This is a genomic window from Rhodosalinus sp. FB01 (assembly GCF_041365715.1).
GTDB lineage: Bacteria > Pseudomonadota > Alphaproteobacteria > Rhodobacterales > Rhodobacteraceae > Rhodosalinus.
Genome location: NZ_JBGFSH010000008.1, coordinates 54931 through 110277, shown reverse-complemented (window position 1 = coordinate 110277; position 55347 = coordinate 54931). Strand labels below are relative to the sequence as shown.

The following is a 55347-nucleotide window of genomic DNA, read 5'->3' as shown; positions in this document are numbered from 1 at the left end:
GCGCCTACTGGCAGCCCGACGCGGCGACGCTCGCGGCGCTGCAGGACGCGGCCGACGCGCTGGAGGACCGGATGGAAGGGATCGCGGCGGAATGAGCGGGGCCTGCGCATACGGCACGGTTGCCAGGGGGCGCTGCCCCCTCGGCCTTCGGCCTCACCCCCGGAGTATTTCCGCCAAGAAGAAGTATCGGCGCGGCGCGAGACAGGGACGCGCCGTCACGGACGAGAAAAGGAGACGCCCATGAGCCCGCTCGACAGCAAGCTGCCCCCGGCCGCGAGAGCCAACGCCCGCGAGCAGGAGGGGCTGAAGAAACGCGGTCTCGGCGCGCCGCCGACGATCCGGAAGGGCGAGGACGGCGAGGGATCGCTGCAGGTGCACCAGGACCCGGCGATGAAGATCGAGGGGGCGAAGGTCTTTTCCGTCTACGGCAAGGGCGGGATCGGCAAGTCGACCACGTCCTCGAACCTCAGCGTGGCGTTTTCCACCCTGGGCAAGCGGGTGCTGCAGATCGGCTGCGACCCCAAGCACGATTCGACCTTCACGCTGACCGGGCACCTGCAGCCCACGGTGATCGACATCCTCAAGGAGGTCGATTTCCACGCCGAGGAGCTGCGTCCGGAGGACTTCATGAGCGAGGGGTTCAACGGGGTGCAATGCGTCGAGGCGGGCGGTCCGCCCGCCGGCACCGGCTGCGGCGGTTACGTCGTGGGGCAGACGGTGAAGCTGCTGAAGCAGCACCACATGCTCGAGGACACCGACGTGGTGATCTTCGACGTGCTGGGCGACGTGGTCTGCGGCGGCTTCGCCGCGCCGCTCCAGCACGCCGACCGGGCGGTGATCGTGACCGCGAACGACTTCGACTCGATCTACGCGATGAACCGGATCATCGCGGCGGTGCAGGCGAAGTCGAACAACTACAAGGTGCGGCTCGCGGGGTGCGTGGCGAACCGGTCGCGCGACACCAACGAGGTCGACCGCTACTGCGAGGAAGTCGGTTTCAAGCGCATCGCGCACATGCCGGACTTCGACGCGATCCGGCGCTCGCGGCTCAAGAAGAAGACGCTCTTCGAGATGCCCGACGAGGAGGACATCGTCCTGGCGCGCAAGGAATACGTGCGCCTGGCGGAGACGCTCTGGAACGGCACCGAGCCGTTCGCGCCCGCGCCGATGGAGGACCGCGACATCTTCGAGCTGCTGGGCTTCGATTGATGAGCTACGAGAGCACCCTTTCCCGCGTCGAGACCTATTTCGACAAGACCGCGACCCGGACCTGGGAGCGGCTGACCTCGGATGCGCCGGTCTCGCGGATCCGCGAGACGGTGCGCCGTGGGCGTGACGAGATGCGCGCGCTGATGCTCTCCGCGCTGCCGGCGGATCTTGCGGGCGCGCGGGTGCTCGACGCCGGTTGCGGGGCCGGGCAGATGACCGCCGAGCTTGCCCGCCGCGCGGCCGAGGTGGTCGCGGTGGACATCTCGCCCTCGCTCGTGCGGATCGCGCAGGCGCGGCTCGATCCCGCGCTCGCGCGGCGCGTGACCTTCCTTTCCGGCGACATGCTGGACGCGGCGCTGGGCCGGTTCGATCATGCCATGGCGATGGACAGCCTGATCTACTACCGCCTCGACGACATCGCGCGGGCCCTCGACGGGCTGGCACGGCGGGCGGACGGGAAGGTCGTCTTCACCGTCGCGCCGCGCACCGCGCTTCTGATGACGATGTGGCGGGCGGGCCAGCTTTTCCCGCGGTCCGACCGCTCGCCCACCATGGTGCCGCACGCGCCCGCCCGAATCGCCGGCGCGCTGCGCGGCGCGGGCACGCCCGGCCGGCTGCGCATTCTGGGCCGCGTGGCCCGCGGCTTCTACATTTCCGAGGCGCTCGAGGTCTCGACATGAGCGCGCCGCGCCGGATATCCCCGCTCGCGCGGCTGACGACGCAGATCCTGCCCTTCGCGGACGCGGCCAGCGAGGGGCTGCCGATGCGCGAGCTTCTGCGCCTGTCGCTCTTCCAGGTCTCGGTGGGCATGGCGATGGTCATGCTGCTGGGCACGCTGAACCGCGTGATGATCGTCGAGCTTTCGGTGCCCGCGCTGGTGGTGGCCTCGATGATCGCGCTGCCGGTGCTGATCGCGCCCTTCCGGGCGCTTCTGGGCTTCCGCTCGGACAACCACCGCAGCGCGCTCGGCTGGAAGCGTGTGCCCTATCTGTGGTTCGGATCGCTCTGGCAGATGGGCGGCCTCGCGGTGATGCCCTTCGCCATCCTCGTTCTGGGCGGGCAGCAGGCGGTGGGCCCGGGCTGGGCGGGCGAGGTGCTCGCGGCGCTCGCCTTCCTGATGGCCGGGCTCGGGATGCACATGACCCAGACCGCCGGGCTGGCGCTGGCGGCGGACCGGGCCACGGACGAGACGCGGCCCCGCGTGGTGGCGCTTCTTTACGTGATGTACCTGCTCGGCATGGGGGTCTCGGCCATCGTGATCGGCTGGCTCCTGCGCGATTTCGGGTCCTTCACGCTGGTCCGGGTCGTGCAGGGCGTGGCCCTGGCCGGGCTCCTGCTCAATGTCGTCGCGCTCTGGAAGCAGGAGAAGGTGCGCCCGATGAGCCGCGCCGAGCGCGAGGCGCCCAAGCCCCGCTTCCGTGACGCCTGGGCCGATCTCGCCCGGGGCGGCACCGCGGGCCGGCTTCTCGCCGTGGTGTTCCTCGGCACCATGGCCTTCAACATGCAGGACGTGCTTCTGGAGCCCTACGGGGGCGAGATCCTCGGCTTGTCGGTCTCGGCCACGACGCTTCTGACCGCGACCTGGGCGGGCGGCGCGCTGCTGTCCTTCGCGCTCGCGGCGCGGATGCTCGCCCGTGGCTCCAACCCCTACCGCATGGCGGCGCTGGGCGTGCTGGTCGGGATCGCGGCCTTCTCCGTCGTGATCTTCGCCGCGCCGCTCGGATCCGCCGCGCTCTTCTTCTCGGGCGCCGCGCTGATCGGTTTCGGCGGCGGGATGTTCGCGGTGGCGACGCTGACCGCCGCGATGACGATGCCCGTCGACGGCGCCGCGGGGCGCGGCCTCGCGCTCGGCGCCTGGGGCGCGGCGCAGGCGACGGCGGCGGGGCTGTCCATCGCCCTCGGCGGGGGGCTGCGCGATGTCGTGAACCACGCCGCCCTGTCGGGCCGCCTGGGCGAGGCGCTCGCCGACCCGGCGACCGGCTATTCCGTCGTCTACCACCTCGAGATCGGTCTTCTCTTCGTCACGCTCGCGGCCATCGGCCCGCTCGTGAAGACCGTCGTGAAACCCGTCGGCCGGCAGGCGGCGCCCACCCGGATGGGCCTCGCCGAGATGCCGACATGACCCTGCGCTTCCTGAAAGGAACGACCCATGACTGAGACATTCTTCGGAGAGTTCGACCTGGCGAGCCTGTCGCTCTGGCTCTTCTACATCTTCTTCGCCGGGCTTGTCGTCTATCTGCAGCGCGAGAACATGCGCGAGGGCTATCCGCTCGAGGACGAGCAGGGCAACCCGGCCCCCACGCCGAGCCTGTTCCCGCTGCCCGAGGACAAGACCTTCAAGCTGCCGCATGGCCGTGGTGAGGTCTCCTATCCCTCCGGCCAGATCCCCGAGCGCGAGAACCTGGCGCTCGAACAGACCCACCCGGTCCGGGGCTATCCCTTCGTTCCCACGGGCGATCCGATGGTGGACGGCGTGGGCCCTGCCTCGTGGTGCCACCGCGGCGACGTGCCCGAGCTCGACGGCAAGGGACACCCCAAGATCATCCCGATGTCGGCGACCGAGCATTTCCACGTCGCCGCGGGCCGCGACCCGCAAGGCCTGCCGGTGATGTCGGGCGACGGCACGGTGGTGGGAACCGTCACGGACATGTGGATCGACGAGCCCGAGCAGCTCGTGCGCTACCTCGAATTCGAACTCGACGCCGAGTGGGGCGAGGGCAAGCGCCTCGTGCCGATGACCCTGTCGGTCATCAAGCGCGACCGCGTCGTGGTGCGCACGATCTACGCCAAGCAGTTCGCCGACGTACCGAAGCACGCCTCGCCGCGGCAGGTCACCAAGCTCGAGGAGGACAAGATCTCCGCCTACTACGCGGGCGGCGTGCTCTACGCGGACGAGGAACGCCTCGAGCCGCAGCTCTGACCGGAAGGACGCGACACCCATGCCGCACGATCATCACGACGACTTCGCCTTCGAGCCCGTGGAGGGCCTGCCGGAAGCGCCGCCCGAAGGCGAGCACATCCTCTGGCAGGGCCGCCCGGACTGGTGGGCGCTCGCCCTGGAATCTCTGAACCTCAAATGGGTGATGGGCTATTTCGTCTTCCTCGCGGCATGGAGACTGGTCGCCGCGATGGACCTGATGCCCTTCTCCCAGGCGCTGGCGATCTCGACGCCGTTCCTCGTCATGGGCCTCGTCGTCTGCGCCCTGCTCGCGCTCATCGCGTGGGTGCAGGCGCGCGCGACGGTCTACACCATCACGAACCGCCGCGTCGCGATGCGGGTGGGCGCGGCGCTGACCGTCACGCTCAACCTGCCTTACACGCAGATCGCGAACGCGCATCTGGACCTCCGCCGCCGGGGCACGGGCACCATCGCGCTCGACCTTCTGGGCGAGACCAAGTTCAGCTACCTCGTGCTCTGGCCGCATGCCCGGCCGTGGCGCCTGCGCCATCCCGAGCCGGCGCTGCGCTGCATCCCGGACGCCGCGCACGTCGCGCGGCTGCTCGCCGAGGCCGCCGAGGCGCGGATCGAACAGCCGCGGAGCGCCCGCGCGCGCGCCGCGGGCCAGAGACCCGGCCCCGCCGCCGTGGCCGCCGAATGACCCTGTCGCAAGCAAGGGGGAGACCCGAAGATGTCTGATACCGCCCGACCGCCGCGCACCTACACGCCGCAGGAACAGATCGTTCCGCTGATGATGGTGCGCGCGATGTTCGGTCTCGTGCTCCTGGTCCTGGTGATCGTGTCGGCCGCGGTCTGGACCGGCCGCCCCACGACCTCCACACCGCCCGAGAGCGCGGTCACCCATTCCCGGGGGCTCTATCTCGGCGGCGACATGTCCGGCGCGGCCACCGTGCGCGCCGAGAACGGCACGCTGATCGCCGATCTCTCCCCCGAGGAGGGCGGCTTCGTCTCCGGTGTGTGGCGCGTGCTTCAGCGCGAACGCACCAAGCACCGCGTGGCCCTCGACGGGCCCGTGGAACTGATGCGCCACGAGAACGGGCGCTTCACCGTCTCCGACCCCTCCACGGGATGGCGCGCCGCCCTGATGGGGTTCGGTCGGGACAATGCCAGGGCCTTCGCCAAGCTTCTGGCCGAGTGATCGAAAGGGAACCGGATCAATGGGACTACTGACGAGAGAAACGGAAAGGGCGCCTTGCACGGTCGAGGTGAGCCACAAGTTCGAAAGCCTGCACGCGCATGTGCGGTTCAACAACGGAGCCGTGGTCTATCCCGGCGACGAGGTGAAGGTGGAGGGGCCCGAGATCATGGCCCCCTTCGGAGAGATCGTGATCGAGGACCGCGAGGCGATCATCGTCCGCGCGAGCCGGCTGGAGCGCCTCTGGACGCGCCTCACGGGCGATCTGGAAGTGATGGAACTCTGCGAGTTCTCTTTCTCGGAGGAGGTCGAGCTATGAACGCGTTCACGAAGAACATGCCCGCCCATTCCGCCGACGCGACGACGGCCGAAGAGGGCCTCGCCATCCAGGAGGAGCAGGCGAAGTTCGACAGCAAGGCGGCCACCGACGTGGCGATGCAGAACACCCTGCTGACGCCGCGCTTCTACACCACCGATTTCGACGAGCTGGACGCGATCGACGTCACGCCCGTCCGCGAGGACTGGGACGCGCTGATCGCGGAGATGGAGGCCGATCCGAACAAGGGTCACTTCAAGAAGAACGAGGACTGGGACCACGTCGACTGGGACGGCATGGATCCGGCGCTGAAGAAGGAATTCATCGACTTCCTGATTTCCTCCTGCACGGCGGAATTCTCGGGCTGCGTGCTCTACAAGGAGATGAAGCGCCGCGGGAAGAACCACGACATCACCCAGCTCTTCCAGCTCATGGCGCGCGACGAGGCGCGGCATGCGGGCTTCATCAACGACGCCCTGCGCGAGGCGGGCGTGGCGGTGAATCTCGGGTTCCTGACGCAGAAGAAGAAATACACCTTCTTCCGGCCCAAGTTCATCTATTACGCCACCTACCTCAGCGAGAAGATCGGCTACGCGCGCTACATCACGATCTTCCGCCATCTTCAGGCGAACCCGGAGCATCGCTTCCACCCCATCTTCAAGTGGTTCGAGGAATGGTGTGGCGACGAGTTCCGCCACGGAGAGGCCTTCGCGCTGCTGATGAAGACCGACCCGAAACTCACGCGCGGCGTCAACGTGTGGTGGATCAAGTTCTTCCTCACCGCCGTCTTCGCCACGATGTATGTCCGCGATCACCAGCGCCCCGCCTTCCACAAGGCGCTCGGCGTCGATCCGGACTGGTACGCGCACGAGGTCTTCACCAAGACCAGCGCGCTGTCAGAGCAGATCTTCCCGATCACGCTCGACATCGAGAACCCGCGCTGGCAGCGCAACCTCGAGCGTCTGCACCGGGCCAATGTCGCCATCGCGGACGCCAAGAAGCAGGGCGGCCTTGCCGGCAAGGTGAAGCAACTGGCCGGCAGCGCGCGCGCGGCGCTGACATTCGCCGCGCTCTACACGATCCCGGCGAAAAGGCATCAGGTGCCCGAAAGCACCCGTCTGGAGCCTGCCTACTGATGCCGGACTCGGGCTGGATCGCGGCGCTCTTCGCGCTTTTCGCCTGGTGGTTCTCCACCGGGGCGATCCTGGCCGTGGTGCGCCTTGCCGACCGGCGCGGGCCGCGCGCCAATTCCGCGGCCACGCTTCTGTCCCTGCCGCTTCTGGCGGCGGGGATCTGGGGCTATCACGCGACGCTCGGCGGCACGGGGCCCGCCGCGGTCTATGGTGCGTTCCTCGCGGCGCTGGCGATCTGGGGCTGGATCGAGCTTGCCTTCCTCACCGGGCAGATCACGGGCCCCATGTCGCGGCCCTGTCCGCCCGGCGTCCCGGAAGGCGAGCGTTTCATCCGTGCCTGGGGCACCATCGCCTATCACGAGATGCTGCTGGCGGGCATGCTGATCGCGCTGGCGCTCTGGGGCTGGGGGGCGGAGAACCTGTTCGGCCTCTGGACCTTCGCGGTACTCTTCTGCGCGCGCATCTCGGCCAAGCTCAACCTTTTCTACGGCGTTCCCAAGATCAATGTGGAGTTCATCCCCGAAGCGCTCGCGCATCTGCCTAGCCATTTCCGCACCGGGCGGATCAACCGGCTCTTCCCGCTCTCGGTCTCGCTGCTCACCGCGGCGAGCGCCTGCTGGGCCGAGCGGCTGATCGCGGCCGACACGCCCTCGCAGGTGGTCGGCTTCGCCCTTCTCTTCGCGATCACCGTGCTGGCGCTGCTGGAACACTGGCTGATGGTGATCCCGTGGCAGGACGCGAAACTCTGGCGCTGGATGCTTCCCGAGCGCCCCAAGACAACAAAGACTTACGGACCGGAGGACGCTCATGGACTTTGACACGCTGTTCGAGACCCAGATCGAGGCCCTGAAGGAAGAAGGCAACTATCGCCGCTTCGCCGAACTCGAGCGCCAGTGCGGCGGCTTCCCGCGTGCCCGGTGCCATGACGCCGACGCCCCGGACGAGGTCACGGTGTGGTGCTCCAACGACTATCTCGGCATGGGTCAGCATCCGGTCGTCACCGATCGCATGAAGGCGGTGATCGAAAGCTGCGGCGCGGGCGCGGGCGGCACGCGCAACATCTCGGGCACGAACCATCACCACGTCGCGCTCGAGCGCGAGCTCGCCGACCTGCACGGCAAGGAGGCAGCGCTGCTCTTCACCTCGGGCTACGTCTCCAACTGGGCGGCGCTCTCCACCCTGGGCGCGCGCCTGCCGGACGCGGTGATCCTGTCGGACGAGTTGAACCACGCCAGCATGATCGAGGGCATCCGCCACTCGCGCGCGAAAAAGGTGATCTGGAAACACAACGACCCCGAGGACCTCGACCGCAAGCTCGCGGCGCTGCCCGCCAACGCGCCGAAGATCGTGGCCTTCGAGTCCGTCTACTCGATGGACGGCGACATCTGCCCGATGGAAGAGATCGTCGAGGTCGCCGAGACGCACGGCGCGATGACCTACCTCGACGAGGTGCATGCCGTGGGGCTTTACGGGCCGCGCGGCGGCGGCGTCTCGGAAGAACGCGGCCTTTCCGACCGCATCACCCTGATCGAGGGCACGCTCGGCAAGGCGTTCGGCGTCATGGGGGGCTACATCACCGGATCCGAGGCGCTGTGCGACTTCGTGCGCAGTTTCGCCAGCGGTTTCATCTTCACCACGGCGCTGCCGCCGGCGGTGGCGGCGGCCGCGCAGGCCTCGATCGCCTACCTCAAGACCTCGGACGTGGAGCGGCAGGTCCAGCGGCGCAACGTCGCGCGGCTTCGGGCCGGGCTCGACCGCGCGGGCATTCCGCATCTGCCGAACCCGAGCCACATCATCCCGGTGATGATCAAGGACCCGGTGAAGTGCCGGCAGATCGCCGACATCCTGATGCAGGATTACGGGATCTACGTTCAGCCGATCAACTATCCGACCGTGCCCAAGGGTACCGAGCGGCTGCGCTTCACGCCCTCGCCCTGGCATACGGAGGCGGACATCGACCACCTGCTCAAGGCGCTCACCGCGCTCTGGAAGCAGTGCGCGCTCGCCCACGCGGTGGCCTGAGCCGCCTCCGCTCCCACCCGGCATGACAGCGCCCGGCGCGCCCCGCGAAGCGCCGGGGCGGCCGCGCGCGCTGCTCCCCCCGAATTCCCAAGCCCCGTCTTCCAGTCGAAACAGCTCCGGACGCTGACCGGAAACGTTTTGTTTCCGGCAATCATATGGCGATTCCGTGGCGACCTCGCGGTCAACGCGATAAACGACTGATGTGGGGATGCATGGCGGCGCGGCGCCCCGGGAAGAGGTGCGAGGCTCTTCGCTTCGCCTGCAAGGGTGGGCTTTATGCGCGGTCTTCAGTCGCTGGACGAGTTCGTTGCGATGATGCGCCGTCGCGCCTGGGCGATGATCCTCGTGGCGGCGTTCGGCTGCACGGCCTCCCTCTGGTACGCGCTGCAGCAACCGCGCGTTTACGAGGCCTCGGCAACGGTGCAGATCCGCAGCGCCATGGCGGACGGGCTTTCCGGGCCCATGATCGGCGACGAATACCGCGTGGCCCGGCAGATCGCGCTCATAGAGCGCCGCATGCTGGCTCGCGATACCATCGCCTCGCTCGTCGAGCGATACAGGCTTTACGAGGATCTTCCCGACCTCGACAGGCTGGACAGGATCGCGCGCCTGCGCCGCGCGATAAGTCTGGAAGATCTTCCGAGTGACCGGCTCGGGTGGATGCAGGGGGGCAGCCCGCCGTCCGGCCTGATCCTCCGGGTGCGCCTCGAGGATCCCGAAATGGCCGCGATCGTGGCGAACGATCTCATGGGGCTCGTTCTCGCGCAGAGCAACGAGGGTCTTGTCGAGCGCACGCGCATGACGCGCGCCTTCCTCGAGGACGAGGAGCGGCGCCTGGTCCGGGAGATCGACGCGCTCGAGGGCCGCATCGCGGAGTTCAAGCGCCGGAATACCGACGCTTTGCCCGAGAACGTGCCCGTCTTGCGCGCCCATCTGCACGCGTTGCGCGAGACCGGGCTGGAGATCGAAGGCCAGATCATCGCCCTTCAGGCCACCCCCGGCCGCGCGGACATCGAGGCGACCGAGGACCGGATCGAGCGCCTCGAGACCCGTCAGGCGCGGATCGCGGAACGGATCGAGCGGATCGAGGAAAGCCTTGCCGCGGCCCCCGAGGTCGAGCGGCAATTCGGTGCGCTGTCGCGGGCGCTGCTTCAGCTGGAGGAACGCTTCGAGGCGGTCACGCGCCACCTTGCCGACGCCGAGTTGCGGCAGGGGCTTGCCGACCGGCAGGCGGCCGCGACCTTCGAGATCCTCGAAACGGCAATGCCGCCCGCGTCGCCCGATCTGGCGAGCCGTCGCAACATTGCCGTGGTGGGCACCGCGGCCAGTCTTGTCGCCGCGGTGCTGCTGGCCCTCTTTCTCGAACTTCTGGATCCGACCATCCGCTCTCCGGCCGAGCTGGAGCGCCGGCTGGGGGTCCGGCCGATCGTCTCTGTTCCGACCATCCGCGGCCCCTCGGGCGGAGGACGGCGCAGGCTGACCGTCGTGGCCGCTTAGATCGTGCCAAGCCCGGAGATGCCGGCGATCGCGCGGATCGCGGCGCAGTATCCTCCCGCCGTTACGCCCCTTGCGTGGATCCTGCCATGGCCGCCCTGGCTCAGACCGGGCGCCCGCCGGTGCCTGGGTCTTCAGTCGCAGTGCCGCGAAAGCGTCGTGCCCTCGGCCCTGTTCAGAACGACACCCAGAAGCGGCTTGTCGTGCGCCAGCCGGCGCGAGACCTCCTCGATCTCCTCGGCACGCGTGACGCCGCCGCCCGCGACCAGCAGCACGCCATCGACATGGCGCTGGAACGCGAGCAGATCGTCGTGACAAAGCGCCGGCGGCAGATCGAAGAGCACCACATCGGGGCGCAACGCCTCCTGCATCGCCGCGAGCGCCGCGTCCGTGCCCGGCGCGAAGAGAAGTTCGGCGGGATCGCTCTCGACATGCTCGTTCAGGGCAAGGGCGAGGGTCCGACCGACGCCGAGATCGTTTTCCCCGAAACGCCGGAAGTGGTCTTTCACCGTCGCCCGGCCGGACAGGAAGCGCCGCAGGATGCCGGGATCCGCGACGCCGAGCAGCTTCGCCAGTCCCGGGTCGCGCAGATCAAGGTCCATCAGGACGGTGCGCACCCGTTCCGCCCGCGACAGGCTGATCGCCAGGTTGGCGGCGAGGAAACTCTTGCCGCATTCCCGGGTGGGGGAGGTGATCGCCACCCGGCTCCAGCCATTTTCCTTCAGGGTGCTCAAGAGCCGCGAGCGCAGCACGTCGAAGGTGCCGTGCGCCGGGTCCTCGCGCGTCGCGGCGATGATCCGATGACGCTCCAGGTTAGGCGTGTTCAGGGGCACGCAGGGCAGGTTGCCCCAGGCATCGTCGACCGCGTTCGGCGGAAGGACCGCAGGGATGCGGGGCGCGGCCCGTTGTTGCACCGGCTCGGGCCGCTGCGGGGGCGGTCCTGCCGCGGCCTGCGGCCGCGATGCGCCGGGGCCCGGGGCGGTGGGTCGGGGCGCCGCCTCGCCACGCCGCATCCCGCGCCGGGGCACGCCGCGACTCGACTCGTTCGAGAGCGCATCGAAACCGGGCCGGCTCATCGGCAGCCTCCTGTCATGCCCGCACGGCCCGGCACCGTCTTCAAGATCGGATCGAGCTTCACCATGTCCCTGCCTGTCGTCATCGGCCCATCAGTGCTGCCAAGGGCGTGCGGACCGGGGGCGCGCAGCCGGGCCCGGCCGTTTCACCGCCCGGTCCCGCGCAGAACCACGCGCACGGTCCGAAGCAGAACCTGCAGATCGGTTCCGAACGACAGGTCGCGGAAATACTGGGTGTCGTGCAGCGCCCGCTCGGCGAAGCCCGAGTCGTTGCGCACCGTGATCTGCCAGTAGCCGGTAATCCCGGGGCGCATCGCGTAATAGGCAAGACCCGGATAAAGGTCGCGCTGATGCGCCATCATCGGGCGCGGGCCGACCAGCGACATGTCGCCCACGAGCACGTTCCAGAGTTGCGGCAGCTCGTCGAGCGAGGATTTCCGGATGACATGACCCAGGCGCGTGACGCGTGGGTCGTCCCTCAGCTTCTGCGACCATTCCCATTCCGCCCGCGCCTCGGGATCGGCGGCCAGATGCGCCTCGAGCATCCGGTCGGCGTCGGGCACCATGCTGCGCAACTTCCACATGCTGAAAATGCGCCCGTTTCGCCCGATGCGGGGTTGCCGGTAAAGCGGCGAATGCCCGTCGAGCGACAGCAGGATCATGAGCGGAAGCAGAAGCATCAGGGCCGGAAGCGCCATCAGAAGCACGCCGAGCACGTCGAGCACGCGCTTGCCGCCATGGCGATAGAGGCCGCGGTCCGATCGATCGAGAAGCGACGTCTCGAACACCCTTTCCCGGGCGTGCTGCTCGGGCGGTGCAGTCTTTTCAAGCCGGACCATCAACATGGCGACGTCATACCCTTTACCGCTACCGGCCATCGTGCTTCAGCGCGGAAATCCCGCCACTGGAAAAACGCACCGCCGATCCACATGGAACACTGGTTTCGCCCTTTGGCCCCTTGGCCCGGCGCGACGACCCCAATTCGGGGGGCGTGTCCCGCGCGGGTGAGGATACAGCCATTTTTTCTTTCGTTTGAATAGAATGCGGCTCTCCTCTCGTCCGGTCAAGGGCGTCGCGGCGGTTTGCAACCGGTGCGCGCGGCGGAGATTTCCGCCAACCCGACCGGACGCGAGAAGAGGCGGTGCCGGCGCCTTGGCTCGCCTGGGAAACAGAAGTCTTGCAGAAGCTGCGGCGTGCGTTCGGGGGAAACAATCCAACTGCGACCCCGCGCCTTGGCCCGGTTTCGACGCGGGATTTCGCCCGTGTTTTCGGGAAAGGGCGGGACGCCTCGTGCCGCGGCGCGTCCTGCGGCGTGATGGGCGCTTTCGGCGGCGGCATGCCTGCCACCTGTTCCCGGCGCAGGGGCGCGATCGGGGTTTGTGACGAATTTCGCCCATAGGTTGCAATTTCGCGGGGCGCGGCGCCTGCGCGCGGGCGAAAATCCCCCAACAACCGGCGCCGGCGGCGAATCGGCCCGGCCGCGTGGAGTTGCAAGAGCGCGGGCGAAGGCCTATCCCCTTCGTCGGAACACGGATGACGGAGCGGCGCGTGGCGAACCACCTTTACGAGGGCGATCTACCGGACGGGCTGGATCTCGGCCCGGTGGTGGCGATCGATTGCGAGGCCATGGGCCTCAAGCCGCATCGCGACCGGCTTTGCGTCGTGCAGCTTTCCGCAGGCGACGGCGCGGCGCATCTCGTCCAGATCGCCCGCGGCCAGAGCGGGGCGCCCAACCTCGAACGGCTGCTCGCGGACGCGGGCACCCTGAAGCTCTTTCACTTCGGCCGGTTCGACATCGCGCTGCTTCTGCACAGCTTCGGCGTGCTGACCGCGCCGGTCTACTGCACCAAGATCGCCAGCAAGCTGGCGCGCACCTACACCGACCGGCACGGGCTGAAGGCGCTGCTGCAGGAAACGCTCGGCATCGACATTTCCAAGCAGCAGCAATCGAGCGACTGGGGCGCGGAGGCGCTGTCCGACGCGCAGCTCGACTACGCCGCCTCGGACGTGCTGCACCTTCACCGGCTGCGCGAGGCGCTCGACGCGATGCTGCAGCGCGAGGGGCGGGCAGAGCTCGCGCAGGCGTGCTTCGATTTCCTGCCGACGCGCGCCCGCCTCGACCTCGAGGGCTGGCCCGACGAGGACGTGTTCGCGCATTGACCCGGGGCCGGGATCTCCGGGGCCGCGGCGCCGCGGCGCGCTGAGATGGCGCTGGGCGACCGGGCCCATTCGCGACTCGTCGCGTGGCTCAAGATCCTGTTGCCGCTCGCCGCGCTGGCGCTGCTTTCCACGCTCTTCATGCTGGCGCGACCCCCGACGCAGCCCGGCCAGGCGCCTTTCGGGCAGGATGGTTTGCGTTCCGGCACCGCCGAGGAGGTGGTCAGGCAACCCGTCTATACCGGCAGGACGGCCGAGGGCGCGGCGCTGAGCGTGCGCGCGGCAGAGGTGCGGCCGGGCGGGGTGGACGGGCCGGTCACCGCCACGACCGTGGCGGCGGAGTTGCAGACCTCCGGCGGCGGATGGCTCCGGCTTGAGGCCGGCCGCGCCGAATGGACCGAGGAGAATGGCGCGCTCGTCTTCGGCGGCGGGGTGGAGATGGAAAGCTCCGCGGGCTACGCGCTCACCACCGCGCGCATGGCGGTGACGCTGGACCGGTATGCCGCGGATACCGGGGGGGCGGTCGAGGGACGGGCGCCCGCGGGCACGATCCGCGCCGACCGGCTGCAGGTGCAGGCCGCCGAAACCCCGGGGCAGGCCCGATTGCTTTTCACCGGCCGGGTAAAGCTGGTATACGAACCACAGGGGTAAGGAGCGGGCTGGCTTCCGTGCGGAAAATCCACATCATCGCGGTGGCGATCTGGTTGGCGGGTGCGCCGGCCTTCGGCCAGTCGGTCGCGTTCGGCGATGCGGCACAGGACACCGACGCCCCGGTCGAAGTGACCGCCGACGCGCTATCCGTCACCGAGCAGGAGGGCACCGCGCTCTTCACCGGCAACGTGGTCATCGCGCAGGGCGACTTCCGCCTCGCCGCGCCGCGCGTGCTGATCACCTACGATCAGGACGGCGACCGCATCGCGCGGATGGAGGCCACGGGCGGCGTGACGCTCGTGAGCGGCACGGACGCCGCCGAGGCCGAGCGCGCCGACTACGACCCCGACGCCGGGACCATCGTGATGACGGGCAAGGTGCTTCTGACGCAGGGCAGCAACGCGATCAGCGCGGAACGGATGTCGGTCGACCTCGATGGCGGAACCGCCGAGATGTCGGGAGGGGTGCGGACCCTCATCCAGCCGGGGGCGGAGTGATGGAGGGCCCGCAGTTCGCCGTCACGGAGGGAGACTCGGGCCTTCGAGTCCGCCACCTGCGCAAGAGCTATCGCAAGCGTGTCGTCATCCGCGACGTGAACATGGAGCTGCACCGCGGAGAGGTGGTCGGCTTGCTCGGGCCGAACGGCTCCGGCAAGACGACCTGTTTCTACGCCGTCGCCGGGCTGATCTATCCCGAGGGCGGGCAGGTCCTCGTGGATGGCGTCGACGTCACGTCCCTGCCGATGTATCGCCGCGCGCGGCTCGGGATCGGCTACCTGCCGCAGGAGATGTCGATCTTCCGCGGGCTCAGCGTCGAGGACAACATCGCGGCGATCCTCGACATCTCCGAGCGTGACCGGCACCGCCGGCGCGAGCGCCTGGAAGAGCTGCTGTCGGAATTCTCCATCGAGCATCTGCGCCGCGCGCCTGCGCTGGCGCTTTCGGGCGGCGAGAGGCGGCGGGTCGAGATCGCGCGCTGCCTGGCCGCCAACCCGAAATACCTGCTTCTGGACGAGCCTTTCGCGGGGGTGGATCCGATCTCGGTCAACGACATCCGCCACCTCGTCGCGGATCTCCGGACGCGGGGAATCGGCGTGCTCATCACCGATCACAATGTCCGCGAGACTCTGGAGATCGTGGATCGCGCCTACATCCTGCACGACGGCACGATGCTGATGTCCGGCTCGCCCGCGGAGGTTGTGCGCAACGAAAACGTGCGCCGGGTCTATCTCGGAGAGAACTTCCGGATCTCGTGACCCGCGCGCTAGCGATTGACAGGGCGCCGTGGTCTCCTCTCAAATACGAACGTGACGGTTCTGCGACACGACCCGCCCTGCGTCGCGGCATGTACCGCGGCGGCCTGACCGGGCGGTCCCGCGGACGGCATCTAGCGTCCCCGGCCAGCGCGACCCAACCGGCGCGACCGGCCCGGACGGCACGAAAGGAGACGGGATGCGATATTAGATCAGTGGCAAGCAGATCGACATCGGCGAGGCGCTTCAGGAACATGTGAAGCAGGAACTGGGCGCGGCGATCGGCAAGTATGCCGAGCGTCCCACCGATGCCCAGATCATCTTTTCCCGCGACGCGCACGAATTCGTCTGCGAGGCCGCGGTGCATCTCTCGACCGGGCTGACCGCCAACGCCAAGGCCGCCGCGACAGAGATATATGCCGCCTTCGACGCCTGCTGTGCGAAGATGGAAAAGCAGCTGCGCCGTTACAAGCGCAGGTTGAAGGACCATCACCGCGCCCGCGCCGAACCTGTTGAACTGATCGGAGCCTCCTCGTATATCCTCGCGTCGAACGAAGAGAGCGACGAATCGGATTCCGAAAGCCTTCAGCCCGTGATCGTCGCGGAGATGCAGACCAAGATTCCCTTGCTGAGCGTCGGCGAGGCCGTAATGCAGATGGAACTGGCCGGCGCACCCGTGCTGGTGTTCCGAAACGAAAAAAGGAACGGGGTGAACGTCGTCTACAGGCGTGACGACGGAAACATCGGCTGGATCGAACCGCAGGACCCCGGCTGAGGGGGTCGGCCCGGCACGTCTCCCGCCCGTCCCCGAGAGCAGGCAAGAGATGGACCTTCTGGAACTGATCAAGCCCCAGGCCGTGCGCGTCGTGACGTCGGCCACCTCGAAGAAGCGGCTCATTCATGAACTCGCCGACCTCGCGGAAGCGGTCTACGGCATCGATGGCGAGAGCGCCGTCGCCGCCCTGCAGGAGCGCGAGACGCTTGGCCCGACCGGCGTGGGCGGAGGCGTGGCGCTGCCGCATTGCCGTCTGCCCGGGATCGAAACCATGGCCGGCGTCTTCATCCTGCTCGAGCGCCCGGTGGATTTCGACGCGGTCGACCGTCAACCGGTCGACCTCGCGCTCGGCCTCTTCGCGCCGGAGGATGCCGGGGTGGAGCATCTGAAGGCCCTGGCGCGGGTGTCGCGCACGCTGCGGCAGAGCTCCGTCTGCGCCAAGCTGCGCGCCAACCCCGACCCGGCGAAGCTTCACGCGATCCTTACCGAGGCCCAGCGCGAACAGGCCGCGTGACGGCGGCGGGCCGCCAGTCCGCGAAACCGAACTGCCGGAAATCCCGGGCGTAGACCTGTCGCGCCTTCGCATCCAGACCGGTATCGTGGATGTCGCGGAGCGTGAAGGGCGTGTCGCGTGGCGCGCTGTCCGGCGCCGACGCGACCTCGCGCCCCGCCGCCGCGGCGAGCGCGGGCAGCCACGCGGCCATCTCCTCCTCCCGGACGACAAGGTCCGGCAGCGCGAAGGCCGACATGTCGTGCAGAAGCTGCGCCTGGCTCGTCCAGTGCGGATCCGTGCGCAGGTTCGTGAGCCCGGCCAGGTTGTCCTTCACGAAATCCAGAAAGCCCTCGAACGCCGCGCGGTGCGCGGCGGCGTCGTAGCGCGGATCCGGCAGCGCCTCGGGCAGGGGCAGGCCGCGCTGGCGCAGCAGGTGCCGGCGGATGCGCCGGAACGCCCCTTCCCCGGTGGACAGGATGCGCGCGCAGAAGACCGCGTGCGCGCGAGCCAGCGGGTGGCGCAGCACGGTGAAACGCCGGTGCCCCGGATGCGCCTTCATCCACTGGCGCAGCTCCTTCTGGGTGAAATTCGCCGCCAGCGCTTCGGGCGGGGCGCCGTCGAGCGCGGCGAGCCACCGCGCGACCTCTGCCTCGGGCCCGCCCCGAAGCGGCATGTATAGAAGCGGCGTTTCCGGCGCGGCGACGAAGGAGGGCACGGCGGGGCCCCGGCGGGGTTCGAGGTTCGGCGTGCGCGACAGGTGGAAACGGTCGATCCGTGCAAGCTCTTTCTCCAGCGCGGCGGGATCGGCGACCTTGGCCTCCAGCGGCGCCGGGTTCTGCCGCTTCAGCGTGTCGTCGAGCGCCTCCAGCCGCGCCTCGGAGCCGAGCCAGGCGGCAAGGCCGTTCACGACGTCGAGCCGTTTCAGATCCTCGTAGTCGAGCCAGAAGGCGGACTGGCCCGTGACCTGCAGCGCGTGCAGGATCCGCAGCTGGAAGTCCTGCAGTTCCGAGACGTGCCGCTCGAACTCCGCCCCGTCGAACGCGGCGCGCGCCGCCTTGCGGCGGGACATGTCGGTCAGTTTCCATTGCCCCGTCTGCCGCGCGATCTTCCACGAGACATAGCTTTCGAGCGGATTGCGGGTCAGCACGATCTTCGCGCAGCGGGGATCGGCAAGAAGATCGTCCAGGATGCGCGGGTCATGGTCGTGGAAGTAGCGGAACCCGTCCAGCGTGTCGGGCGCGGCGCGCAGCGCGGCGAGTAGCGCGCCGGGATTTGTATCGCGCGCGGTTCTGTCGATGCCCAGGATTTGGTCCCGCTTCGGGTAACCGATGAAGTGCGGGTTGAACGCCTCGCCATGACAGCGGATGCCGGGCAGCGCGTTGAGGTTCGCCTCGAGGAAGTTCGAGCCGGTGCGCATGTCGGCGAAAACGACGAAGAGGTCGAACCGCGCCATCGGCTACTTCACGACATAGGGGCGGGGGGTGCAGGACGTGGCCTCGCCCGGGTCGGGCACGACCGGGAAATTGCCCATCAGGGAGGGGTGCATCCCTTCGTTCTTGAGGTCCTGCAGGAATTGCCCGAATCCGGTGAGATCGGTCATCCGCGGCATCTCCGCGAGGCGTTGCATGCCCCGCGGCGCGCTCTCCTCGAGGATGGTCTGAAGCGGCTGAACGGGCCCTTCGATGAACTCCGCCAGCGTCCAGATCCGCACCCGCGCCTTCACCCAGGGAGACCGGAGCACCTTGAGATGCAGGGCTTCGACATGCTGCAGCTGCGCCGCCTCGCGGCGGTGCGAGGTGAAGCCCCGGTTCGCACGGAAAAGCGGGATCGCCCAGGCGCCGGTGATGACCGAGATCTGCGCGTTCGTGTCCTTGGCGATGTCCCAGTTGATCGCCTGGTTGTCGCGCGGTCCGAACTGGAAGCACTGCCGCTGGCCGCGCGTGTTCCAGACCAGGCTGGTGAGGAAGGCCTTGGGATTGGCGTCGCGGATCCCCGCGCTGTCCGACAGTCCGCCCGCGATGACGTCCTGGCCGTCCGCGAATTCCGCGCGGTCTGGCGCGAAGAGATGGCCATGCACCGTTGCGCCCGTCATCCGGCAAAGCCAGGGCGCGAAATCCTCGAAGAGTTCGGCGAAGCCCTGGAACATGGAATATGGCCCGGCGGTGGGGCTTGTCTCGAACCCCTCGCGGGGAAACCGGCCTTGCATGCAGAGCCCCGGCCGGCCGCGGGTCCGCCGCTCCACCGCGCGGGCGAAGACGCGGTCGATCTTGGACGGGTTGGGTTCCGCGCGTGTCATGCCCTGGCCCGCGTGGCCGAGGAACGTCTCGTAAAGACGGTCGGCGCGCGGCCAGATCTTTCTTGCCACGAAGCAGTCGGAGCGGCGCAGAAGCTCCAGGTGGTCGTCGTAGAAGATGTGCGGCTTGCCCTTGAAGTCGAATTTCGAAAGCGTGAGCGACCGGCTTTCGACCTCGTGCGAGTGGCGCCGCGCGAGGGTCTGGAAATAGCTTTCATCCGGGATCCAGACGCGGCGGAAGTAGTGGTCGTACAAGGCCCGGTTCGGGTCGCCGAGGATCTTGGCCAGCGTGTCCCGGGTCAGGCACCACCACTGGCTGCCGAGATGGGGGACGATCCCCTCGGGAAGGCGGCGCTTGCGGCCGATCCGGCGCTGAAGCGACACGTAGCCGTCGAAGAGAGGGCGCTGGCTTTTCCACGCGAAGGGAAACGAGAGGGTGAAACGTTCTTCGTGCAGGCCGCCCACCGTCCAGGGCACCTCGGCGGTGGTCGCGCTTTCGATGAAGTCCGTGCGCGGCCGCACGGCAAGGTAGTCCGAAAGCTCGCTCACGGGCCGCAACGGCAGGCATGCGCCCGAGGCGAGGTAGACGTGGCGGACGTCGGGAAACGCCGTCAGCATGAGCTCCGCGGCGGACTGGGTCGCCGCCACGATCCCCCATGTGCCCCATTCGCAGCGGAAGCGGCGGGAGAAGCGCACGTCTGGCAGGTCCGAGAGCGCCGCGCGAAGGCGGTCGTAGCCTTGGGGCGGCACCGCGCGGTCGACGTGGATCACGAGCGGGCAGCCCGCGCGCGCCCAGTGGCGGGCGACCTGGACGGCCCGGCCGAGCGCGGTATGCACCAGCATGATGACGCCGACCCCGTTCATGCCCAGTTGCCCTTGGACATCAGGCCGAGGATCTCCAGCTGGCGCCAGTTCAGGTATCTCTCTGACCACTGGCACCAGAGCCCGGGGTCGTCCTCGGCCAGCGCCGCGTAGGCGCGATACTCGCGCCCGCCGGCGTAGTGCTCGCCCCGGCCGAGTTCTTCCTCGGCCTTGGCGCCGAGCGTGTCGAGGAACTTTGCATGGAGAAGGACGCCGCACGGCTTCTCGCCGCCCCGGTCGTCGTAGACGAGGTTGAGCCCGCGCGGCAGCAGCATGTGGGTCGAACTGACATAGGCGTAGCGTCGGTGCCATTTCACCAGCGGGATCTTGTTGAGCGCCGGCGCCTTGCGTGGCGCGTCGGAGAAGAAGACGCGCTGGCGCGGTCCGCCCTGGATCCAAAGATTGCCCAGCCGGGGGTTCTTCTCGATCCGGTAGTTGCCCGCGTCGAACCAGGACGCGATCTCGAACGGGTTCTGCCCGGGCCGGTAGGGCCGGGCGGAGAGCGGCCCCTTGGGATACATGTCGAGGATCATCGCGCCGAAGGACCGGATCGGCAGCGCGTCGAGCCAGTCGGTCAGCGCGGCGATGGGCCGCGTGTCGCAGAACGGGAAGACGAAGAATTCGTCCGCATCGACGGTCAGGCACCAGTGGCCGTGTCCGTAACGCGCGAGCAGCCCGTTCATCCAGTCGATGCCGAAGCGGGCGTGCTTGTAGCTTGCCCGCGTGTGCCAGAGCGAGACGTCGGGCTGCTGGGCGAGGTAGTCGCGCGACCCGTCGTCGCTGTCGTTGTCCACGAACAGGAAGTGGCCGACGCCGAGATCGCGATAATATTGCAGGAAATAGGGAAGGCGCACGCCCTCGTTGCGCTGGGTGCAGAACAGCAGCACGTCGCCCGGCCGGATGCCGCCGGTGCGGTCGGCGACGGGCCGAAGCTGGCGGCGCTTCAGCATGGCGCGGGCGCGCCACCCCTTGCGCTGCAGGCGCAGCCGGTATGACCGCCAGAACCGCATTCAGCCTCTCTCTTGTTCCGCCCAGCGCCCCCGGGCGATCAGGCCCGCGTCTTCGAGTTGCCTCCACCCCTTATACTGCGCCGACGCCTTCGACCAAAGTACGGGGTTCCGCAGGATCGCGTCGTAATAGCCGTCATATCGTTCAACATGGGTAAAATGCTGCCGGCGGCGTTTTTCCTCGCGGGATTTCTCGATCACCACGTCGAGGAACTTGGTGTGCAAAAGCGCGCCGCGCGGCCGGTCGAGCCGCGCGTCGAACACGGCGTTGAGCCTGCGGGGCAGGGCGATATGCGTGGAACTGACATAGGCGTAACCGCGCCGCCAGCGCACCAGCGGCATCTTGTGCAGGTGCGGTGCCCGCTCGGGCGCCTCGGCGAAGAACGCGCGCTTGCGCACGCCGCCCCGGATCGAGACGTTGCGGTATCGTGGCTGCCATTCCCAGGTGTAGTTCCACTGGTCGAACCAGCCGAGCGTCGTCGTCGGGTCGCTGCCGGGCGTGTAGGCCGCCGCGCCAAGGGGCCCTTTCGGGTAGAGGTCGAGCATCATGGCGCCCATGGCCGGGATCTTCTCCCGGTCGAGCCACGCGGTCAGCTCGTCGAGCCCCCGCCACTCCCACTCCGGGTAGATCAGGATCTCGTCGGCATCCACGGTCAGGCACCAGTGGCCGTGCCCGTGGCGGCGCTGGAGAAGGGTGAGCCAGTCCATCCCGAAACGTGCGTCGCGATAGGGGCTTTCCGTGCGCCAGAGCGACACGTCGGGCGCCTTCGCCAGCCTCTCTGCGGTGCCGTCGGTGCTGCCATTGTCCACGATAAGGAAATGATCCACCCCCAGCCGGCGGTAATGGTCGAGGAAATGGGGCAGGCGGACCGCCTCGTTCCGCATCGTGGAAAAGCACAGGATCGCGCCGCGCCGGATCGCGCCCGTCCGGTCCGCGACGGGGGTCAGCTCCGCGCGCTTCCGCCACGCGCGCAGAAGCAGGCGGCGGCGGCGCCAGCGCAGGCGGTAGGCGCGCCAGAGCTCTGGGGCGGCGGTGCGGGCGGCGCCGGTCAGCTGGCGTATCCGCCGCCGCGGTGCCAGCGCCAGGCGTCCTCTATCATCGGCTCCAGCGTGGGCCGCGCGGGCCGCCAGCCGAGCTCGGCCTCCGCGCGGCCGGATCCGGAGACGAGCCGCGTGCAGTCCCCGGCGCGGCGCGGCCCCTCCGTCACCGGAACGTCCCGGCCCGTGACCGCGCGGGCGGCGTCGATCACCTGCCGCACCGAAAAGCCGTGCCCCGTGCCGAGGTTGAACACCCGGCTGTCCCGTCCCTCCGCCAGCCAGCGCAGCCCCGCCAGATGCGCCGACACGAGATCGCTGACGTGCACGTAGTCGCGGATGCAGGTGCCGTCGGGCGTGTCGTAATCCGTTCCGTGGATGGTGAGCGCCGGGCGCTGCCCGTCGATGGCCTGAAGGATCAGCGGGACGAGATGCGTCTCGGGACGGTGGAATTCCCCGATCTCGGCCTCCGGATCGGCGCCGGCCACGTTGAAGTAGCGGAAGACGACGCTGCGAAGACCGTACGCGGCCCCGAACTGGGAGAGGATCTCCTCCACCGCGCGCTTCGAGGCGCCGTAGGCGTTGACCGGGCGCAGCGCGCTCTTCTCGTCGAGGGTGACGCCGTCCTGTTCGCCGTAGACCGCGCAGGTCGAGGAGAACACGACGTCGCGGCAGCCGGCCGCAACAGCCGCCTCGGCCAGGGTGAGCGAGCCCAGCACGTTGTTGCGCCAGTAGAGGCCGGGATCGCCCATCGCCTCGCCGACCTGGCTCAGCGCCGCGAAGTGCATCACCGCGGCGGGCCGATGACGCGCGAACACCGCGTCGAGCCGCGCGCGGTCGGTCAGGTCGCCGCGCTCGAACGGGCCGAACCGCGCGGCCTGTTCCCATCCGGTGACGAGATTGTCGTAGGCCACGGGCATATGGCCCGCCGCGGCGAGCGCCTTGCAGGCGTGGGAGCCGATATACCCCGCGCCACCGGTGACCAGGATCCGCGCCATCGGGCGATGCCGCGCCGCCCTACTGCGCGGCCTTCTCGACCGAGACGAGTTCGTGCAGGTAGCGCAGCAGGTCCTCGCGCAGGTCGTCGCGCGCCAGCCCGAAGGCGACGGTGGCCTGCAGGAACCCCGCCTTGGAGCCGCAGTCGAAGCGCTGGCCGCGGAAGCGGTAGCCATAGACGTCGCGGCCCTGCGCGATCTCGTCGGCGATGGCGTCGGTCAGCTGGATCTCGTTGCCCGAGCCCTGTTTCATGCGGTTCAGGTTCTTCAGCACGTCGGGGGTGAGGATGTAGCGGCCGATCACCGCGAGGTTCGAGGGCGCCTGGTCCGGTGTGGGCTTTTCCACCATGCCGCGCACCTTCACGAGCTCTCCCTTGTCGTCCTCGAGGTCGAGCACCCCGTAGGAGCCGATGCGTTCCCGGGGCACGTCCATCGCGGCGACCATGGCGCCGCCCGTCTCCTCGTAGGCTTCGGTCATCTGCTGAAGGCAGGGCTGCTCCGCGGCGATCACGTCGTCGGGGAGGATCACCGCGAAGGGCTCGTCCCCGATGAGACGCCGCGCGCACCAGACGGCATGGCCGAGACCCAGCGCCTTGTGCTGGCGGATATAGGCGATCGCGCCCGATTCCATGTTGGTGTTCTTGAGGATCTGCAGAAGCTCGGTCTTGCCTGCCTTGCGCAGCGCGGTCTCGAGCTCGGGCGCATGGTCGAAATAGTCCTCCAGCGCGCTCTTGCCGCGCGAGGTGACGAAGATGAATTCCTTGATCCCCGCGGCGCGCGCCTCGTCGATCGCGTACTGGATGAGGGGCCGGTCCACGAGCGTCATGATCTCCTTCGGTACCGATTTCGTGGCCGGCAGGAAGCGTGTGCCCAGCCCCGCAACCGGGAAGATCGCCTTCGTTACCTTGTTCCGCATGCCCTGCTCCTGATCGACGAATTCACGCATGTCCGCCCCTCCGGGCGGCTCACCATGGCCGGAGCCTAGCGAAGTTCCGGGGGCGATGCATGTCGGATTTGTGGAATTCCCGAGGCCCCGGCGCGGGATCAGCCCGACATCAGCGAAACGCCCGGCGCGTAGGCGATGAAATAGGGATTGGCGAAACCGGCCTTGCCGTAGGCGAGCGGCGTGTGGTCGTCGAACCGCACCACGCGCCCCCCCGCCCCGTTGAGCACGGCGTGGCCCGCGGCGGTGTCCCATTCCATGGTGCGCCCCAGGCGCGGGTAAAGGTCGGCCTCTCCCGCGGCCAGCAGGCAGACCTTCAGCGACGAGCCCGCGCTGACCAGCTCCTTCACCTCGTAGCGCGCGATGTAGGCGTCGGTTTCCTCGTCGCGGTGCGACTTCGAGGCCACGACCCTGAGCGCCGAATTGTCGGGCTCCGCGACGTGAAGCTCCCGCGTCTCGCCGGGGTGGGCGGGGTCCATCTCTCCGGTCTCTTCCACCGCCCGGCCCGTGGCCGTGGGGTAGAAGAGGCGGCCCCTGGCCGGGGCGTAGACGACCCCGCGCACCGGCAGCCCCTCCTCGACATAGGCGATGTTCACGGTGAAGTCGCCGCGGCGCCGGATGAACTCGCGCGTGCCGTCGAGCGGATCCACGACAAGGAAGGTGAAGGCGTCCTGCGCGTGGCTTTCGGCCTGCTCCTCCGTGACGAGCGGCATGTCCGGGAACGCCGCGCGCAGGCCGTCGGAAATGATCCGGTCGGCGGCCTCGTCGGCGGCGGTCACGGGGCTTTCGTCGCTCTTCGCGCGCGCCTGAAGATCCCCGGACCGGTAGTGGCGCATGATCTCCGCACCGGCCTCGAGGGCCAGCCGGCGGACCGTTTCGGTCAGCACATCGTGATCCATCCGCCGTCTCCTCGGCTCGCGTCGCCCGCGCGCGGCATGCGCGAGATTGCCAATCGGGGCCGCCGCCCTTATGATCGTGTGGTAACGGAACCGCAAGTCGTCCGGGCGATCGTCGGGTCGGAGAGCAGAGACCCATGTTCCAGCAGACCCCCCCGCGAAACACGATCGGCTCGGCCGTCTCGACGGCGGAACGGGTGTATCACGGCGTCGTGCGCAGCGTCCGCAAGACGCATGGCAGCCCGATCATGTCGATCCTCATCAACGTGATGCAGACGGCGATCTTCGTGCTCGCCTTCTACTTCATGTTCACCTTCCTCGGCCTGCGTGGGCTCAAGATCCGGGGCGATTTCCTCATCTACATCATGACGGGCGTCTTCCTGTTCATGACGCACATCAAGACGGTGGGCGCCGTCGTCGCCTCCGAGGGGCCGGCCTCGCCGATGATGCTGCACGGGCCGATGAACACCGCCATCTCGATCCTCTCGGCGGCCGTGGGGATGCTCTACATCCAGTTGCTGTCGATGTTCCTGATCCTGTTCGTCTACCATGTGGGTTTCACGCCGGTCGAAATCCACGACCCGATCGGGTGCCTCGCCATGGTGCTGCTGGCGTGGTTCACCGGGGCGGCGGTAGGGCTCGTGCTGCTGGCGCTGAAGCCCTGGATGCCCGGCGTCGTCACCCTGATGACGAGCGTCTATCAACGCGCCAACATGATCGCCTCGGGCAAGATGTTCGTGGCTAACGCGCTGCCGCCGCACATGCTGATGCTGTTCGACTGGAATCCGCTCTTTCACGCCATCGACCAGGCGCGCGGCTTCGCCTTCATCAACTACTTCCCACGCAACAGTTCGATCGAGTATCCTCTCACCGTCGGGATCGTGCTGCTTCTGATCGGCCTGATGGGCGAATTCGTCACCCGCAAGCACGCCTCGCCAAGCTGGTACGCGCGCCGCTGAGGCCATGCGGCCGAAAGGCAAAGGAGACTGACATGCCCCGTGCCCTCTTGAGCGTCCTCGCCGCGTTCGCGCTGGCCCTCGCCGCCGCCGCGCCGGCGGCCGCGCAGGATGGGCCCTTGCCCGCGCTCTACGACGTGCGGGGCGTGGCACCGGACGACGTGCTGAACGTCCGCGCCGCGCCGTCGGCGGACGCGGCGCGCATCGGTGCGCTTGCGCCCGGCGCGCAGGGCGTCGAGGTCACCGCGATCGACTCCGCCGCGGGCTGGGGGCGGGTCAATGCCGGCGAACAGGCGGGCTGGGTGTCGATGCGCTTTCTCGCCCGGCAGCCGCGGCAGGGAGGCAACGCCCTGCCGGTTCCCATGCGTTGCTTCGGCACCGAACCGTTCTGGAGCCTGTCGGTCGCCGAGGACGGGCTGCGCCTCGAGGGGCCGGGCGTGCCGCGCGCGGTGACCGCCTCGCTTTCCGAACGCACGCGCGCGGCCGGTCGCCCGGACGCCTACGGCTTCGTCGGCTGGGGCGCGGGCGGCGGGCAGGCGATCCACGGAACGGTGCGGCGCGCGCGGTGCAGCGACGGGATGTCGGACCGGTTGTTCGGGCTTTCCGCCGACCTGCTCGTGCAGGACGGCGGGGCGCTGCGGCAATACGCGGGCTGCTGCACCCTCGCGCGCTGAGCCGTCACTCTACCACCCTAAGCGTCAGGTTGATCCGCCCGCCGCCGGGCAGCAGCGACGAAGAGCCGAAGCGGATCCGGTCCACCCCGTGCCATGCCAGCCGCGCAGGCCCCTCCAGAAGCGCGACGTCCCCCGATCGCAGCCAGAGCGACCGCGAGGGGCGCGGCGCGTCCACGCCGCCCACCCGGAAGAGCGCCTCGTCCCCCAGCGAGACCGACAGGACGGGCCAGGAGAAATCCGCCTCGTCGCGGTCCTGGTGCAGCCCCATTCGCGCGCCTTCCCCGTACCAGTTGACGAGGCAGCAATCGGGTGCGCGCGCGAGGCCCGTGACCTCGTTCCAGATCTCCATCACCTGCGCGGGGATCGGCGGCCAGGCCGCGCCCGAGGGATGGCGCGCGGCGTACTGGTAGCCCGACCTGTCCGACACCCAGCCGAGGCGGCCCGCCGCGGTCATGCGGACGGACATGGGGCGCCCGCCGGGCGTCACCTGGGTCACGAAGGGCGCGACCCGCGCCAGCGCGCGCAACCTGTCAACGAGCCGCGCCTGCGCGGGCGCGTCGAGCCAGCCGCGCAGCACGCGGACGCCGTTCAGGACCACCGTCTCGACCATCGCGGGCACCTCCCCTTCGCGGCTCGCGGCAATTGTTCCCATCGGGTCCAAAGGCTTGCTTGCAGGCCCCCGGACCCCTCCCTATATACCCGCCAGATGCGTGGCGGGCACTGGCCCGGCACGTGAAATGCGGAGCAGGGATGCCGGAACGGGTCCGCCGCTTCGGGATATCGCCTTGAACAGAAGAGGGATCAAACCATGGCCAAAGTGATCGGGATCGACCTCGGGACCACGAACAGCTGTGTCGCCATCATGGATGGCTCGCAACCCCGAGTGATCGAGAATTCGGAGGGCGCGCGCACCACCCCCTCCATCGTGGCCTTCACCGACGACGAACGTCTCGTCGGCCAGCCGGCGAAGCGGCAGGCCGTCACCAACCCCGAAAACACGATCTTCGGCGTCAAGCGCCTTGTCGGCCGGCGCCTCGACGACCCGGATCTCTCCCGGGACCTCAAGAACCTCCCCTACAGCGTCGTGGACGGCGGCAACGGCGATGCCTGGGTCGAGGTCAAGGGTGACACGTACTCTCCCAGCCAGATTTCCGCCTTCATCCTGCAGAAGATGAAGGAAACCGCCGAGAGCTACCTCGGCGACGAGGTGACGCAAGCCGTCATCACCGTGCCCGCCTACTTCAACGACGCCCAGCGCCAGGCCACCAAGGACGCGGGCAAGATCGCGGGCCTCGAGGTGCTGCGCATCATCAACGAGCCCACGGCGGCCGCGCTGGCCTACGGCCTCGACAAGAAGGACAGCAAGACGATCGCGGTCTACGACCTCGGCGGCGGCACCTTCGACGTGACGATCCTCGAGATCGACGACGGGCTCTTCGAGGTGAAATCCACCAACGGGGACACCTTCCTCGGCGGCGAAGACTTTGACATGCGGGTCGTCAATTACCTCGCCGACGAGTTCAAGAAGGAGCACGGCGTCGACCTGACGCAGGACAAGATGGCGCTTCAGCGCCTCAAGGAAGCCGCCGAGAAGGCCAAGATCGAGCTGTCGTCCTCGACGCAGACCGAGATCAACCAGCCCTTCATCTCCATGGACAAGGGCACCGGCCAGCCGCTGCACATGGTGATGAAACTCACCCGCGCGAAGCTCGAAAGCCTGGTGGGCGATCTCATCAAGGGCTCGCTGAAACCGTGCGAGGCGGCGCTCAAGGACGCGGGCCTGTCGAAGTCCGACATCGACGAGATCGTGCTCGTGGGCGGCCAGACGCGGATGCCCAAGGTGCTCGAGGAGGTGACCAAGTTCTTCGGCAAGGAGCCGCACAAGGGCGTGAACCCCGATGAGGTCGTGGCGCTGGGCGCGGCGATCCAGGCCGGCGTGCTGCAGGGCGACGTGAAGGACGTGGTGCTGCTCGACGTGACGCCGCTGTCGCTCGGGATCGAGACGCTGGGCGGCGTGTTCACGCGGCTCATCGACCGCAACACGACCATTCCGACGAAGAAGAGCCAGGTCTTCTCCACCGCCGAGGACAACCAGGGCGCCGTGACGATCCGGGTCTTCCAGGGCGAGCGCGAGATGGCGGCCGACAACAAGATGCTCGGCCAGTTCAACCTCGAGGACATTCCCCCGGCGCCGCGCGGCATGCCGCAGATCGAGGTCACCTTCGACATCGACGCCAACGGCATCGTCAACGTCTCGGCCAAGGACAAGGGCACCGGCAAGGAGCAGAAGATCACCATCCAGGCGTCGGGCGGCCTGTCGGATGCCGATATCGAGAAGATGGTGAAGGACGCCGAGGAGAACGCGGAAGCGGACAAGCAGCGCCGCGAACTCGTGGAGGCGAAGAACCAGGCCGAGAGCCTCGTGCACTCCACCGAGAAATCGCTCGAGGATCACGGCGACAAGGTCGATCCCTCGACCGTGGAGGCGATCGAACTGGCCGTTTCGGCGCTCAAGGAAGAGCTCGAGAAGGACGACACCACCGCCGAGAAGATCCGCGCCGGCATCCAGAACGTCACCGAGGCCGCGATGAAACTCGGCGAGGCGATCTACAAGTCGAGCCAGGAAGAAGCCGCTTCGGAGGGTGGCTCCGACGGGTCGGACTCCACGGACGCCTCCGGCAGCGGGGACGACGATATCGTCGACGCGGATTTCGAGGATCTCGATGATGACAAGCGGGCCTGACGACGCCCGCTCCTGACGAAACGCGCTGGGGCCGGTCCGGATACCGGGCCGGCCCTTCGCGGTTTCGGGCGAGGGAGATTTGCCGATGGCAAAACGCGATTACTACGACGTGCTCGGTGTGACGCGCGGAGCGTCGGCCGAGGAAATCAAGAAGGCCTACCGCCGCAAGGCGAAGGAGCTGCATCCCGACCGGAACCAGGACAACCCGACGGCCGAGGCCGACTTCAAGGAGGCGAACGAAGCCTACGAGGTGCTTCGCGACGCCGAGAAGAAGGCCGCCTACGACCGCTTCGGCCATGCCGCCTTCGAGCAGGGCATGGGCGGCGGCGGCGCGCGCCCGGGCGGATACGGTCCGGGCGGCGGCGATTTCGCCTCCGCGTTCTCGGACGTCTTCGACGACCTCTTCGGTGATTTCATGGGCGGGCGCGGCGGCCGCCGGAACCGCGCCGCGCGCGGTGCAGCTCTGCGATACAACCTGCGCGTGACGCTCGAGGACGCCGATACCGGGATGCAGAAGACCATCACCGTCCCGGGTTCGGTGCAATGCGGCGCGTGCGAGGGCACCGGCGCCGAGGGCGGCGCGGAACCCACGACGTGCCCGACCTGTTCGGGCATGGGCAAGGTGCGCGCGCAGCAGGGTTTCTTCACCGTGGAACGGACCTGTCCCACCTGCTCGGGCCTCGGGCAGATCATCAAGAATCCCTGCAATGTCTGCGGCGGCGCGGGACGTGTCGAAAAGGAGCGCGCGCTCTCTGTGAACATTCCCGCGGGCGTCGAGACCGGCACGCGGATCCGCCTCGCCGGCGAGGGCGAGGCCGGGATGCGCGGCGGGCCGCCGGGCGATCTCTATATCTTCATCGAGGTGCAGCCGCACAAGCTTTTCGAGCGCGAGGGCGCGGACCTGCACTGCCGGGTGCCGGTGTCGATGCCGGCCGCCGCGCTTGGCGGCGACATCGAGGTTCCCACCATCGACGGCGGTCGAAGCCGCGTGAAGATCCCCGCCGGAAGCCAGTCCGGCCGCCAGATGCGGTTGCGCGGAAAGGGCATGCCGGCCCTTCGCGGAGGCACGCATGGCGACATGTTCATCGAACTTGCCGTGGAAACGCCGGTCAACCTGACCGGGCGGCAAAAGGAACTCCTGCGCGAGTTCGAGGCGCTTTCGGAAGACAACAATCCCGAAAGCAAGAGCTTCTTTTCCTCGGTGAAGAGTTTCTGGGACAGCATGAAGGGGTGAGGGCCGCCCGGAAAACGCTCCGGCGGAGCGTTTGCAGGCCCGAACGCGCGAAGCGCCGGTCCCGAAGGGAGGGCCGCCCGGAAAGCGCTCCGGCGGAGCGTTTTCAGGCCCGAACGCGCGAAGCGCCGGTCCCGAAGGGAGGGCCGCCCGGAAAACGCTCCGGCGGAGCGTTTTCAGGCCCGAACGCGCGAAGCGCCAGCCCGGAGGGAGGGCGCATGGGCAAGCGACCGCGGCACTCCTCCGCCCCGCCGCCACGCGGGCCCCTCCCGCCGGTCCTGATCCAACGGACGCGCCTTCGGCGCGACGGCTTCAGTGAGCGGTCCCGGACAGCCGGCATAGCCGGCAGGTCCGGGACCGCACGAGGGCGCGCGCCGGCCCGGTGTTAACGCTTCGTTCACCGGTCTGCGGCAAAGGTCGGGCCATGCGTTCGCGTTCCGCCTTTGGCGAGGGGCCGCTGCCCCTTTTCGACGCCGACGAGGCGGGTGCGGACACGCGAGCCGTCAACGCCGGCGCCCGGCCCCCGTCGTATCTTCGCGACCACCGCAGCCGGCTGCGCGACCGCTTCCTCGCCGGCGGCGCCGATCCCATGCCGGATTACGAGTTGCTGGAACTCGTCCTCTTTCGCGCGATCCCGCGGCAGGACGTGAAGCCGCTGGCGCGCGCACTCATCGAACGCTTCGGGGATTTCAACGGGGTGGTCTCTGCACCCCGCGATCGCCTGGCGGAAACGCCCGGGGTCGGGCCGGCCGTCATCTGCGAGCTCAAGGTGGTGGAGGCCGCGGCGCACCGGCTGGCGCGGGCGCGCGTGATCGGTCGGCCCGCGATCTCCAGCTGGGAGGCGCTGCTGGATTACTGCCGCACCACCATGGCCCATCGCGCGACCGAAGAGTTCCGCGTGCTCTACCTCGACCGCAAGAACGTGCTCGTGGCCGACGAGGCGCAGGGCCGCGGCACCGTCGACCACGTGCCCGTCTATCCCCGTGAAGTGGTCAAGCGGGCGCTCGAACTCAACGCCTCTGCCATGATCCTGGTGCACAACCACCCTTCGGGCGATCCGACGCCCTCGCAGGCCGACATCGCAATGACGGAGCGTATCCGCGCCGCGGCCGAGGCGTTGTCGATCACCCTGCACGACCACCTGGTGATCGGCCGCGCGCGCGAGGTGAGCTTCCGCGCCGAGGGGTTGCTCTGACCGGGGCGGCCATCCCGCCGCGCGTCAGCCCCGTTCGATGGCGAGCGCAATGCCCTGGCCGCCGCCGATGCACATGGTGACGAGCGCGCGCCGGCCGCCGCACCGTTCGAGCTCGTAAAGCGCCTTCACGGTCAGGATCGCGCCGGTGGCGCCCACCGGGTGGCCGAGGGCGATGGCCCCGCCGTTCGGATTCACCTTCTCCGGATCGAGGCCCAGCCCCGCGTTCACGGCGAGCGCCTGCGCGGCGAAGGCCTCGTTCGACTCGATAACGTCGAAATCCCCGACCGAGAGGCCGGTGCGTTCGAGCAGGCGCTTCACCGCCGGGACCGGGCCGATCCCCATCACCTCGGGGCGCACCCCGGCATGGGCGTAGCCCAGCACGCGGGCGCGCGGCTTCAGGCCCGCGGCCTCCGCCGCCTCGGCGCGGGCGAGGACGATCGCGGCCGCGCCGTCGTTGATCCCGCTCGCGTTGCCCGCCGTCACGGAGCCGTCCTTGCGGAACACCGGACGCAGCGCCGCCAGCCCCTCGGAGGGCGCGTCGCGCTTCACGTGTTCGTCGGTGTCGAAAGCGACCGTGTCGCGCTTCACCCGGACCTCGACGGGCACGATCTGTTCGTCGAAGCGGCCCTCCTCGATCGCCCGCGTGGCGCGGCGCTGGCTTTCAAGGGCGAAGGCGTCCTGCGCCTCGCGGCTCACCTGGTGCTCTTCCGAGACGTTCTCGGCCGTCACGCCCATGTGGCCGGTGCCGAAGGGGCAGTTGAGCGCGCCCAGCATCATGTCGAGGGTGCGGACGTCGCCCATCTTCGCGCCCCAGCGCTGGTCGGGCACGATGAAGGGCGAGCGGCTCATGTTCTCGGCGCCGCCGGCGAGGCCGAATTCCGCGTCGCCCATGGCCAGCGACTGGATCACCGACACGATCGCCTGGGCGCCCGATCCGCAAAGACGGTTCACGTTCATCGCCGGCGTCGTCTCGGGGATGCCCGCCTCCATCCCCGCGACGCGTGAAAGATACATGTCGCGCGGCTCGGTGTTGATGACATGCCCGAAGGCGACATGGCCGACCTGGCCGCCCTCCACGCCCGCGCGCTCCAGCGCGGCGCGCGCGGCCGCCGCCCCGAGCGCGATGGGCGGCGTGCCGGCGAGGCTGCCGCCGAAAGTGCCGATGGCGGTGCGCGCGCCGCCGAGGATCACGATATCGTCCATGGTGAGAATCTCCGCCCGAGTGTCGGGAGCAGACTAGCCGCGCGCGCGGGCCGCGTCACCCTGAGCCCGCGTTGACTTCGCGGTGCGCGGGCCGCAGACGGACGGGAAAGGGAGAACGGCGATGCAAGACAGCTTTCTGACGCGGATCCGGGACGAGCTTTCGGCGCTGGAGGCCGAGGGCCTGATCAAGCGCGAGCGCGAGATCACCTCGCCGCAGGCCGCGGAGGTCACCGTGGCCGGGCGCGAGGTCATCAACCTTTGCGCCAACAACTACCTCGGGCTTGCCGACGATCCCCGGCTGATCGACGCGGCCAAGGCCGCGATGGACGATCACGGATGGGGCATGGCGAGCGTGCGCTTCATCTGCGGCACGCAGGATCTGCACCGGGATCTGGAGCGGCGTCTCGCGGCCTTCCTCGACATGGACGACGCAATTCTCTTCGCGGCCTGTTTCGACGCCAATGGCGGGCTTTTCGAACCGCTGCTCGGGCCCGAGGACGCGGTGATCTCGGACGCGCTCAACCACGCCTCGATCATCGACGGTATCCGGCTCTGCAAGGCGCGGCGCTACCGCTACGCCAATTCCGACATGGCCGATCTCGAGGCGAAGCTCGCCGAGGCGCGCGCGGCGGGCGCGCGCGACATCCTGATCGCGACCGACGGCGTCTTCTCGATGGATGGCTATCTCGCCGATCTGCCCGGGATCACCCGGTTGGCGGAGCGTTACGGCGCGATGGTCATGGTGGACGACTGCCACGCCACCGGCTTCATGGGGGCGCGCGGCGCCGGCACGCCGGCGCATGCGGGCGTGCAGGTCGATATCCTGACCGGCACGCTCGGCAAGGCGCTGGGCGGCGCGATCGGCGGCTACGTGGCCGGGCCGCAGCCCGTGATCGACCTGCTTCGCCAGCGCGCGCGGCCCTATCTCTTCTCCAACGCGCTGCCGCCTGCGGTCTGCGCGGCGGGCATCGCGGCCATCGACATCGTGGAGGAGGGCGAGCAGCTGCGCGCGCGGCTCTTCGAGAACGCCGCCTACTGGCGGGCGGGGCTCGAGCGGCTGGGCTTCGACCTTCTGCCGGGCGAGCATCCGATCGTGCCGGTGATGCTGGGCGAGGCGCGCGCGGCGCAGGCCATGGCCGCGCGGCTATTCGAGGAGGGGGTCTATGTCTCGGGCTTCTTCTTCCCCGTCGTGCCGCGGGGCGCGGCGCGCATCCGCACGCAGATGAACGCGGCGCTCACGCGGGAGGAACTCGACCGCGCGCTCGCCGCCTTCGAGCGCGCGGGCAAGGCCGAGGGAGTGATCTGATGCTGAACGACATGAAGGCGCTGGTGAAGGCCGAGCCCCGCGAGGGGCTCTGGATGCGCCGGGAGCCCGTCCCCGAGATCGGCCCCGACGACGTGCTGATCCGGGTCAGGAAGACGGGCATCTGCGGCACCGACATCCATATCTGGAACTGGGACGACTGGGCGCGGCGCACCGTGCCGGTGCCGCTCGTCACCGGTCACGAGTTCGCGGGCGAGATCGTGGAGATGGGCCGGAACGTCGAGGACCTGGCGATCGGCCAGCGCTGTTCGGGCGAGGGGCACCTGATCGGGCGGCACTCGCGCCAGAGCCGCTCGGGGAAGTTCCACCTCGACCCCGAGACGCGCGGGGTCGGGGTGAACGAGCCCGGCGCCTTCGCCGAGTATCTCCGTCTGCCCGCCTTCAACGTGGTGCCGCTGCCCGACGAGATCGACGACGAGATCGGCGCGATCCTCGATCCCCTGGGCAACGCGGTGCACACCGCGCTCTCCTTCGATCTCGTGGGCGAGGACGTGCTCGTGACGGGGGCGGGCCCGATCGGGATCATGGCGGCTGCGGTGGCGCGGCATGTGGGCGCGCGCCACGTCGTGATCACCGACATCAACCCCGACCGGCTCGCGCTTGCTGCAAGGGTCGCCGACGTTGTGACGGTGAACGTCGCCGAGGAGGAGCTTGCCGCGGTGGAGGCGCGGCTCGGCATGAAGGAGGGCTTCGACGTCGGGCTCGAGATGTCGGGCAGCCAGGCGGCGCTCGACCAGATGGTGGAGGCGCTGGTGATGGGCGGGCGCATCGCGCTTCTGGGCATCCCGCCCGGCAAGTCGCCCGTCGACTGGAGCCGCATCGTCTTCAAGGCGATCACCATCAAGGGCGTCTACGGCCGCGAGATCTTCGAGACCTGGTACAAGATGATCGCCATGCTCGAGAACGGGCTCGACGTGCGCGGCGTCATCACCCACCGCTTCCCCGTGGACCGCTTCGAGGAAGGCTTCGCCGCCATGCTCTCGGGCCGGAGCGGCAAGGTGGTGCTGGACTGGACGTGAGGCTCAGGCCGGCGCGGCCTCTTCGAGCGCGCGCGCGATGTCGGCCAGAAGCGAGGACGCGCCGAAGCGGAAGCGCGCGGGGGTGAGCCACGCCTCGCCCAGTTCCCGGCGCAGGAGCGCGAGCCAGGCGAGCGCATCCTCCGCCTTCGAGATGCCGCCCGCGGGTTTGAAACCCACCTCATGGCCCGTCCGGTCGCGGTAATCCCGGATCGCGCGCATCATGGCCAGCCCGGCGGGCAGGGTGGCGTTGACCGCCTCCTTGCCCGTCGAGGTCTTGACGAAATCCGCGCTCGCCATCATCGCCACCAGCGCCGCGCGCGCGATCGTCGTCGCGTCGCCGAGTTCCCCGGGGGAGAGGATCACCTTGAGATGCGCCGGCCCGCAGGCGTCCCGGAAGGCGGCGAGCTCGTCGTGCAGCGTCCGCCAGTCCCCGGCGAGCGCGAGGTGGCGGGGGATCACCACGTCGATCTCCGCCGCGCCGGCGCGCACGCTCTCCTCGATCTCCACGATCCGCGCGCGCAGGGGCGAGAGACCGTGCGGGAAACCCGCCGAGACGGCGGCCACGGGAATGTCCGTTCCGGCGAGACCCTCGCGCGCCGCCGGGATCATCGCATGGTAGACGCAGACCGCCGCGACCGTTCGCTCCTCCTGCCCGATCCGACGCGCGAGATCCTCCGGCAGCGGCGCGCGCGCGGTCGCGGCCAGCGTCCGCACGCGCTCCGGCGTGTCGTCGCCCGAAAGGGTGGTGAGGTCGATCATGCCGAGGGCGCGCGCCAGCCACGCCGTGCGCTCTGCATCGGGCAGGTCGGGTCTGGCTGCGGCCTCGCGTTCCAGCGCCGCCCCGTCCATCGAGACGGTTTCGAGCCACCGCAAGTCCAGCCGCCCGCCGGGATTGCGGGCCGGTTCTGATCGCGAGGCCCGCTGCGCCGCCTGCGCCGGCGTTTCGGCTGCGTTGCCCATGACGTGCCCCCTTCGTTCGCGGCGCACTGTGGCAGTCGCCCGGGCTTTCCACAAGGTCGCGCGCGCCTTGCGCTCTTGCCCTGTCAGGCCGTGACGTCCCGCACGGGGTAGCCCAGTTCCGAGAAATCACGCGCAAAGAGCCGCGACACGATCTCCGCCGCATGCGGGGTGTAGTGCCGGGCGATCTCTCCTTCGGCGCCGCTGCTTTTGGGGCCCTTGCGCTGCAATTCGCCGAGCGGCGCGCCGAACAGCCTGCGGTGAATCGTGTCGAGATCGGCTTGCAGCGCCTCCAGACGCGCAACCATGTCGAAGCGATCCAGCGGCAATACCAGCCCATCGACCTGCGGCGCCCAGTGATTGTCCGCATGCAGCCCGCCATCGTCGAGATACTTGCAGAAGTCCTCGAAGCTCGGCGTTTCGATGCCGTGCCGCGCGAACCACCGCCACGGACCGCGTCGCTGCGTGCGCGGTTTCATGACCTTGTCGAGAAACGCCGAAAGCGTACGCGTGTAGGGGTCGCGCAAGATGACGAACTTGAAATATTCGGTCTCGACCGCGCGCACCTGCGCCGCCGAAAGCCGGGAGGGCCTCACGAAACGATGCTTCGGCGAGACCGTGTCGTCCGGGCCGAAGATGCGGTTCGCAAGAAGGCTCGTGACAGTGCTGTTGGCGTTCTTCGGAAGACGATTGTAGAGGAAGCCGGTCTGCGGACAGACCGCGACGCGCATGTCGACCTCGCTCCACCAAAGGCCGCCGCGATAGGGGTGGCGTCGGTAGAATGGCGTCAGGCGGTTCGCCGTGCCGCCGATCAGTCTGTTCGCGAGGCCAAGTCCCGGATACGGGTGTTGCGCCTGGGTCATTGGCGGCTCATCTCAGCCGCTCGAGCAGCGCGAGCGAGGCGTAGCCGTCGGGCACGATGCCGCGGGACTGCTGGAAGGCGCGCACCGCGGCGATCGTCAGCGGCCCGATGCGGCCGTCGATGCCTTGCGTGTCGAACCCCGCCCTGGTCAGCCGGCGCTGCATCTCCTTGCGCTCGTCGTAGGTGAGCGCCCGGTCGCCGCGCGGCCAGCCGCCCCGGAACGGCGGCCCGCCCCGCAGCCGGTCGGAAAGATGGCCCACGCCGATCACGTAGGCGTCGGCGGTGTTGTAGCGCTCCAGCACCTCGAAATTCTTGAAGATCAGGAACGCCGCGCCCTTCGATCCTGCCGGCAGCAGCACCGAGGCCGCGCCGAAATCCCGCACCGGGCGGCCGTCCATGCCGACCACGCCGCGCCTTGCCCAGTCAGACGGCATCTTCAGGATCTCGCGATCCGCGAGGCGGTAGTCGAAGCCTTGCGGGAGCTGCACCTCGACGCCCCATGGCATGCCCTTCACCCAGCCGAAATGCTTCAGGTAGGCGGCGGTCGAGGCGAGCGCGTCGGTCGGATCCTCGCCCCAGATCTCGCGCCGGCCGTCGCCGTCGAAATCCTCCGCATGGGCGAGGTAGGAGGTGGGCATGAACTGGGTGTGGCCCATCGCCCCGGCCCAGCTGCCCCGCATGTTGCGCGCGGTGGTGTCGCCGCTTTGCAGGATCTTCAGCGCGGCCACGAGCTGCTCCTCGAAGAAGGCGCCGCGGCGGCCGTCGAAGGCCAGCGTCGCCATCGCTTCGATCACGTCGGTTTCGCCCCGGAATGTGCCGTAAGCCGATTCCAACCCCCAGATCGCGGCGACGACCTCCTTCTCGACGCCGTAGCGCGCCTCGATGCGCGCCAGCGTGGCGCCGTGGCGCTCGAGCGCGGCGCGCCCGTTGCGGATGCGCGTCTCGGAGACGGCGCTGTCGAGGTAGTCCCAGATCGTCTTGGTGAACTCCGACTGGTTGCGGTCACGCTCGATGATCGCGGCGTCGTAGCGCACGCCGCGGAAGGCCGCGTCGAACACATCGTCGCGGATCCCCTGGGCCCGGGCGCGGGCTCGGAACCCGCCGATCCAGTCGCGGAAGGCGGCGTCCTTGGCGGCGGGCACGGGCATCCTGTTCTCCGTCGCGACGGTCACGAGGTCGGCAGGCCGGTGGCGCGGCCGCAGCGACGTGCCCGGCAGGAACACGGCTATCGCGGGCCGAAGCTCCGTGGTGAGCGCGGCGGCGGCGCGTGCCTCGGGGCGGGGCGACGCGTCGGGGCCCGCGCCTGCTGGAACGGGAAGCAGTGTCGCGGCCGCAAGAAGGCCGGCGGAACGGAGACGGGTCATGGGCTGCTCGGCTCGCTATGTTTTCCCCGACAATAGCGCGAACCCGCCGGTTCCGAAAGCGGCCCGTCGCCGGGCCGCCGGCGAGCGGCGGGCGCTTGCCTAGCGGCGCGCCTTCCGCGTGACCTTGCGCTTGGTCTTGGCGTCCTTGTGCCGGGCGCGCTGGGCCTTGCGCTTCGGCGGCTTGCCCCGCGGCGCCGAGGGGCGCGGCATCTTCCGGTCCTCGAGCTCGACCAGTTCGAGCGCGAGCCCGCCGGTCACCGGCGCGGCCTCCGTCAGGCGGACGGTGACCCTCTGGCCCACCGAGATCTTCGTGCCGCTGTCCGCGCCCATGAGCGTGCCGCTGTCGCGGTCGAAGTGGAAATACTCGTGCCCCAGCGCGCGCATCGGCACGAGCCCGTCGGCGCCGGTCTCGTCGAGCTTCACGAAGACGCCGAAACGCGCGATGCCGCTGATGCGACCGGTGAACTCCGCGCCCACCCGGTCCGACAGGTAGGCGGCGAGGTAGCGGTCGTTGGTGTCGCGCTCGGCCATCATCGAGCGCCGCTCGGTCTCGGAGATGTGCGTCGCGGTCTGCTCCAGCCGGTCGATCTCTTCCCGCGACAGCCCGTCGTCGCCCCAGCCATGGGCGGTGATGAGCGCGCGATGCACCACGAGGTCGGCGTAGCGGCGGATCGGCGAGGTGAAATGCGCGTAGGATTGCAGCGCCAGCCCGAAATGCCCGAAATTCGCGGGCGAGTAATAGGCCTGCGTCATCGACCGCAGGGTGGAAAGATTGATGAGCTCGGCCTCGTCGCTTCCCGCCGCCTGGTCGAGCAGGCGGTTGAGGTGCTCGGTCTTCAGCACCTGGCCCTTGGCCAGCGTGAAGCCCGCGGCCTCGGCGGTGTCGCGCAGGCTTTCGAGCTTCTCCGGCGAGGGCTCCTCGTGCACGCGGAAGAGCAGCGGCGACTTGCGCGCGATCAGCGTCTCGGCGGCGGCCACGTTGGCCAGCACCATGAACTCCTCGATGAGGCGGTGCGCGTCCAGCCGGTCGCGGAAGTTCACCGAGACGACCTTGCCCTCCTCGGACAGTTCCACCTTGCGCTCGGGCAGGTCGAGGTCGAGGGGCTGACGCGCCTCGCGCGCCCGGACGAGCGCGCGGTAGGCCGCGAAGAGGGGGTGAACGACCTCGTCCACCAGCGGCCCGGTCCTGTCGTCCGGCGCGCCGTCCTCGGCGGCCTGGACCTGCTCGTAGGTGAGCGAGGCCACCGATCGCATCAGCCCGCGCTGGAAGCGGTGCGAGATCTTGCGCCCGGCGGTGTCGATCTGCATGCGCACCGCGATCACCGGGCGCGGCACGCCCTCGTGCAGCGAGCAGAGATCGCCCGACAGCCGGTCGGGCAGCATCGGCACCACGCGGTCGGGAAAGTAGCTGGAGTTGCCGCGTTTCTTCGCCTCGCGGTCGAGGGTGGAACCGGGCCGCACGAAATGCGCCACGTCGGCGATAGCGACCCAGATGACGTGCCCGCCCGCGTTCTTCGGGTCGTCGTCGGCATGGGCCCAGACCGCGTCGTCGTGGTCGCGCGCGTCGGACGGATCGATGGTGACGAGCGGCAGCTCGCGCAGGTCCTCGCGGCCGGAGAGCCCGGCGGGCTTCATCCGGTCGGCTTCCTCCACCACCTCGTCGGGGAAGTCGTGCGGGATGCCGTGCTGGTGGATCGCGATGAGCGAGACGGCCCTGGGCGCGGAAGGGTCGCCCAGCCGTTCCAGGATGCGCGCGCGGGGCAGGCCCATGCGGCCCGCCGGACCCGCCTGTTCGGCCTCTACGAGTTCGCCGTCCTTCGCGCCCAGCGTGGCGCCCTGCGCCACGGTCCACTCCTTGCCGTCGCCCTTGTCGATGGGAAGGATCCGCCCGCCCTCGGCCCGCGCGCGGAAGATGCCCAGAACGCGGCGCGGGTTCGATCCGATCCGGCGGATCAGGCGCGCTTCGTAATTGTGCTCTCCGCCCTTCCCGCGGGTGAGGCGCGCCCGGATGCGGTCGCCCTCGCCGAGGGCGGGAGCGCTCGCGCGCGGGACGAAAAGGACACGCGGCTCCGCCCCCTCGCCGTGCCATTCCAGCGGGCGGGCGAACAGGTCGCCGTCGGCGTCCGGCGCGAGAACCTGCAGCACCGTCACCGGCGGCAGGCTTTCGGGGTCGCGGTAGGTCTTCTTGCGCTTCTCGAGATGACCCTCGGCCTCGAGCTCCTTGAGCAGGCGCTTGAGGTCGATCCGTTCGGCGCCCTTGAGGCCGAAGGCCTTGGCTATGTCGCGCTTGGAATTGAGCGTCGGGTGCTCCTCGATCCAGCGCAGGATCTCGTCCTTGGAGGGAAGTGTGGTCATGGGCTCGGCGTATCACGTCGCGGGAAAGGCGTCATCGCGAAATGGCGGCCTGGCCGTCCCCGGGCGGGGCGCGGGCGCCGGGCGGCTGCGGTGGCGCGGTGGTCTGGCAAAAGGCGCATCGGGCGATGCGGCCCCGGTGAAAGGATCAGGCGAAGAAGTCGCGGAGGATCCGCGCGTAGACCGCCTTCAGGCTGTGGATGTGGGGAAGCGGCACATGCTCGTCAACCTGGTGCATTGACTTGCCCACGAGGCCGAACTCCACCACCGGGCAGTGATCCTTGACGAAGCGCGCGTCCGAGGTGCCCCCGGAGGTGGACAGTTCTGGCGTGACGCCGGTCTCCGCCTCGACCGCGCGCGCGACCAGATCGGAGAACGGCCCCGGGGGCGTCAGGAACGCCTCGCCCGAGACGGACACCTTCACCTCGATCCCGACGCCGAAGGTCTCGGCCACCGCCGCCGCCTCGGACCGGAGCCAGGCGGACAGGCTTTCGCCCGTGTGGCGGTCGTTGAAACGGACGTTCACCGTGGCGCGGCAGGCGGCGGGGATCACGTTGGTGGCGGGGTTGCCGGTGTCGATGGTCACGACGGCGAGGGTGGAGGGGTCGAAATGCTCCGTCCCGTTGTCGAGCTCGGCCGAGGCCAGACCGTCCATCAGCCGCGCCATCGCCGGCAGCGGGTTCTTCGCGCGATGGGGGTAGGCCGCGTGCCCCTGCACGCCGGTCACCGTGAAGACGGCGTTGAGCGATCCGCGCCGTCCGATCTTCACCGTGTCGCCGAGGCGCTCGCGGCTGGTGGGCTCGCCGACGAGGCAGACCGTCATCGCCTCTCCCTCGGCGGCCATCCAGTCGAGAAGCGCGGCGGTGCCGTCCACCGCGGCGCCCTCCTCGTCGCCGGTGATGGCGAGGACGATCGCGCCGCCCTCGGGCGGGGTCTCCAGCACGAAATCCACCGCGGCGGCGGCGAAGGCGGCCACGCCCGACTTCATGTCGGTCGCGCCGCGCCCGTAAAGCACGCCGTCGCGCGCCTCCGCGCCGAAGGGCGGCACCGACCAGGCGCTCTCGTCGCCCACGGGCACCACGTCGGTATGCCCGTTGAAGCCGAAGGTCCGCGCCGCGCCCTTCTCGCCCCAGCGCGCGAAAAGATTGGCGACGCCGCCCCGGTCGACCCGGACGCACCGGAAGCCGGCCCCGGAGAGCAGCGACTCGAGCAGCGCGAGCGCCCCGCCCTCCTCGGGCGTGACGGAGGGGCAGCGGACCAGGTCGGCGGTCAGGCGGGCTGGATCGGTGGCCATGTGCGTCGCTCCGCGGCAGGTCGAACTCGCTGGGCGCCTAGCGCGGATCGCGGGCGAGGGCAAATGCGACGATGCCCGCGCGGCCCGGTTCCGGCTCAGTCTTCCGTCGCGGACGCCCCGTCGTGAAGCGGCGTCATCTGGGCGACGATGACGGCGTTCTCGTCGCGGGCGCGCGCCATGAGGTCTTCTTCCTCGGCGGGGATGTCATGACCGGCGGCGCGGCGTTCCGCGGCGGTGCCGTAGGCGGTGACATCGAGGGGCGCGAGGCCCGCCTGGCGCAGCACCGCCACCGTCTCGCGCACCGCCTCCGCCTCGTCGACGCCCGACGCGTAGCAGACGAGCGCGGCGCCGCTCGCCGCGTCGGGCAGCCCGTCGCCGGGCTTTCGGCCCACCTCGACGAGCAACATGAAAACATCGTGGTCGGCGCGGCTCATGGCCGCCCGTATAGCGTCCCGCGCGCCCATGCGCCATCCCCGGCCCTTCCACCCGGCGCGGCGTTCCTGTATCACGCCGCCGATTGCGCGGCGCCCGATGCGGGCGCCGGCCGGGAAAGGAGAGCCGGATGGGCTACAGGATCGCCGTCGTGGGGGCCACGGGCAACGTGGGCCGCGAAATGCTCAACATCCTCGCCGAGCGGGAGTTTCCCGCCGACGAGGTCGCCGCGCTTGCGAGCCGCCGCTCGCTGGGCACCGAGGTGAGCTTCGGGGACCGCACGCTCAAGACCCAGGACCTCGACACGTTCGATTTCACGGGCTGGGACATGGCGCTCTTCGCCATCGGCTCGGACGCCACGAAGACCTACGCGCCGCGGGCCGCCAAGGCCGGATGCGTGGTGATCGACAACTCGTCGCTCTACCGCATGGACCCTGACGTCCCGCTCATCGTGCCCGAGGCGAACGCCGACGCCATCGACGGCTACGCGAAGAAGAACATCATCGCCAACCCGAACTGTTCCACCGCGCAGATGGTGGTGGCGCTGAAGCCCCTGCACGACCGTGCGCGCATCAAGCGGGTGGTGGTTTCGACCTACCAGTCGGTCTCGGGCGCCGGGAAGGAGGGGATGGACGAGCTCTGGGACCAGACCAAGGCCGTCTACAACCCGACCGACGAGATCGCGCCGAAGAAGTTCCAGAAGCAGATCGCCTTCAACGTGATCCCGCATATCGACGTCTTCATGGAGGACGGGTCCACCAAGGAAGAGTGGAAGATGGTGGCGGAGACGAAGAAGATCGTCGACCCCGCGATCAAGGTCACGGCGACCTGCGTGCGGGTGCCGGTGTTCGTCGGTCACGCCGAGGCGATCAACCTCGAGTTCGAGGAGCACCTCGACGAGGACGAGGCACGCGACATCCTGCGCCAGTCGCCGGGGATCATGGTGATCGACAAGCGCGAGGACGGCGGCTACGTCACGCCGGTCGAGTGCGTCGGCGATTTCGCCACCTTCGTCAGCCGGATCCGCCAGGACCCGACGATCGACAACGGGCTCAACATCTGGGTCGTGTCGGACAATCTCCGGAAGGGCGCGGCGCTCAACGCCGTGCAGATCGCCGAATTGCTGGGCAGCCGCTGCCTGAAGAAAGGCTGAAGCCGCCGATCGCGTTGCAGAAATGCGGCCTTGCGGCGGCGACGTGGCACGTCGCCGCCGAGTTTCCTGTTTTGGGCCTCATTGCCGCGCTACTCTGCCCCTACCGTAAGCGGGAGCGACAACCCGCGGCGGTGCGAGGCAGACGTGACACGAGGCAGGAAAACGAGGCCGGCGCCCATGGATCTTGACGGCAGGCAGGACGCCGCCGACCGCGCGGAAGAGGATCTCTTCACCCGGTGGCGCCATGACGGCGCAGAGATGGATTGCGAGACCGCGACGCTTCTGCGCGCGCACCTCGCCCCGCTTTTCGAAGAGGCCGAAAGCTGGCAGGCGCTGCGTGCGGAACTTGCGGCGCGGGGGCTGAAGCTCGCGATCCGGGGCGGCCGGCTCACGGTGATCGGCGCGGCGAGCGGGCGGGCGATCTGCACCGCCTCCTTCCTGGGTGTGCCGCTTGGCGCGCTCTCGGCGCGTCTGGGCCGCCCTTGCGTGGTCGCGCTGCCGGGCTCTGACGCGGCGGGCGAGTTCCTCAACTGACCGTCAGAGCGGGCGGAAGCCGCCCGCGTGTGGATCGTAGGATTCCAGCGCGCCCTCCCCGATCTCCGTCCAGAGCCCGTGGACGCTGAGCTGTCCCGCGTCGACGGCGTCCGACACGAACGGGAAGCTCATCAGGTTCTCCAGCGAGATCACCACCGCTGCCTTTTCCAGCGCGCGGGCCTGCGCCTCGGGGTCGGTTTCGTCCTTCACGCGCTCCCAGCCGGGGCGAAGGATGTCCATCCAGCGGCCCACGAAGCTCGACTCATCCTCCAGCTCGGGCGCATGACCCCGGCACATCTGGATGCAGCCCTGCACCCCGCCGCAGTTCGAGTGTCCGAGCACGATCAGGTGCGCGACATGCAGCGCGTTCACGGCGTATTCCACCGCCGCCGAGGTGCCGTGATGATGGCCGCCCGGCTCGTAGGGCGGCACGAGGTTGGCGACGTTGCGGTGGATGAAGAACTCTCCCTGGTCCGCGCCGAAGATCGAGGTGACGTGGACCCGGCTGTCGCAGCAGGAGATCACCATGGCGCGGGGGTGCTGGCCCTCGCGCGCGAGGTGCTTGTACCAGGCGCGGTTCTGGGCGTAGCCGGTCGCCTTCCAGCCGTGATAGCGCTGGACGAGATAGGCGGGCAGCGGCGTGGCGCGGGTCTTCATGGTGCGGCTGGGCCTCCCCGGGGCGCGGTCGGACACCGCCGATACGCCCTTTGACGACCGAATTCGAGCGGAATTTTCCGTCGCGCGCAATCCTTCGTCATGCCGCGCCGCGCCGCAACCCCTTGCGGGCGGCGGACGCGCCGCTAGGCTGACGCCGCCCATCGCAGGAGGATCGCGCCCATGACACTCGCCTTCGCCCCAGCGGACGCCGCGGCGCTGCCGCTCTGGCTCGTGCAGTGCGACGAGATCGAGACGTGGCGCGCCGGCCTGCCCGAGACGCAGCAGGCCTGGGCGCGCGCGGCCGGATTCGGCGGCGGCCTCGGCGAGGCGCTGCTGCTGCCAGGACCCGATGGCGCGCCCGCGGCCGCGGCCGCGGGGTACGGGACGCCGGCGCAGCGGCGGCGCGAGCGTTTCGCGCTGGCCGCCGCGGCGGGCGCCCTGCCGCCGGGGGACTACCGCCTTGCCGCGCCGCTCCCCGCCGGGACGGCCGAGGCCGAATCGCTGGGCTGGCTGCTCGCCGGTTACCGTTTCGACCGGTACCGCGCGGGGTCGGAACCGCCGAAGCCGCGCCGCCTCGTGGCGCCGGAGGGCGTGGACGCCGCGCGGGTGGAGCGGTTCGCCGCCGGCGAGGCGCTTGCCCGCGACCTCGTGAACACGCCGGCCGCAGACATGGGGCCGGGCGCGCTGGAAGCGGCCTGTGCCGAGCTTGCCGGGCAATTCGGCGCCCGCATGACGGTGACGCGGGGCGAGGCGCTGGCGCCGGCCAACCTGCCCATGATCCACGCCGTGGGCCGGGCGGGACCGGAGGAGCCGCGCCTCGTCGACATGTCCTGGGGCGAGACGGGGCCAAGGCTGACGCTGGTGGGCAAGGGCGTCTGTTTCGACACGGGCGGGCTCAACCTCAAGCCCGCGCAGGGCATGGCGCTGATGAAGAAGGACATGGGCGGCGCGGCCACGGTGCTCGGCCTCGCGCGGATGATCATGGACGCGGGCTGGCCGGTGCGCCTGCGGGTGCTGATCCCTGCGGTCGAGAACGCGGGGGCGGGCCACGCGATGCGGCCGGGCGACATCCTGACCTCGCGCAAGGGGCTGACCGTGGAAATCAACCACACCGACGCGGAAGGTCGGCTGGTGCTCGCCGACGCGCTGGCGCTCGCCGACGAGGAGGCGCCCGAGATCGTCGTCTCCATGGCGACGCTGACCGGCGCGGCGCGCGTGGCAGTGGGGCCCGACCTCGCGCCGTTCTACACCGGCTCGGACGGGCTGGCCCGGGCGCCCTTGGATGGGGGCGCGCGGCTGGCCGACCCGGTGTGGCGGATGCCTTTCCACGACCCCTACGAGACGATGATCGAGCCCGGCATCGCCGATCTCGACAACGCGCCCTCGGGCGGGTTCGCGGGATCGATCACGGCCGCGCTTTTCCTGCGCCGCTTCGTGGAGCAGGCCGGGGCCTACGCGCATTTCGACATCTACGGCTGGCAGCCGAAATCCGCGCCCGGCCGCCCGCGCGGCGGTGCCGCGCAGGGCGCGCGGGCGCTCTTCGACGCGTTGCCCGGCGCGCTCGGGCTGTGAGCGACCGCCGCACCACGCCGGTCAACGCCCGCGTGGCGGCGGCGCATCTGGCCGGCCGTGTTGCCGCGCCGCGCTTCGTCGAGGGGGAACCGGCCTCGGTGACGGCGGGGCTGGCGGACCTCCTCGCCGCGCCGGGGGGCGCGCGGGACCGGCAGCTTCTTTTCGGCGAGGCGGTCACGGTCTCCGAGCGCCGGGAGGGCTGGGCCTTCGTCCAGGCGGCGACGGACGGCTACGTGGGATACGTCGCGGAGGACGCGCTGGGCGCGCCGGCACGACCCACCCACAGGGTCGCGGCGCGGGCCACGCATCTCTACCCGGCGCCCGACATGAAGCGGCGCGAGCGGAGGGCGCTCAGCCTCGGCGCGCGCGTCGTCGTCACCGGCGTCTCCGGGCGTTTCGCCGAGACGCCCGGTGGCTTCGTGCCGTCCTGCCACCTCGCGCCGCTCGACGCGCCCGAGGCCGATCCGGTGGCGGTCGCCGCGCGGCTTCTGGGCACGCCCTACCTCTGGGGCGGGCACTCGGCCTTCGGGATCGACTGCTCCGGCCTCGTGCAGATCGCCTGCACCGCCTGCGGCATCGTCTGCCCCGGCGACAGCGACATGCAGGAGGCGGCGCTGGGCAGGCTGCTCGGGGAAGACGCGCCGCTTCGCAGGGGCGACCTGCTGTTCTGGAAAGGGCATGTGGCCTGGGTGGCGGACCCTGAGACGCTCCTCCACGCCAACGCCCACCACATGGCCGTGACCGAAGAACCGCTTCGGGAAGCCCTTGCCCGGATCGAGGCGCAGGGCGACGGGCCGGTGACCGCGCGCAAGCGTCTCGGCCGAGACGCTACTCCACCGCCCGGATGAGCTTGCGCTCGAGCACCCGGAGCACCGTCTTGAGGTCGTGCCCGCGCTTCAGGATGCGGCCGTCCATGCCGATCACCGCGTATTGTCCCTGCCGGGCCCGCAGCTTCGGTCGCTTCTCGATCCGGTAGAGGGGGTGTTCCGCGGTGCGACGGAACACCGAGAAGATCGCGGCCTCCCGCAGCGTCGAGATGTCGTAGTCGCGCCACTCCCCGGCGGCGACCATGCGGCCGTAGAGCGACAGGATCACGCCCAGTTCGGCGCGGCCGAAGGCGATGCGGTCGGGCGCGCCGGCGGCGTGCAGGGGCGTGAAGGAGTTCATCTGCGGAAGATTTGCGCCCTTCGCGTCACAAATCAAGCCTGCGCTGGCCCGCCGAAGCGTGCGGCCGTCGCCGGCCCAGCGGGCGGCATGGGCGGCACGTCGTCGAGCGGGGTGTCGAACCACGCGTCGGCGGCGGGGGGCAGCGCGTGATAAATCCTGGCGACCGCGGCGCGCGGGCTCGCCGCCGCCCGGGGCCGCAGCGCCTCGGGCAGAAGTTCCGCGGGCGGTTCGGGCCAGCGCAGCACCAGCCGCCGCCAGCGGTGCACGAGAAGCGTGCGCGCCGCGGCGGCGTCGCGAGGCCCCATCTCCGGCCCGTCGAGTGCGGCGACGTCCGCGAGAAGCGCGGCGATCGCGGCCTGCTGTTCGGGCGGCAAGAGCGCCTCGCGCAGCCCGGGCGCGAGGGCGGAAAGCTGCCCGGTGACGGCGAGGGTGGCGCCCTCCGGCGCCTTGCCGGGCAGAAGCCGGAGGCCCGGGGCGACCGGGAACCCTGCCTCCTCCTCGCAGCCCTGGCAGAGCGTCCATTCCGTGACGGGCGCCGTCACCGGCGGGGCATAGATCCGCGCGGTCGCGGGCGCGAAGCGGGCGAGCCCCTCGGCGCTCAGCCGGTAGCGGCTGTGACGCCCCGTGCGCTCGGTCTCGACCCAGCCGTCGCGGCGCAGCCGCGAGAGCGCGGTGCGAAGCGTGCCGGAGGTGACGCCGACACGCTCCATCAGACGCTGAAGGCGCACCGTGGCGATGCTGCCGCCGCGTGGCTGGACGCTGTCGCCGAAGACCGTGATGACGAGCGACCAGACGCGCGGGCGGCTTTCGGCGTGAAGCGCGGCGATGACGGGGGCGAGCGGGTCCATCCCCGCGCTCTACCCCGGATCAGCGGGAATAGGAAACCATCGTGAGAAGCTCGTAATTGGCGACCTGCTCGCCCTCCTGGTTGGTCATCGCCACGTCCCAGGCGACCTCGCCGTAATCGTCGGTGCGGCGGGTCTTGCGCTTGACCGTCAGGCGCACCTTCACGCGGTCGCCGGGGCTCACCGGCTTCTGGAACGACAGCGCGTTGAGCCCGGTGTTGGCGAGCACCGGGCCCGGGTCGGGCTGCACGAAGAGGCCGGCGGCGAAGGACAGGAGCAGGTAGCCGTGCGCCACGCGGCCCGGGAAGAAGGGGTTCGCCCGCGCCGCGTCCTCGTCCATGTGGGCGTAGAAGGTATCCCCGGTGAACTCGGCGAAATGCTCGATGTCCTCGAGCGTGACCTCGCGCTCTTCGGTGTGGATGGTCTCGCTGATCCGAAGCTCGTGGAAGGTCCGTTGAAAGGGATGGGCCGGCCCCGTCTTCTCCGCCGCGCCACGGACCCACTGGCCGCCGATGGCGGTCAGGATATCGGGGCTGCCCTGCACCGCGGTGCGCTGCATGTAGTGGAGCACGCCGCGCACGCCGCCAAGCTCCTCTCCGCCGCCCGCGCGGCCCGGCCCGCCATGGACCATGTGCGGAAGCGGCGATCCGTGACCGGTGGATTCCTTCATCGAGTCGCGGTCGTTGAAGTAGAGCCGGCCGTGCCAGGCCGCGGCCTCGAGCGTGATCTCCCGCGCGACCTCCGGATCGTGGGTGATGACCGAGGCCACGAGCGAGCCTTCGCCGCGATTGGCGAGCGCCGCGGCATGGGCCGGATCGCGGTAGGGCAGGAGCGTGGAGACCGGGCCGAAGGCTTCCACCGCATGGACGGCAGAGGCCGAATCGGGGTCGGGGCAGCGGAAGAGCATGGGCGGCAGGAACGCGCCCTCGTGGGTGGCGCCCGAGAGCTCGAACTGCTCCGGGTCGCCGCAGACGCGCTCCACCTCGTGGGCGAAGGCTGCGATCTTCTCCAGCACGTCGGCCTTCTGGTCGGCGGAGGCGAGCGCGCCCATGCGCACGCCCTCGGCCGCCGGGTCGCCCACCGTCGTCTTGCCGAGCCGTTCGGAGAGCGCCTCGGCCACCGCGTCGAGCTGCGCCTCGGGCACGATCATGCGACGCGTGGCGGTGCATTTCTGCCCCGCCTTGGTCGTCATCTCGTTCGCCGCCTCCTTGACGAACAGGTCGAACTCGGGCGTGCCGGGTACCGCGTCGGGGCCGAGGATCGAGGCATTGAGGCTGTCCTGCTCGGCGTGGAAGCGCACCGAGCGACGGATCAGGTTGGGATTGGATCGCAGATTCACCGCCGTGTCGGCCGAGCCCGTGAAGCTGACCACGTCCTGCGGGCCGAGGCGATCCAGCAGGTCGCCCGTGCCGCCGACGACGAGCTGCACCGCGCCGTCGGGCAGGATCCCCGACTCTATGATCATGCGAAAGCACGCCTCGGTCAGGTAGCAGGTCTGCGTCGCGGGCTTCACGATGGCCGGCATCCCCGCCAGAAGCGTCGGCGCGAGCTTCTCCAGCATGCCCCAGACCGGAAAGTTGAAGGCGTTGATCTGTACCGCGACGCCCCGAAGCGGCACCGCGACGTGCTGGCCGAGGAAACTTCCGCCCTTTGACAGCTGCTCCACCGCGCCGTCGAGATAGACGTGCCCGTCGGGCATCTCGCGCCGGCCCTTGGAGGCGAAGACGAAGACCGTGCCGATGCCGCCGTCGATGTCCACCGCGCCGTCGCGGCGCGTGGCGCCGGTGAGCGGGTTGAGGGCGTAAAGCTCCTCCTTCCGCTCGTTCAGGTGAGTCGCGAGCGCCTTCAGCATCTTCGCGCGCTCGTGGAACGTCATGGCGCGCAGCGCAGGGCCGCCGGTCGCCGTGGCCCAGTCGATCATCGCCTGGAAGTCGAGATCGGCGCCGCCGGCGCGGGCGATCTGCCGGCCGTCCACGGGGCCGAGGATCGGGCGGGCCTCAGGCCCTGGCGCGACCCAGTGGCCGGCGGCGTAGCTTTCGGGTGCGAGCATGGGAAACCTCCTCCGGATGTCGCGGAGAGCATGGGGGCGGCGGCGGCGGAAATCAACACTCTTGACCGCCCGGTCGGTTATGTGCATCGTGCGGCTGATCAGGGGAGGAGGGGCCGATGACGCCTCAGGAACGCGCCGAGAAGAGCGCCGCGGCCATGTGGGCCAACGCCCGCGCGTCGAAGTGGCTCGGCATGTCGCTCGACGCCGTGGGTCCGGGCACCGCGACGCTCAGCTTCGAGGTGCAGGACCATCACCTGAACGGGCACGACATCTGCCACGGCGGCTACATCTTCACGCTCGCCGACAGCGCCTTCGCCTTCGCCTGCAACAGCTACAACACGAATGTCGTGGCGCAGATGAACGTCGTCACCTTCCTGTCGCCGGGCCGGCAGGGCGAACGGCTGAGTGCGGTCTGCCGCGAGGTGAGCCGCGCCGGGCGGTCGGGCATCTACGACGTTGCGGTGACCGCCCCCGACGGGCGCGAGGTGGCGCAGTTCCGCGGCCATTCCCGCCAGATCCAGGGGCAGCATTTCGAGGAGGAGACATGACCGACGCCTATCTCTGCGAGGGGCTTCGCACCCCCATCGGCCGCTTCGGCGGGGCGCTTTCGTCGGTGCGGCCCGACGACATGCTGGCCCATGTCATCCGCGAGGTCGTCGCGCCCTTTCCCGGGCTGTCGGTGGACGAGGTCATCATGGGCTGCGCCAACCAGGCCGGCGAGGACAACCGCAACGTGGCCCGCATGGCGGCCCTTCTGGCCGGGCTCGGAGAGGAGGTGCCGGGCACCACCGTCAACCGGCTCTGCGGCTCGGGCCTCGACGCGGTGGGCATGGCCGCGCGCGCCGTCCGGCTGGGCGAGGCCGAGGTCGTGCTCGCGGGCGGCGTCGAGAGCATGAGCCGAGCGCCCTTCGTGATGCCCAAGGCGGGAAGCGCCTTCTCGCGCCACGCCGAGATCCACGACACGACCATCGGCTGGCGCTTCGTGAACCCGGAGATGAAGGCGCGCTTCGGCGTCGACTCCATGCCGGAGACGGCCGAGAACGTGGCGGCGGATTTCAACGTCGCGCGCCATGACCAGGACGCCTTCGCGCTGCGCTCGCAGACCCGCGCCATGGCCGCGATCGGGTCGGGGCGGATGGCGCGCGAGATCACGCCCGTCGCGGTGCCCCAGCGCAAGGGCCCGCCGGTGGAGGTCACGCGCGACGAACACCCCCGCGAGACCTCGATCGAGAAACTGGCGAGCCTTCATACCCCCTTCCGCGAGGATGGCTCCGTCACGGCAGGCAACGCCTCGGGCGTGAACGACGGCGCCGCCGCGCTGATCGTGGCCTCCGCCGCGGCGGTGGAGAAATACGGGCTCACCCCCCGCGCGCGCATCGCCGGCATGGCGACGGCGGGCGTTCCGCCGCGCATCATGGGGATGGGGCCGGCACCCGCGACGAAGAAGTTGATGGAGCGGCACGGGCTGTCGATCGGCGACATCGATCTCGTGGAGCTCAACGAGGCTTTCGCGAGCCAGGCGCTCGCCGTGCTGCGCGATCTCGGCCTGCCCGACGACGCGGAGCACGTGAACCCCAACGGCGGCGCCATCGCGTTCGGCCATCCGCTGGGGATGTCGGGCGCGCGGCTCGCGCTCACCGCGTCGATCAGCATGGGCGACATCGGGGCAAGGCGCGCCGTCTGCACGATGTGCATCGGCGTGGGACAGGGAATCTCGCTGCTGCTGGAGGCCGTGTGATGGAAGATCTTTCGCCCAAGCCCGGAGACCTCGAACCGATCGAGACCGCCTCGCGCGACGAGATCGCGGCGCTGCAGCTCGAGCGCATGAAATGGTCGCTGCGCCACGCCTACGAGAACGTGCCGTTCTACAAGACGGGTTTCGACGCGGCCGGTGTCCATCCCGACGACCTGAACGAGCTGTCGGACCTCGCGAAGTTCCCCTTCACCGTGAAGGCGGACCTGCGCGACAACTACCCCTTCGGCATGTTCGCCGTCCCGCGTGAGCAGGTGGCGCGCATCCACGCCTCCTCGGGGACCACGGGCCAGCCGACGGTGGTGGGATATACCGCAAACGATCTCGACGTCTGGGGCACGGTGGTGGCCCGCTCGCTCCGGGCGGCGGGTCTGCGGCGCGGGAACCTTCTGCACAACGCCTATGGCTACGGCCTCTTCACCGGCGGCCTCGGCGTGCATCTGGGCGCCGAGAAGCTGGGGCTGACCACCGTGCCCATATCGGGCGGCATGACCCAGCGGCAGGTCCGGCTGATCGAGGATTTCCGCGCCGACGGCATCACCGTCACGCCGTCCTACGCGCTTTCGATCATCGACGAGTATCACGCCCAGGGCCTCGACCCGCGCCGCTCGCCGCTCAAGGTGGGCGTGTTCGGCGCCGAGCCCTGGACCGACGCCATGCGCCGCGAGATCGAGGAGACCTTCGACATGCACGCGGTGGACATCTACGGGCTCTCGGAGGTCATGGGCCCGGGCGTCGCCAACGAATGCGTCGAGACGAAGGACGGGCTGCATGTCTGGGAGGATCATTTCTACCCCGAAGTGATCGACCCGGCGACGGGCGAGGTGCTGCCGGACGGCGAGCGGGGCGAGCTGGTGTTCACCTCGCTGACCAAGGAGGCGTTTCCGATCATCCGCTACCGGACGCGGGACCTCACGCGGCTGATGCCGGGGACCGCGCGTGCGATGCGGCGCATGGCGAAGATCACGGGGCGCTCCGACGACATGATCATCCTGCGCGGCGTCAACGTGTTCCCGACCCAGATCGAGGAGCAGCTGATGACGGTGCAGGGCCTCGCGCCGCATTTCCAGCTGGAACTCGACCGCGTGGGCCACAAGGACGAGATGCGCGTGAAATGCGAATGCACCGCCCTGGCGGCCGAACCCGAGGCGCGGATGCGCGCGGGCCAGGAGTTGCGGCACAAGATCAAGAGCGTGGTCGGCGTGACCGTGGTGGTGGAGGTCGCGGACCCCGGTTCGGTCGCGCGCAGCCAGGGCAAGGCCGTGCGCATCGTGGACAACCGCCCGAAGGACGGCTGACGCGGCCGGTGGCACGGGGGCTCGCACGCGATCACGATGCCAAGCGCGCGGCGCTGCGCAAGGGGGCCGCGCGCTATTTCGCGCGGCACGGCTACGACCGCGCCTCCATGGCGGGCGCGGCGCGCGACTGCGGCGTTTCGAAGGCGCTGCTCTACCATTATTACGACAGCAAGGAGGCGCTGCTCTTCGACATCCTCGAGGCGCATCTGACCGAGCTTGCCGAGCGCGCCGAGGCGGCGCGCCCGGGCGGGCTTCGCGCGCTGATGGCGGCCCTTCTCGCCGCCTACGAGGACGCCGACGCCGAGCACAAGCTGCAGCTCGACGCCCTCGCCACGCTGCCGGAGGAGATGAAGGCGCCGCTCGTCGCGGCGCAGCGCCGCGTGGTGCGGGAGATGTCGGAGGCTGTCGCCGCCGAGGCGCCCGGGCTCGACGCCGACCGGCTGCGCGCGGTGACCATGTCGGTCTTCGGCATCCTCAACTGGGTCTACATGTGGCACCGGCCCGGCAAGGGCCTGTCGCGCGAGGATTACGCCGATCTTGCCGCCGACATGGTGCTCGGGGGTGTGCGCGGTCTTTGAGCCGGGCGCGTCCCGGCGGACCCGGCTGCGCCGGGACATCCTTGCCGGGGCCGCCTGCGGCGGCCGGCCTCCGGCGGGAGTATTGGGGCCAAGAAGAAGCCGATGACGCGCGGCATTCACGCGAAGGCGCCGTGACAGAACCAGCCCGGCGACATGGTTCCGCCATGGGCGTAGTAGAGCCAGAGCCTGTCGCCTGCCGAGGTCGTCACCCGCCAGTAGTCGCGCTGCCCGGTGCGCCAGTCGGGATCGTCGAGCCACCATTCGGGCGCGATCCGCTCGGGTCCCTCGGCGGCGGCGGTGGCGAGGTCACGCCCGCGCCAGCGGACCCGCGCGGGCGGCCCGGGGGTTTCGGGTGCGTTCACCGGTTCGGGACGCCAGAGCGCGAGCGGGCGCGGCGCGGGGGGCGCGGGCCAGCGGCTGTCGAAGGGCCCTGTCCAGGCGGCGGCCTGCACCGTCGCGGTCTTCTCGGGGACGTGGCTTCCGGCCGGGTGGCGGCGGGTGATCGCCTCGAGCCCGATGCGCGCGCCGAGCCGGCCGATCAGGTCCTCGAGCGCGCCCTCCGGCGTGGCGTCGCGGCGCGCGGCCGCGCCCGCGTCGAGATGGCCGCAGGGACGGCGCGCGGACACGGGCTCGGTCAGCGTGGCCTCGAGGCGCAGCGCGTCGATCCCGAAGCCCGCCTCGATCCCGCCGATCTTCAGCGCGAAGAGCGGGCGGATGCGGTCGGGGTCGGCGGCGGGGCGGGCGAGGCCGACCTCCACCGTCTCGTGCGTTCCGTCGGCGCGCATCGCCTCGAGCCGGAGCCGCCGCGCGCCCCGACCGGCCGTCGCGAGCCGCGCGCAGACACGCTCGAGCAGCCGGTCGAGCGCGGCCATCACGTCGGCCTCCAGCCCGATCGGGTCGGGCAGGGTGAGGCGGGCGGCGAAATGCGGCGGGGTCGCGGCCGGGGAGACCGGCTCTGGCGCCGCGCCGAAGGCCTGGTCGAGACGCGTGACGAGGGCAGGGCCGAAGCGGCGCGCGAGCGCAGCGCGCGGCTGGCCGGCCAGATCGCCGATCCGGCGCAGGCCGAGCCGGGCGAGCGCCTCGGCGGTGTCCGGCTCCAGCCGGAGCGCGGCCACCGGCAGCGCGGCGAGCGCGCTGTGCGTCCGTCCGGGCGGCGCGATGCAGCCTGTCTGCGGCGCTGGCGCGGCGGGCCTGTTGCGGGGACGTCTGGCGGCGGTGGCGCGGGTGGCGCGTGCCTCTTGGCGGATCTCGTCGCCCGAGCGGTGCGGCGCGCCGGCCGCCCCGGCGTGGTGCGCGAGCGCCCAGGCCGCGCCGCGCGTGTCGGCGATGGCGGCGCGCACCGTCAGGCCGAAGCCCGCGCAATCCTGCACGATCCGGTCGAGAAGCCCCGCCTCGTCGCCGAAGAGATGGGCGCAGCCGGTGATGTCGGCCACGA

The 55347-nt window shown here is 69.9% G+C and carries 55 protein-coding genes (2 of these 55 cut by a window edge); 33 read left to right on the top strand and 22 right to left on the bottom strand.

The features are described 5' to 3' along the window. The 12 genes from AB6A65_RS12665 to AB6A65_RS12610 form a co-directional block, all read left to right on the top strand. On the top strand, positions 1-95 hold the final stretch of the coding sequence (locus AB6A65_RS12665; RefSeq protein ID WP_371038751.1) for a magnesium chelatase subunit H. It extends 3478 nt beyond the left edge of the window; only the last 95 of its 3573 coding nucleotides appear in the window; the start codon falls outside the window, past its left edge; the stop codon is at positions 93-95. 295 nt (positions 96-390) lie between these two features. Continuing rightward, a complete protein-coding gene (gene bchL / locus AB6A65_RS12660) occupies positions 391-1209 on the top strand; it encodes a ferredoxin:protochlorophyllide reductase (ATP-dependent) iron-sulfur ATP-binding protein (RefSeq protein ID WP_371038789.1) in 819 nt (272 codons plus the stop codon). Beyond that, on the top strand, positions 1209-1889 hold the full coding sequence (gene bchM / locus AB6A65_RS12655; protein WP_371038750.1) for a magnesium protoporphyrin IX methyltransferase: 681 nt from the start codon (positions 1209-1211) through the stop codon (positions 1887-1889). Before bchL ends, bchM begins: the two co-directional genes overlap by 1 nt. Continuing rightward, the gene (locus AB6A65_RS12650; protein ID WP_371038749.1) at positions 1886-3331 is read left to right on the top strand and encodes a PucC family protein; all 1446 of its coding nucleotides are present in this window, start codon (positions 1886-1888) and stop codon (positions 3329-3331) included. The genes bchM and AB6A65_RS12650 overlap by 4 nt, the downstream gene beginning before the upstream one ends. A gap of 27 nt (positions 3332-3358) precedes the next feature. Then, on the top strand, positions 3359-4129 hold the full coding sequence (puhA, locus tag AB6A65_RS12645; RefSeq protein ID WP_371038748.1) for a photosynthetic reaction center subunit H: 771 nt from the start codon (positions 3359-3361) through the stop codon (positions 4127-4129). A 19-nt stretch (positions 4130-4148) separates the two neighbouring features. Beyond that, positions 4149-4808 carry a photosynthetic complex putative assembly protein PuhB gene (gene puhB / locus AB6A65_RS12640; RefSeq protein WP_371038747.1) on the top strand — a complete coding sequence of 220 codons (660 nt, stop codon included), beginning with the start codon at positions 4149-4151 and terminating at the stop codon, positions 4806-4808. A 30-nt stretch (positions 4809-4838) separates the two neighbouring features. Further along, a complete protein-coding gene (gene puhC / locus AB6A65_RS12635; protein WP_371038746.1) occupies positions 4839-5306 on the top strand; it encodes a photosynthetic complex assembly protein PuhC in 468 nt (155 codons plus the stop codon). 19 nt (positions 5307-5325) lie between these two features. Further along, a complete protein-coding gene (locus AB6A65_RS12630; protein ID WP_371038745.1) occupies positions 5326-5622 on the top strand; it encodes a hypothetical protein in 297 nt (98 codons plus the stop codon). After that, the gene (gene acsF / locus AB6A65_RS12625) at positions 5619-6755 is read left to right on the top strand and encodes a magnesium-protoporphyrin IX monomethyl ester (oxidative) cyclase (protein ID WP_371038744.1); all 1137 of its coding nucleotides are present in this window, start codon (positions 5619-5621) and stop codon (positions 6753-6755) included. Before AB6A65_RS12630 ends, acsF begins: the two co-directional genes overlap by 4 nt. Then, the gene (gene puhE / locus AB6A65_RS12620) at positions 6755-7570 is read left to right on the top strand and encodes a putative photosynthetic complex assembly protein PuhE (protein ID WP_371038743.1); all 816 of its coding nucleotides are present in this window, start codon (positions 6755-6757) and stop codon (positions 7568-7570) included. The genes acsF and puhE overlap by 1 nt, the downstream gene beginning before the upstream one ends. Next, positions 7560-8774 carry a 5-aminolevulinate synthase gene (hemA, locus tag AB6A65_RS12615; RefSeq protein WP_371038742.1) on the top strand — a complete coding sequence of 405 codons (1215 nt, stop codon included), beginning with the start codon at positions 7560-7562 and terminating at the stop codon, positions 8772-8774. Before puhE ends, hemA begins: the two co-directional genes overlap by 11 nt. Positions 8775-9050: 276 nt before the next feature. Beyond that, positions 9051-10271, top strand: coding sequence for a Wzz/FepE/Etk N-terminal domain-containing protein (locus AB6A65_RS12610; RefSeq protein WP_371038741.1), 1221 nt, complete (start codon positions 9051-9053; stop codon positions 10269-10271). A 131-nt stretch (positions 10272-10402) separates the two neighbouring features. On the opposite strand, the gene AB6A65_RS12605 is transcribed toward AB6A65_RS12610, so the two are convergent. After that, a complete protein-coding gene (locus tag AB6A65_RS12605; protein ID WP_371038740.1) occupies positions 10403-11344 on the bottom strand; it encodes an exopolysaccharide biosynthesis protein in 942 nt (313 codons plus the stop codon). Positions 11345-11487: 143 nt separating this feature from the next. Continuing rightward, the gene (locus tag AB6A65_RS12600; RefSeq protein ID WP_371038739.1) at positions 11488-12186 is read right to left on the bottom strand and encodes a sugar transferase; all 699 of its coding nucleotides are present in this window, start codon (positions 12184-12186) and stop codon (positions 11488-11490) included. A gap of 703 nt (positions 12187-12889) precedes the next feature. On the opposite strand from AB6A65_RS12600, the gene AB6A65_RS12595 reads away from it, so the two are divergent. From AB6A65_RS12595 to AB6A65_RS12570, 6 genes are all read left to right on the top strand, one after another. Then, positions 12890-13501, top strand: a complete 612-nt coding sequence (locus tag AB6A65_RS12595) for a ribonuclease D (protein WP_371038788.1) — start codon at positions 12890-12892, stop codon at positions 13499-13501. Between the two features lie 45 nt (positions 13502-13546). Continuing rightward, positions 13547-14149 (top strand): hypothetical protein, encoded by a 603-nt coding sequence (locus AB6A65_RS12590; protein WP_371038738.1) that lies wholly within the window; start codon positions 13547-13549, stop codon positions 14147-14149. A 17-nt stretch (positions 14150-14166) separates the two neighbouring features. Continuing rightward, positions 14167-14646, top strand: a complete 480-nt coding sequence (gene lptA, locus AB6A65_RS12585) for a lipopolysaccharide transport periplasmic protein LptA (protein ID WP_371038737.1) — start codon at positions 14167-14169, stop codon at positions 14644-14646. Continuing rightward, positions 14646-15404, top strand: coding sequence for an LPS export ABC transporter ATP-binding protein (lptB, locus tag AB6A65_RS12580; RefSeq protein WP_371038736.1), 759 nt, complete (start codon positions 14646-14648; stop codon positions 15402-15404). Before lptA ends, lptB begins: the two co-directional genes overlap by 1 nt. Before the next feature lie 208 nt (positions 15405-15612). After that, entirely contained in the window at positions 15613-16176 is a 564-nt protein-coding gene (hpf, locus tag AB6A65_RS12575) for a ribosome hibernation-promoting factor, HPF/YfiA family (RefSeq protein WP_371038787.1), read from the top strand. 49 nt (positions 16177-16225) lie between these two features. Beyond that, positions 16226-16690 (top strand): PTS sugar transporter subunit IIA, encoded by a 465-nt coding sequence (locus tag AB6A65_RS12570; RefSeq protein ID WP_371038735.1) that lies wholly within the window; start codon positions 16226-16228, stop codon positions 16688-16690. Here AB6A65_RS12570 and AB6A65_RS12565 read toward each other — a convergent pair. From AB6A65_RS12565 to cysQ, 7 genes are all read right to left on the bottom strand, one after another. Then, positions 16659-18122 (bottom strand): nodulation protein NodH, encoded by a 1464-nt coding sequence (locus tag AB6A65_RS12565; RefSeq protein ID WP_371038734.1) that lies wholly within the window; start codon positions 18120-18122, stop codon positions 16659-16661. The genes AB6A65_RS12570 and AB6A65_RS12565 overlap by 32 nt on opposite strands. Before the next feature lie 3 nt (positions 18123-18125). Further along, positions 18126-19826: a beta-1,6-N-acetylglucosaminyltransferase gene (locus AB6A65_RS12560; RefSeq protein WP_371038733.1), complete on the bottom strand. Its 1701-nt coding sequence runs from the start codon at positions 19824-19826 to the stop codon at positions 18126-18128. Beyond that, positions 19823-20833, bottom strand: a complete 1011-nt coding sequence (locus AB6A65_RS12555; protein WP_371038732.1) for a glycosyltransferase family 2 protein — start codon at positions 20831-20833, stop codon at positions 19823-19825. Before AB6A65_RS12555 ends, AB6A65_RS12560 begins: the two co-directional genes overlap by 4 nt. Then, on the bottom strand, positions 20834-21715 hold the full coding sequence (locus tag AB6A65_RS12550) for a glycosyltransferase family 2 protein (protein ID WP_371038731.1): 882 nt from the start codon (positions 21713-21715) through the stop codon (positions 20834-20836). Positions 21716-21879: 164 nt separating this feature from the next. Continuing rightward, positions 21880-22863: a UDP-glucose 4-epimerase GalE gene (galE, locus tag AB6A65_RS12545; protein ID WP_371038730.1), complete on the bottom strand. Its 984-nt coding sequence runs from the start codon at positions 22861-22863 to the stop codon at positions 21880-21882. A 19-nt stretch (positions 22864-22882) separates the two neighbouring features. Then, positions 22883-23776, bottom strand: a complete 894-nt coding sequence (galU, locus tag AB6A65_RS12540; protein WP_371038786.1) for a UTP--glucose-1-phosphate uridylyltransferase GalU — start codon at positions 23774-23776, stop codon at positions 22883-22885. 128 nt (positions 23777-23904) lie between these two features. Beyond that, entirely contained in the window at positions 23905-24702 is a 798-nt protein-coding gene (gene cysQ / locus AB6A65_RS12535) for a 3'(2'),5'-bisphosphate nucleotidase CysQ (protein WP_371038729.1), read from the bottom strand. A 134-nt stretch (positions 24703-24836) separates the two neighbouring features. Here cysQ and AB6A65_RS12530 point away from each other — a divergent pair, with 134 nt between their 5' ends. Next, entirely contained in the window at positions 24837-25658 is an 822-nt protein-coding gene (locus tag AB6A65_RS12530) for an ABC transporter permease (protein ID WP_371038728.1), read from the top strand. A gap of 32 nt (positions 25659-25690) precedes the next feature. After that, positions 25691-26329, top strand: coding sequence for a COG3650 family protein (locus AB6A65_RS12525; protein WP_371038727.1), 639 nt, complete (start codon positions 25691-25693; stop codon positions 26327-26329). Positions 26330-26333: 4 nt separating this feature from the next. On the opposite strand, the gene AB6A65_RS12520 is transcribed toward AB6A65_RS12525, so the two are convergent. Continuing rightward, on the bottom strand, positions 26334-26939 hold the full coding sequence (locus AB6A65_RS12520; RefSeq protein WP_371038726.1) for an alpha-ketoglutarate-dependent dioxygenase AlkB: 606 nt from the start codon (positions 26937-26939) through the stop codon (positions 26334-26336). 198 nt (positions 26940-27137) lie between these two features. Here AB6A65_RS12520 and dnaK point away from each other — a divergent pair, with 198 nt between their 5' ends. The 3 genes from dnaK to radC all read left to right on the top strand — a co-directional run bounded on the left by dnaK (position 27138) and on the right by radC (position 31498). Then, positions 27138-29072 carry a molecular chaperone DnaK gene (dnaK, locus tag AB6A65_RS12515; protein WP_371038725.1) on the top strand — a complete coding sequence of 645 codons (1935 nt, stop codon included), beginning with the start codon at positions 27138-27140 and terminating at the stop codon, positions 29070-29072. An 85-nt stretch (positions 29073-29157) separates the two neighbouring features. Beyond that, on the top strand, positions 29158-30306 hold the full coding sequence (dnaJ, locus tag AB6A65_RS12510) for a molecular chaperone DnaJ (protein ID WP_371038724.1): 1149 nt from the start codon (positions 29158-29160) through the stop codon (positions 30304-30306). Between the two features lie 421 nt (positions 30307-30727). Further along, entirely contained in the window at positions 30728-31498 is a 771-nt protein-coding gene (gene radC, locus AB6A65_RS12505; RefSeq protein ID WP_371038723.1) for a DNA repair protein RadC, read from the top strand. Between the two features lie 24 nt (positions 31499-31522). On the opposite strand, the gene AB6A65_RS12500 is transcribed toward radC, so the two are convergent. Further along, positions 31523-32701, bottom strand: coding sequence for an acetyl-CoA C-acyltransferase family protein (locus tag AB6A65_RS12500; protein ID WP_371038722.1), 1179 nt, complete (start codon positions 32699-32701; stop codon positions 31523-31525). Positions 32702-32822: 121 nt separating this feature from the next. Here AB6A65_RS12500 and AB6A65_RS12495 point away from each other — a divergent pair, with 121 nt between their 5' ends. Beyond that, positions 32823-34007 (top strand): glycine C-acetyltransferase, encoded by a 1185-nt coding sequence (locus AB6A65_RS12495; RefSeq protein WP_371038721.1) that lies wholly within the window; start codon positions 32823-32825, stop codon positions 34005-34007. Then, the gene (tdh, locus tag AB6A65_RS12490) at positions 34007-35044 is read left to right on the top strand and encodes an L-threonine 3-dehydrogenase (protein WP_371038720.1); all 1038 of its coding nucleotides are present in this window, start codon (positions 34007-34009) and stop codon (positions 35042-35044) included. Before AB6A65_RS12495 ends, tdh begins: the two co-directional genes overlap by 1 nt. Positions 35045-35047: 3 nt before the next feature. Here the strand turns inward: tdh and deoC are convergent, their stop codons facing one another. The 6 genes from deoC to AB6A65_RS12460 all read right to left on the bottom strand — a co-directional run bounded on the left by deoC (position 35048) and on the right by AB6A65_RS12460 (position 42307). Continuing rightward, complete coding sequence (gene deoC / locus AB6A65_RS12485; protein ID WP_371038719.1) at positions 35048-36004, bottom strand: deoxyribose-phosphate aldolase; 957 nt, start codon at positions 36002-36004, stop codon at positions 35048-35050. An 83-nt stretch (positions 36005-36087) separates the two neighbouring features. Further along, positions 36088-36864, bottom strand: coding sequence for a sulfotransferase family protein (locus tag AB6A65_RS12480; protein ID WP_371038718.1), 777 nt, complete (start codon positions 36862-36864; stop codon positions 36088-36090). Positions 36865-36871: 7 nt separating this feature from the next. Continuing rightward, on the bottom strand, positions 36872-38227 hold the full coding sequence (locus AB6A65_RS12475; RefSeq protein ID WP_371038717.1) for a lytic murein transglycosylase: 1356 nt from the start codon (positions 38225-38227) through the stop codon (positions 36872-36874). Positions 38228-38326: 99 nt separating this feature from the next. Continuing rightward, complete coding sequence (gene rnr / locus AB6A65_RS12470) at positions 38327-40582, bottom strand: ribonuclease R (RefSeq protein ID WP_371038716.1); 2256 nt, start codon at positions 40580-40582, stop codon at positions 38327-38329. 145 nt (positions 40583-40727) lie between these two features. Beyond that, on the bottom strand, positions 40728-41873 hold the full coding sequence (gene dapE / locus AB6A65_RS12465; RefSeq protein WP_371038715.1) for a succinyl-diaminopimelate desuccinylase: 1146 nt from the start codon (positions 41871-41873) through the stop codon (positions 40728-40730). A 95-nt stretch (positions 41874-41968) separates the two neighbouring features. Further along, a complete protein-coding gene (locus AB6A65_RS12460) occupies positions 41969-42307 on the bottom strand; it encodes a hypothetical protein (protein ID WP_371038714.1) in 339 nt (112 codons plus the stop codon). Positions 42308-42435: 128 nt separating this feature from the next. On the opposite strand from AB6A65_RS12460, the gene AB6A65_RS12455 reads away from it, so the two are divergent. Further along, complete coding sequence (locus AB6A65_RS12455; RefSeq protein WP_371038713.1) at positions 42436-43458, top strand: aspartate-semialdehyde dehydrogenase; 1023 nt, start codon at positions 42436-42438, stop codon at positions 43456-43458. 177 nt (positions 43459-43635) lie between these two features. Further along, positions 43636-43992, top strand: coding sequence for a hypothetical protein (locus AB6A65_RS12450; RefSeq protein ID WP_371038712.1), 357 nt, complete (start codon positions 43636-43638; stop codon positions 43990-43992). Between the two features lie 3 nt (positions 43993-43995). On the opposite strand, the gene AB6A65_RS12445 is transcribed toward AB6A65_RS12450, so the two are convergent. After that, positions 43996-44649, bottom strand: a complete 654-nt coding sequence (locus AB6A65_RS12445) for a carbonic anhydrase (protein WP_371038711.1) — start codon at positions 44647-44649, stop codon at positions 43996-43998. Between the two features lie 180 nt (positions 44650-44829). On the opposite strand from AB6A65_RS12445, the gene AB6A65_RS12440 reads away from it, so the two are divergent. Continuing rightward, a complete protein-coding gene (locus tag AB6A65_RS12440) occupies positions 44830-46221 on the top strand; it encodes a M17 family metallopeptidase (RefSeq protein ID WP_371038710.1) in 1392 nt (463 codons plus the stop codon). After that, a complete protein-coding gene (locus AB6A65_RS12435) occupies positions 46218-47069 on the top strand; it encodes a C40 family peptidase (RefSeq protein WP_371038709.1) in 852 nt (283 codons plus the stop codon). Before AB6A65_RS12440 ends, AB6A65_RS12435 begins: the two co-directional genes overlap by 4 nt. Here the strand turns inward: AB6A65_RS12435 and AB6A65_RS12430 are convergent. From AB6A65_RS12430 to paaZ, 3 genes are read right to left on the bottom strand one after another with little or no spacing between them, the layout of a single operon-like run. Continuing rightward, on the bottom strand, positions 47050-47388 hold the full coding sequence (locus AB6A65_RS12430) for a DUF2794 domain-containing protein (protein WP_371038708.1): 339 nt from the start codon (positions 47386-47388) through the stop codon (positions 47050-47052). The genes AB6A65_RS12435 and AB6A65_RS12430 overlap by 20 nt on opposite strands. 32 nt (positions 47389-47420) lie before the next feature. Then, on the bottom strand, positions 47421-48236 hold the full coding sequence (locus tag AB6A65_RS12425; RefSeq protein ID WP_371038707.1) for a PaaX family transcriptional regulator C-terminal domain-containing protein: 816 nt from the start codon (positions 48234-48236) through the stop codon (positions 47421-47423). 19 nt (positions 48237-48255) lie between these two features. Next, positions 48256-50283: a phenylacetic acid degradation bifunctional protein PaaZ gene (gene paaZ, locus AB6A65_RS12420; protein WP_371038706.1), complete on the bottom strand. Its 2028-nt coding sequence runs from the start codon at positions 50281-50283 to the stop codon at positions 48256-48258. Positions 50284-50399: 116 nt separating this feature from the next. Between paaZ and paaI the strand changes: the two genes are divergently transcribed. From paaI to AB6A65_RS12400, 4 genes are read left to right on the top strand one after another with little or no spacing between them, the layout of a single operon-like run. Next, a complete protein-coding gene (paaI, locus tag AB6A65_RS12415; RefSeq protein WP_371038705.1) occupies positions 50400-50831 on the top strand; it encodes a hydroxyphenylacetyl-CoA thioesterase PaaI in 432 nt (143 codons plus the stop codon). Continuing rightward, on the top strand, positions 50828-52021 hold the full coding sequence (gene pcaF, locus AB6A65_RS12410) for a 3-oxoadipyl-CoA thiolase (protein WP_371038704.1): 1194 nt from the start codon (positions 50828-50830) through the stop codon (positions 52019-52021). The genes paaI and pcaF overlap by 4 nt, the downstream gene beginning before the upstream one ends. Next, positions 52021-53334 (top strand): phenylacetate--CoA ligase PaaK, encoded by a 1314-nt coding sequence (gene paaK / locus AB6A65_RS12405; protein WP_371038703.1) that lies wholly within the window; start codon positions 52021-52023, stop codon positions 53332-53334. Before pcaF ends, paaK begins: the two co-directional genes overlap by 1 nt. 8 nt (positions 53335-53342) lie before the next feature. Then, the gene (locus AB6A65_RS12400) at positions 53343-53912 is read left to right on the top strand and encodes a TetR/AcrR family transcriptional regulator (protein WP_371038702.1); all 570 of its coding nucleotides are present in this window, start codon (positions 53343-53345) and stop codon (positions 53910-53912) included. Between the two features lie 116 nt (positions 53913-54028). On the opposite strand, the gene AB6A65_RS12395 is transcribed toward AB6A65_RS12400, so the two are convergent. Further along, on the bottom strand, positions 54029-55347 hold the 3' portion of the coding sequence (locus AB6A65_RS12395; protein WP_371038701.1) for a DNA polymerase Y family protein. 319 nt of this gene lie beyond the right edge of the window; only the last 1319 of its 1638 coding nucleotides appear in the window; its start codon lies beyond the right edge, outside the window; it ends in the stop codon at positions 54029-54031.

What these genes read in the sequence shown, in the direction of transcription:
- rnr (WP_371038716.1), bottom strand. Translation starts at nt 40,582, where the DNA reads ATGACCACACTTCCCTCCAAGGACGAGATCCTGCGCTGGATCGAGGAG.
- AB6A65_RS12445 (WP_371038711.1), bottom strand. Translation starts at nt 44,649, where the DNA reads ATGAAGACCCGCGCCACGCCGCTGCCCGCCTATCTCGTCCAGCGCTAT.
- AB6A65_RS12630 (WP_371038745.1), top strand. Translation starts at nt 5,326, where the DNA reads ATGGGACTACTGACGAGAGAAACGGAAAGGGCGCCTTGCACGGTCGAG.
- AB6A65_RS12430 (WP_371038708.1), bottom strand. Translation starts at nt 47,388, where the DNA reads ATGAACTCCTTCACGCCCCTGCACGCCGCCGGCGCGCCCGACCGCATC.
- deoC (WP_371038719.1), bottom strand. Translation starts at nt 36,004, where the DNA reads ATGGGCAACGCAGCCGAAACGCCGGCGCAGGCGGCGCAGCGGGCCTCG.
- dnaJ (WP_371038724.1), top strand. Translation starts at nt 29,158, where the DNA reads ATGGCAAAACGCGATTACTACGACGTGCTCGGTGTGACGCGCGGAGCG.
- galE (WP_371038730.1), bottom strand. Translation starts at nt 22,863, where the DNA reads ATGGCGCGGATCCTGGTCACCGGTGGCGCGGGGTATATCGGCTCCCAC.
- dnaK (WP_371038725.1), top strand. Translation starts at nt 27,138, where the DNA reads ATGGCCAAAGTGATCGGGATCGACCTCGGGACCACGAACAGCTGTGTC.
- galU (WP_371038786.1), bottom strand. Translation starts at nt 23,776, where the DNA reads ATGCGGAACAAGGTAACGAAGGCGATCTTCCCGGTTGCGGGGCTGGGC.
- AB6A65_RS12425 (WP_371038707.1), bottom strand. Translation starts at nt 48,236, where the DNA reads ATGGACCCGCTCGCCCCCGTCATCGCCGCGCTTCACGCCGAAAGCCGC.
- AB6A65_RS12495 (WP_371038721.1), top strand. Translation starts at nt 32,823, where the DNA reads ATGCAAGACAGCTTTCTGACGCGGATCCGGGACGAGCTTTCGGCGCTG.
- AB6A65_RS12600 (WP_371038739.1), bottom strand. Translation starts at nt 12,186, where the DNA reads ATGTTGATGGTCCGGCTTGAAAAGACTGCACCGCCCGAGCAGCACGCC.
- AB6A65_RS12525 (WP_371038727.1), top strand. Translation starts at nt 25,691, where the DNA reads ATGCCCCGTGCCCTCTTGAGCGTCCTCGCCGCGTTCGCGCTGGCCCTC.
- AB6A65_RS12500 (WP_371038722.1), bottom strand. Translation starts at nt 32,701, where the DNA reads ATGGACGATATCGTGATCCTCGGCGGCGCGCGCACCGCCATCGGCACT.
- puhE (WP_371038743.1), top strand. Translation starts at nt 6,755, where the DNA reads ATGCCGGACTCGGGCTGGATCGCGGCGCTCTTCGCGCTTTTCGCCTGG.
- AB6A65_RS12440 (WP_371038710.1), top strand. Translation starts at nt 44,830, where the DNA reads ATGACACTCGCCTTCGCCCCAGCGGACGCCGCGGCGCTGCCGCTCTGG.
- AB6A65_RS12480 (WP_371038718.1), bottom strand. Translation starts at nt 36,864, where the DNA reads ATGACCCAGGCGCAACACCCGTATCCGGGACTTGGCCTCGCGAACAGA.
- AB6A65_RS12650 (WP_371038749.1), top strand. Translation starts at nt 1,886, where the DNA reads ATGAGCGCGCCGCGCCGGATATCCCCGCTCGCGCGGCTGACGACGCAG.
- AB6A65_RS12475 (WP_371038717.1), bottom strand. Translation starts at nt 38,227, where the DNA reads ATGACCCGTCTCCGTTCCGCCGGCCTTCTTGCGGCCGCGACACTGCTT.
- AB6A65_RS12560 (WP_371038733.1), bottom strand. Translation starts at nt 19,826, where the DNA reads ATGAACGGGGTCGGCGTCATCATGCTGGTGCATACCGCGCTCGGCCGG.
- paaK (WP_371038703.1), top strand. Translation starts at nt 52,021, where the DNA reads ATGGAAGATCTTTCGCCCAAGCCCGGAGACCTCGAACCGATCGAGACC.
- AB6A65_RS12460 (WP_371038714.1), bottom strand. Translation starts at nt 42,307, where the DNA reads ATGAGCCGCGCCGACCACGATGTTTTCATGTTGCTCGTCGAGGTGGGC.
- radC (WP_371038723.1), top strand. Translation starts at nt 30,728, where the DNA reads ATGCGTTCGCGTTCCGCCTTTGGCGAGGGGCCGCTGCCCCTTTTCGAC.
- AB6A65_RS12550 (WP_371038731.1), bottom strand. Translation starts at nt 21,715, where the DNA reads ATGCGGAACGAGGCGGTCCGCCTGCCCCATTTCCTCGACCATTACCGC.
- puhC (WP_371038746.1), top strand. Translation starts at nt 4,839, where the DNA reads ATGTCTGATACCGCCCGACCGCCGCGCACCTACACGCCGCAGGAACAG.
- AB6A65_RS12565 (WP_371038734.1), bottom strand. Translation starts at nt 18,122, where the DNA reads ATGGCGCGGTTCGACCTCTTCGTCGTTTTCGCCGACATGCGCACCGGC.
- AB6A65_RS12530 (WP_371038728.1), top strand. Translation starts at nt 24,837, where the DNA reads ATGTTCCAGCAGACCCCCCCGCGAAACACGATCGGCTCGGCCGTCTCG.
- puhA (WP_371038748.1), top strand. Translation starts at nt 3,359, where the DNA reads ATGACTGAGACATTCTTCGGAGAGTTCGACCTGGCGAGCCTGTCGCTC.
- bchM (WP_371038750.1), top strand. Translation starts at nt 1,209, where the DNA reads ATGAGCTACGAGAGCACCCTTTCCCGCGTCGAGACCTATTTCGACAAG.
- acsF (WP_371038744.1), top strand. Translation starts at nt 5,619, where the DNA reads ATGAACGCGTTCACGAAGAACATGCCCGCCCATTCCGCCGACGCGACG.
- AB6A65_RS12610 (WP_371038741.1), top strand. Translation starts at nt 9,051, where the DNA reads ATGCGCGGTCTTCAGTCGCTGGACGAGTTCGTTGCGATGATGCGCCGT.
- AB6A65_RS12570 (WP_371038735.1), top strand. Translation starts at nt 16,226, where the DNA reads ATGGACCTTCTGGAACTGATCAAGCCCCAGGCCGTGCGCGTCGTGACG.
- lptB (WP_371038736.1), top strand. Translation starts at nt 14,646, where the DNA reads ATGGAGGGCCCGCAGTTCGCCGTCACGGAGGGAGACTCGGGCCTTCGA.
- bchL (WP_371038789.1), top strand. Translation starts at nt 391, where the DNA reads ATGAAGATCGAGGGGGCGAAGGTCTTTTCCGTCTACGGCAAGGGCGGG.
- AB6A65_RS12520 (WP_371038726.1), bottom strand. Translation starts at nt 26,939, where the DNA reads ATGGTCGAGACGGTGGTCCTGAACGGCGTCCGCGTGCTGCGCGGCTGG.
- AB6A65_RS12605 (WP_371038740.1), bottom strand. Translation starts at nt 11,344, where the DNA reads ATGAGCCGGCCCGGTTTCGATGCGCTCTCGAACGAGTCGAGTCGCGGC.
- dapE (WP_371038715.1), bottom strand. Translation starts at nt 41,873, where the DNA reads ATGGCCACCGATCCAGCCCGCCTGACCGCCGACCTGGTCCGCTGCCCC.
- AB6A65_RS12590 (WP_371038738.1), top strand. Translation starts at nt 13,547, where the DNA reads ATGGCGCTGGGCGACCGGGCCCATTCGCGACTCGTCGCGTGGCTCAAG.
- cysQ (WP_371038729.1), bottom strand. Translation starts at nt 24,702, where the DNA reads ATGGATCACGATGTGCTGACCGAAACGGTCCGCCGGCTGGCCCTCGAG.
- AB6A65_RS12555 (WP_371038732.1), bottom strand. Translation starts at nt 20,833, where the DNA reads ATGCGGTTCTGGCGGTCATACCGGCTGCGCCTGCAGCGCAAGGGGTGG.
- AB6A65_RS12450 (WP_371038712.1), top strand. Translation starts at nt 43,636, where the DNA reads ATGGATCTTGACGGCAGGCAGGACGCCGCCGACCGCGCGGAAGAGGAT.
- tdh (WP_371038720.1), top strand. Translation starts at nt 34,007, where the DNA reads ATGCTGAACGACATGAAGGCGCTGGTGAAGGCCGAGCCCCGCGAGGGG.
- paaI (WP_371038705.1), top strand. Translation starts at nt 50,400, where the DNA reads ATGACGCCTCAGGAACGCGCCGAGAAGAGCGCCGCGGCCATGTGGGCC.
- hemA (WP_371038742.1), top strand. Translation starts at nt 7,560, where the DNA reads ATGGACTTTGACACGCTGTTCGAGACCCAGATCGAGGCCCTGAAGGAA.
- paaZ (WP_371038706.1), bottom strand. Translation starts at nt 50,283, where the DNA reads ATGCTCGCACCCGAAAGCTACGCCGCCGGCCACTGGGTCGCGCCAGGG.
- pcaF (WP_371038704.1), top strand. Translation starts at nt 50,828, where the DNA reads ATGACCGACGCCTATCTCTGCGAGGGGCTTCGCACCCCCATCGGCCGC.
- AB6A65_RS12455 (WP_371038713.1), top strand. Translation starts at nt 42,436, where the DNA reads ATGGGCTACAGGATCGCCGTCGTGGGGGCCACGGGCAACGTGGGCCGC.
- puhB (WP_371038747.1), top strand. Translation starts at nt 4,149, where the DNA reads ATGCCGCACGATCATCACGACGACTTCGCCTTCGAGCCCGTGGAGGGC.